The sequence below is a fragment of the Pseudomonas sp. LS2P72 genome, from assembly GCF_054897865.1.
In genome coordinates this window covers 5476543-5534213 of record NZ_CM142708.1, presented here as the reverse complement: position 1 = coordinate 5534213, position 57671 = coordinate 5476543, and the positions used below count along the sequence as shown (strand labels likewise).

General features: G+C 58.7%; 45 protein-coding genes and 1 pseudogene (1 of these 46 running past the window's edge). 26 read left to right on the top strand and 20 right to left on the bottom strand.

Features of this window, described 5'->3' with window-relative positions; genetic code table 11:
• A protein-coding gene (gene pyk, locus ACYZUA_RS25495) for a pyruvate kinase (RefSeq protein WP_046049690.1) crosses the window boundary here: on the bottom strand, positions 1-33 show its start. Its footprint begins 1419 nt before the window's first position; the window shows 33 of its 1452 coding nt (coding positions 1-33); its start codon is at positions 31-33; its stop codon lies beyond the left edge, outside the window.
• A gap of 157 nt (positions 34-190) precedes the next feature.
• On the opposite strand from pyk, the gene ACYZUA_RS25490 reads away from it, so the two are divergent.
• Positions 191-577, top strand: coding sequence for a tetratricopeptide repeat protein (locus ACYZUA_RS25490; protein ID WP_123367855.1), 387 nt, complete (start codon positions 191-193; stop codon positions 575-577).
• 239 nt (positions 578-816) lie between these two features.
• Positions 817-1176, top strand: coding sequence for a PilZ domain-containing protein (locus tag ACYZUA_RS25485; RefSeq protein ID WP_461961084.1), 360 nt, complete (start codon positions 817-819; stop codon positions 1174-1176).
• Positions 1177-1330: 154 nt separating this feature from the next.
• On the opposite strand, the gene ACYZUA_RS25480 is transcribed toward ACYZUA_RS25485, so the two are convergent.
• Positions 1331-1702: a DUF6124 family protein gene (locus ACYZUA_RS25480; RefSeq protein ID WP_461961083.1), complete on the bottom strand. Its 372-nt coding sequence runs from the start codon at positions 1700-1702 to the stop codon at positions 1331-1333.
• A gap of 468 nt (positions 1703-2170) precedes the next feature.
• On the opposite strand from ACYZUA_RS25480, the gene ACYZUA_RS25475 reads away from it, so the two are divergent.
• The 4 genes from ACYZUA_RS25475 to ACYZUA_RS25460 all read left to right on the top strand — a co-directional run bounded on the left by ACYZUA_RS25475 (position 2171) and on the right by ACYZUA_RS25460 (position 17995).
• Positions 2171-5599, top strand: a complete 3429-nt coding sequence (locus ACYZUA_RS25475) for a hypothetical protein (RefSeq protein ID WP_461961082.1) — start codon at positions 2171-2173, stop codon at positions 5597-5599.
• A 168-nt stretch (positions 5600-5767) separates the two neighbouring features.
• A complete protein-coding gene (locus tag ACYZUA_RS25470; RefSeq protein ID WP_461961081.1) occupies positions 5768-10504 on the top strand; it encodes a Tc toxin subunit A in 4737 nt (1578 codons plus the stop codon).
• Between the two features lie 101 nt (positions 10505-10605).
• Complete coding sequence (locus ACYZUA_RS25465) at positions 10606-14769, top strand: Tc toxin subunit A-related protein (RefSeq protein WP_461961080.1); 4164 nt, start codon at positions 10606-10608, stop codon at positions 14767-14769.
• Between the two features lie 19 nt (positions 14770-14788).
• The gene (locus ACYZUA_RS25460; protein WP_461961079.1) at positions 14789-17995 is read left to right on the top strand and encodes a hypothetical protein; all 3207 of its coding nucleotides are present in this window, start codon (positions 14789-14791) and stop codon (positions 17993-17995) included.
• A gap of 25 nt (positions 17996-18020) precedes the next feature.
• Here the strand turns inward: ACYZUA_RS25460 and ACYZUA_RS25455 are convergent, their stop codons facing one another.
• From ACYZUA_RS25455 to ACYZUA_RS25430, 6 genes are read right to left on the bottom strand one after another with little or no spacing between them, the layout of a single operon-like run.
• Positions 18021-19352 (bottom strand): DUF58 domain-containing protein, encoded by a 1332-nt coding sequence (locus ACYZUA_RS25455; protein WP_461961078.1) that lies wholly within the window; start codon positions 19350-19352, stop codon positions 18021-18023.
• Positions 19349-20350, bottom strand: a complete 1002-nt coding sequence (locus tag ACYZUA_RS25450; RefSeq protein WP_283181469.1) for an AAA family ATPase — start codon at positions 20348-20350, stop codon at positions 19349-19351. Before ACYZUA_RS25450 ends, ACYZUA_RS25455 begins: the two co-directional genes overlap by 4 nt.
• A complete protein-coding gene (locus ACYZUA_RS25445; RefSeq protein ID WP_461961077.1) occupies positions 20347-21510 on the bottom strand; it encodes a DUF4350 domain-containing protein in 1164 nt (387 codons plus the stop codon). Before ACYZUA_RS25445 ends, ACYZUA_RS25450 begins: the two co-directional genes overlap by 4 nt.
• Entirely contained in the window at positions 21507-23051 is a 1545-nt protein-coding gene (locus ACYZUA_RS25440) for a DUF4129 domain-containing protein (protein WP_461961076.1), read from the bottom strand. Before ACYZUA_RS25440 ends, ACYZUA_RS25445 begins: the two co-directional genes overlap by 4 nt.
• Positions 23038-24015, bottom strand: coding sequence for a stage II sporulation protein M (locus ACYZUA_RS25435; protein WP_461961075.1), 978 nt, complete (start codon positions 24013-24015; stop codon positions 23038-23040). The genes ACYZUA_RS25440 and ACYZUA_RS25435 overlap by 14 nt, the downstream gene beginning before the upstream one ends.
• Complete coding sequence (locus ACYZUA_RS25430; protein ID WP_461961074.1) at positions 24012-24737, bottom strand: RDD family protein; 726 nt, start codon at positions 24735-24737, stop codon at positions 24012-24014. Before ACYZUA_RS25430 ends, ACYZUA_RS25435 begins: the two co-directional genes overlap by 4 nt.
• A gap of 183 nt (positions 24738-24920) precedes the next feature.
• On the opposite strand from ACYZUA_RS25430, the gene sbcB reads away from it, so the two are divergent.
• Positions 24921-26351 (top strand): exodeoxyribonuclease I, encoded by a 1431-nt coding sequence (sbcB, locus tag ACYZUA_RS25425; RefSeq protein WP_461961073.1) that lies wholly within the window; start codon positions 24921-24923, stop codon positions 26349-26351.
• A 100-nt stretch (positions 26352-26451) separates the two neighbouring features.
• On the opposite strand, the gene mvaT is transcribed toward sbcB, so the two are convergent.
• Positions 26452-26829: a histone-like nucleoid-structuring protein MvaT gene (gene mvaT, locus ACYZUA_RS25420; RefSeq protein ID WP_007933316.1), complete on the bottom strand. Its 378-nt coding sequence runs from the start codon at positions 26827-26829 to the stop codon at positions 26452-26454.
• A gap of 339 nt (positions 26830-27168) precedes the next feature.
• Here mvaT and purU point away from each other — a divergent pair, with 339 nt between their 5' ends.
• A complete protein-coding gene (gene purU, locus ACYZUA_RS25415; protein ID WP_461961072.1) occupies positions 27169-28017 on the top strand; it encodes a formyltetrahydrofolate deformylase in 849 nt (282 codons plus the stop codon).
• An 86-nt stretch (positions 28018-28103) separates the two neighbouring features.
• Positions 28104-28280, top strand: coding sequence for a hypothetical protein (locus ACYZUA_RS25410; protein ID WP_461961071.1), 177 nt, complete (start codon positions 28104-28106; stop codon positions 28278-28280).
• Here the strand turns inward: ACYZUA_RS25410 and ACYZUA_RS25405 are convergent.
• The 5 genes and pseudogenes from ACYZUA_RS25405 to ACYZUA_RS25385 all read right to left on the bottom strand — a co-directional run.
• On the bottom strand, positions 28267-29262 hold the full coding sequence (locus ACYZUA_RS25405; protein ID WP_461961070.1) for a lysylphosphatidylglycerol synthase transmembrane domain-containing protein: 996 nt from the start codon (positions 29260-29262) through the stop codon (positions 28267-28269). The two genes, ACYZUA_RS25410 and ACYZUA_RS25405, sit on opposite strands and share 14 nt — an antisense overlap.
• On the bottom strand, positions 29259-30035 hold the full coding sequence (locus tag ACYZUA_RS25400; protein WP_461961069.1) for a DUF2334 domain-containing protein: 777 nt from the start codon (positions 30033-30035) through the stop codon (positions 29259-29261). The genes ACYZUA_RS25405 and ACYZUA_RS25400 overlap by 4 nt, the downstream gene beginning before the upstream one ends.
• Positions 30028-31149 (bottom strand): glycosyltransferase family 4 protein, encoded by a 1122-nt coding sequence (locus ACYZUA_RS25395; RefSeq protein ID WP_461961068.1) that lies wholly within the window; start codon positions 31147-31149, stop codon positions 30028-30030. Before ACYZUA_RS25395 ends, ACYZUA_RS25400 begins: the two co-directional genes overlap by 8 nt.
• A gap of 191 nt (positions 31150-31340) precedes the next feature.
• Complete coding sequence (locus ACYZUA_RS25390) at positions 31341-32105, bottom strand: methyl-accepting chemotaxis protein (protein WP_461964117.1); 765 nt, start codon at positions 32103-32105, stop codon at positions 31341-31343.
• Between the two features lie 141 nt (positions 32106-32246).
• Positions 32247-33086, bottom strand: a pseudogene (locus ACYZUA_RS25385) (HAMP domain-containing protein); the annotation flags it as partial.
• Positions 33087-33419: 333 nt separating this feature from the next.
• Between ACYZUA_RS25385 and ACYZUA_RS25380 the strand changes: the two are divergent.
• On the top strand, positions 33420-34907 hold the full coding sequence (locus tag ACYZUA_RS25380; protein WP_461961067.1) for a helicase HerA-like domain-containing protein: 1488 nt from the start codon (positions 33420-33422) through the stop codon (positions 34905-34907).
• A gap of 107 nt (positions 34908-35014) precedes the next feature.
• Here ACYZUA_RS25380 and ACYZUA_RS25375 read toward each other — a convergent pair whose 3' ends face one another.
• Positions 35015-35470 carry a DUF721 domain-containing protein gene (locus tag ACYZUA_RS25375; RefSeq protein WP_461961066.1) on the bottom strand — a complete coding sequence of 152 codons (456 nt, stop codon included), beginning with the start codon at positions 35468-35470 and terminating at the stop codon, positions 35015-35017.
• A 307-nt stretch (positions 35471-35777) separates the two neighbouring features.
• On the opposite strand from ACYZUA_RS25375, the gene secA reads away from it, so the two are divergent.
• The 4 genes from secA (at position 35778) to ACYZUA_RS25355 (ending at position 41592) form a co-directional block, all read left to right on the top strand.
• Positions 35778-38513, top strand: a complete 2736-nt coding sequence (gene secA, locus ACYZUA_RS25370; RefSeq protein ID WP_461961065.1) for a preprotein translocase subunit SecA — start codon at positions 35778-35780, stop codon at positions 38511-38513.
• Between the two features lie 122 nt (positions 38514-38635).
• The gene (argJ, locus tag ACYZUA_RS25365; RefSeq protein ID WP_123367875.1) at positions 38636-39853 is read left to right on the top strand and encodes a bifunctional glutamate N-acetyltransferase/amino-acid acetyltransferase ArgJ; all 1218 of its coding nucleotides are present in this window, start codon (positions 38636-38638) and stop codon (positions 39851-39853) included.
• A 165-nt stretch (positions 39854-40018) separates the two neighbouring features.
• Positions 40019-40651 (top strand): glutathione S-transferase family protein, encoded by a 633-nt coding sequence (locus ACYZUA_RS25360; protein WP_461961064.1) that lies wholly within the window; start codon positions 40019-40021, stop codon positions 40649-40651.
• Positions 40648-41592 (top strand): Nudix family hydrolase, encoded by a 945-nt coding sequence (locus ACYZUA_RS25355; RefSeq protein WP_461961063.1) that lies wholly within the window; start codon positions 40648-40650, stop codon positions 41590-41592. The genes ACYZUA_RS25360 and ACYZUA_RS25355 overlap by 4 nt, the downstream gene beginning before the upstream one ends.
• A gap of 134 nt (positions 41593-41726) precedes the next feature.
• Here ACYZUA_RS25355 and ACYZUA_RS25350 read toward each other — a convergent pair whose 3' ends face one another.
• The 3 genes from ACYZUA_RS25350 to ACYZUA_RS25340 are packed head-to-tail and all read right to left on the bottom strand — an operon-like array spanning position 41727 to position 45310.
• On the bottom strand, positions 41727-42308 hold the full coding sequence (locus ACYZUA_RS25350) for a cob(I)yrinic acid a,c-diamide adenosyltransferase (protein ID WP_461961062.1): 582 nt from the start codon (positions 42306-42308) through the stop codon (positions 41727-41729).
• A gap of 2 nt (positions 42309-42310) precedes the next feature.
• On the bottom strand, positions 42311-44347 hold the full coding sequence (locus ACYZUA_RS25345; RefSeq protein ID WP_461961061.1) for a sensor histidine kinase: 2037 nt from the start codon (positions 44345-44347) through the stop codon (positions 42311-42313).
• A 45-nt stretch (positions 44348-44392) separates the two neighbouring features.
• On the bottom strand, positions 44393-45310 hold the full coding sequence (locus ACYZUA_RS25340) for a putative 2-dehydropantoate 2-reductase (RefSeq protein WP_461961060.1): 918 nt from the start codon (positions 45308-45310) through the stop codon (positions 44393-44395).
• A 141-nt stretch (positions 45311-45451) separates the two neighbouring features.
• Between ACYZUA_RS25340 and ACYZUA_RS25335 the strand changes: the two genes are divergently transcribed.
• Positions 45452-45937, top strand: coding sequence for a YajQ family cyclic di-GMP-binding protein (locus ACYZUA_RS25335; RefSeq protein WP_007906601.1), 486 nt, complete (start codon positions 45452-45454; stop codon positions 45935-45937).
• Between the two features lie 44 nt (positions 45938-45981).
• Complete coding sequence (locus tag ACYZUA_RS25330; RefSeq protein ID WP_461961059.1) at positions 45982-46824, top strand: mechanosensitive ion channel family protein; 843 nt, start codon at positions 45982-45984, stop codon at positions 46822-46824.
• A gap of 95 nt (positions 46825-46919) precedes the next feature.
• On the opposite strand, the gene ACYZUA_RS25325 is transcribed toward ACYZUA_RS25330, so the two are convergent.
• Positions 46920-48266 carry an OprD family porin gene (locus tag ACYZUA_RS25325; RefSeq protein WP_461961058.1) on the bottom strand — a complete coding sequence of 449 codons (1347 nt, stop codon included), beginning with the start codon at positions 48264-48266 and terminating at the stop codon, positions 46920-46922.
• Between the two features lie 916 nt (positions 48267-49182).
• Here ACYZUA_RS25325 and ACYZUA_RS25320 point away from each other — a divergent pair.
• Together ACYZUA_RS25320 and ACYZUA_RS25315 are read left to right on the top strand one after the other, a co-directional pair.
• Positions 49183-49608, top strand: coding sequence for an HIT domain-containing protein (locus ACYZUA_RS25320; protein ID WP_461964115.1), 426 nt, complete (start codon positions 49183-49185; stop codon positions 49606-49608).
• A gap of 3 nt (positions 49609-49611) precedes the next feature.
• Positions 49612-49818: a SlyX family protein gene (locus ACYZUA_RS25315; protein ID WP_056741397.1), complete on the top strand. Its 207-nt coding sequence runs from the start codon at positions 49612-49614 to the stop codon at positions 49816-49818.
• A 70-nt stretch (positions 49819-49888) separates the two neighbouring features.
• On the opposite strand, the gene ACYZUA_RS25310 is transcribed toward ACYZUA_RS25315, so the two are convergent.
• Positions 49889-50491, bottom strand: coding sequence for a cold-shock protein (locus tag ACYZUA_RS25310; protein WP_461961057.1), 603 nt, complete (start codon positions 50489-50491; stop codon positions 49889-49891).
• Positions 50492-50799: 308 nt separating this feature from the next.
• Here ACYZUA_RS25310 and ACYZUA_RS25305 point away from each other — a divergent pair, with 308 nt between their 5' ends.
• The 8 genes from ACYZUA_RS25305 (at position 50800) to ruvB (ending at position 57544) form a co-directional block, all read left to right on the top strand.
• Complete coding sequence (locus ACYZUA_RS25305) at positions 50800-51270, top strand: Dps family protein (protein WP_129437851.1); 471 nt, start codon at positions 50800-50802, stop codon at positions 51268-51270.
• A 267-nt stretch (positions 51271-51537) separates the two neighbouring features.
• Positions 51538-51876 carry a ribbon-helix-helix domain-containing protein gene (locus tag ACYZUA_RS25300; RefSeq protein WP_461961056.1) on the top strand — a complete coding sequence of 113 codons (339 nt, stop codon included), beginning with the start codon at positions 51538-51540 and terminating at the stop codon, positions 51874-51876.
• Between the two features lie 136 nt (positions 51877-52012).
• On the top strand, positions 52013-52234 hold the full coding sequence (locus tag ACYZUA_RS25295) for an FmdB family zinc ribbon protein (protein WP_010457489.1): 222 nt from the start codon (positions 52013-52015) through the stop codon (positions 52232-52234).
• Between the two features lie 122 nt (positions 52235-52356).
• Complete coding sequence (gene aspS, locus ACYZUA_RS25290) at positions 52357-54132, top strand: aspartate--tRNA ligase (RefSeq protein WP_461961055.1); 1776 nt, start codon at positions 52357-52359, stop codon at positions 54130-54132.
• Positions 54133-54255: 123 nt separating this feature from the next.
• Entirely contained in the window at positions 54256-55002 is a 747-nt protein-coding gene (locus ACYZUA_RS25285; RefSeq protein ID WP_461961054.1) for a YebC/PmpR family DNA-binding transcriptional regulator, read from the top strand.
• 225 nt (positions 55003-55227) lie between these two features.
• Complete coding sequence (ruvC, locus tag ACYZUA_RS25280; RefSeq protein ID WP_008147379.1) at positions 55228-55752, top strand: crossover junction endodeoxyribonuclease RuvC; 525 nt, start codon at positions 55228-55230, stop codon at positions 55750-55752.
• A gap of 115 nt (positions 55753-55867) precedes the next feature.
• On the top strand, positions 55868-56482 hold the full coding sequence (gene ruvA / locus ACYZUA_RS25275) for a Holliday junction branch migration protein RuvA (protein WP_046049661.1): 615 nt from the start codon (positions 55868-55870) through the stop codon (positions 56480-56482).
• Positions 56483-57544, top strand: a complete 1062-nt coding sequence (gene ruvB / locus ACYZUA_RS25270) for a Holliday junction branch migration DNA helicase RuvB (RefSeq protein WP_046049660.1) — start codon at positions 56483-56485, stop codon at positions 57542-57544.
• Positions 57545-57671: the final 127 nt, after the last annotated feature.

Below are 57671 nucleotides of genomic sequence, written 5' to 3'. Positions count from 1 at the left end.
GGTAGCGACGATTTTGGTGCGACGGACGGACATGCATAGACTCCTGAGTTCAAGCGCTGAGTGAGGCTACTATGGTCTCCGGTTGTAGTCATTGTTCATATGCACTACTTATTCGTTTGTTTATTGAAACGAACATTCCTGAAGATTTCGCGTCACGGGTCGATACAGAGCTCAAGACAGGAGATCCCCCATGCGATTCGTGCTCATTGCCGCCCTTGCCATCAGTGCCCTCAGCGTCACGGGCTGCACCCGTTGGTCGATGAACCATCATTTGAATAACGCCTATAGCGCCTACGACCGCGGCAATTGCGAGCAGGTGACGCTCGAACTGTCCAAAGTCGAACGCGCCAGCAGAGCGCGGCCATATGTGTGGCCGGAGGTGTCGATGTTGCGCGGGTTGTGCCTGGAACGGCAGAAACTGTTTGTCGATGCGGCACAAACCTACCAGTTCATCATCGCCTCGTACCCGCAAAGTGAATACGCCTTCCGCGCTCGCGCTCGTCTGGAAACCTTGCAGTCGCTGGGCCACTATCCGCTGCGCAGTGCGGCTGCGGTCGTGCGCCCGACGCAGTTCTAAAGGTCAAAGGCTGGCTCACCGGCGGTGGTGAGCTATAGTCCAATTGATCGGTTTAGAGCCTTGCCTCTAATCGACGCAACACCTGTGATCGGCAGGAGTAAGCGGCAGCGGCTTTATGGACTGTCGCACCGGGATCGGGGAGAGCGCGCCTATGTCTATGCCTATGTAAGAAATAGAAGCAGGCCCGTTCCGAAGCATTAGTGCGGCTCTGCTTAAGAGCCTTGCTGGGCCATTTGCGCATGTTTACTGACCGCCGGATCGAGCGGCATCAACTGCCGTATTTTCTAAGAGTGTTCAACAGCGTCACCGACAAACCCATCGGCTTTCTGGGCAACGTGTCCGAAGACGGGCTGATGCTGATCAGCCAGTTGCCGATGATGATCGGCGCCGATTTCGATTTGCGCCTGAAAATCCCCGCCAGCAACGGCTGCATGCAGGTCATTGATCTTCAGGCGTGTTGCCTGTGGTGCCATGAAGACACGACCCCTCACCACTATGACGCCGGGTTCAGCCTGCAACGGGCACCGCCGGAATATGGGCAACTGGTCAGCGCCTTGAAGCGATACTTCAGTTTTCAGTCGTTGCCTGCTTCGGCCTGAGTTCTGCGGCGCACTCACTATCGCTATCGCGAGCAAGCTCGCTCCCACAGTAGGACGGTGGTGATCACAAATAGTGTGTTCACTGAAGTTCCAATGTGTGCGAGCTTGCTCGCGATGGCGTCAGTTCAAACAATACATCCTGAACGGATAAATGCTAAGGCGTCTTGATCGCCTGTTCGTTCTCCAGCGACCTCTCCACCAGCATCAACCCCAACTCACTCAACTGATAAATCGCCATCGCCAGATGTCGCGGCTTGTCGTCCAGGCTTTCGGCCAGGTCGAGCAGCAGAATGCTGACCGACGAAAAGGTTTCGTAGGTCTGGATGGTCAGGGCTTCGGCATTTGCATCGGGGACGACGGTGAACATTTCCATGGCACGGTCCTGGGATGAACGGAGGGGGTTGATATCGGGTTTGAGGTAATGGTCCAGCGCCTTGTCGGCGGCGGCGTGGAGCTTTTTTGAATCAAGGGTGGAGTAGGGGGAAACCGGGTCGGTTTCGGGGGGATTCGGTGTTGCCTTAAACATGATCATTGTTCCTTTTAGTGGAGCTGCCACCGTCTCGCGACTAAACGAGGGGTGGCGGCTGTACGCAGGTTAGTCGACCGGGAGGAACATGAAAAAACCGGCGCGCCCGAGGGCGCCCTGCGCACAGCCACCATTGAGTGCGGGGATAGGGAATACCCGACTGAATGACGCTTATGCACCTTCATGTTACCTACCGGGCGACTAAACCCGATCGCTGATTGGCAGCGACGCGGATCAAGTTACGGGGCAATACCAAGGCGCACAAGCCGGCGGATTCTGACGGATCTGTAGGCAACGGCGCAAGGTGCTGTAGCCGCGGACTGAGGCGTTGAAAACATTAGGGAAAGTGACAAGGTGTAGGCTGACCGTTCGTCGGGACTGTCATATCTGACAGGTGTTTTGCGCACTGCCTTCAGGTTTTAAATGGCTTCAATAAAGTGGCTGTACGCCTCGCATCGGAGCGCCATCATGCTGGATCAACCAGATCAACCAGATCAACCAGATCAACCAGATCAACCAGACACTAATGTTTCTGAGCAGGACGCGACGCTAAGTAGGGACACAATTGGCAAGCCGGTGATTCTTCATCCAACTAGAGATACCGCCGTCTCCGGTCCTTTGGTTATTGCCTGGGGCAAAGGGCTAACCACCGATGATCCGGTTCAGGTATTTGAAATAGTCGATAACAAGCGTGTGCTGGTGGCGGTGGGGAGGGCACTCAATCTGTCTTGGTCGGCGGAATGGATCTCGACCACAAGCTCGAGAGTGAAGACGATTGTCGTCACATCCCCCGGCTCTGAATATGAAAGTGATTCCGTCACCTTTCCGTACAAGTACGAGGCGCGCAACATCGAGCCCCCGGTAATCGACAGTCATCAGAACGGCGATTTAGTCGACAGGAACTTGGTGATTGAGGGCACTGGGCTAAGTAGCGCCTATGTTCAGGTATTTCAGGACTTAACAGAAAACCTATTAGGTGTTGCGGTCGTGGGGGCGCTCGATGGCGAACCCAAACGCTGGATGACGATACTCTTCAATCTCCCCCCTGGCATGTTCAGCCTCACGGCAATGCAGATACTTATGTTGAACGGATCACCGCCCGGCATACCACTGACGCTCAGAGTCCGCCCCCCCAAGTTACAGCGACCCACTGTCACGTACCCATCGTTTGCAACAGTAAGGTTCTCGGGGGCCGGGCACACGGAAGCTCTGGTCGAGATTTTCTATTCTGGTGGGGGGGGAGGCGTTCAAGCTCAAGGTACCGTGGTTGATGACAACTGGACGGCGGAAAAATCCAACTGGCTGCCGGGCACGTATTCAATGGCTTTACGGCAAAGCGTCTCCGACGGGGTGGGCGGTCGGATCTATTCCGAGTGGGGGGCAGGGATCCCCGTTGACGTTCCCGTGCCCGCCCCGACCGTAAACACACCCACCCTGGATGGACAAATCCCGACGTTCACCGGGCGAGGCAACGTCTGGACGGGGCAGACCGCTGCCAGGATCGAAGTCCGGCTCAACGGCGGCACTCATAACTCTCTGCCGCTAACAGATGTGACCGCTAGCGGTGGATGGACCGTCAAGGCTACTGCCAGGTTGGCCCCCGGTACTTACACGGTCACTGTCTGGCAGTGGATGAACCACCTCTTGTCCATTGAGGTAAAAGCGCCCAATCTGATCATCAAACCTGACCTCCCGAGCTTCTCCAAACCGGATGCCGACGTGTCCGTGGCGGTGGAGACAGAATTCGTGGGCGCCACCTGGCCGAATGCCGATGTCGTCGTGCGCTACAAGGATGGGTCGACGATAAAGGCGCTCAAGTCCAACCTCACGACAGGGGAGTGGAGTTTTAACGTCACGCTGACGTCTCCCGGTCGGGTCACCGTTCAGGCACAAGCGACGTTTGGCGGACAGGTATCCGGCTGGAAGGATCACACCTTCACGGTCAAAACCCCGGTGCCGGGCATTACTTACCCGCAGAACAATGACGAGGTGGGTTTCAAACTCATCGTCCGGGGCACGAACGCTTTCCCGGGCAGCACAATCAAGGTGTTCGACGCTACGAGCAGCAACAAGGTGTTGGGGCAAACGACCGTAACGACCGCAGGTGCCTGGGCGGTTGAGCTCGACAAGGAGTTCGAGAAAGAGGGGCCGCAGGTCATCTATGCCGTGCAACAGTTCGGGACGTATGCATCCGAACGCAGTGTCCAGAGAACCTTCAACGTCAAGGTGGCGGTGCCGATCATCACTACGCCCGCTGCCAATGGCCGATTTGCTCGCAGCAGCGAGGTGGCGGGCATCGGTATACCCGAAGCGTTGGTCACGCTGAAGATTGGCAGCACGGAGATTGCATCGGGCATTGTGGTGGGCGCGGATGGCCATTGGCGCCGGACTGTGAACCTGTCGACCGTGGGCTCGACAACGATGGTGGCCGAGCAGAGTTACAAGGGCGGGAAGCGGCCCAGTATCGATCGTGTGTTCACCGTCGTACCGAATGCGCCGGTGATCGAAAGCCCGAGCGGGGGCGAATTCGTCACGCCAGCGTGGGTAGTGGCGTCCGGGGCGGGTTATCCCGGCGATACGGTGATTGTGACGCGGGATGAACACTGGTACGACATCGGTAGTTTTGTGGTGGATGAGCATGGTTACTGGTCTGGCAAATTGACCCATACGCTGGGAGGGGCAGATCCTTACTTGTATCGTGCACGCAGTACCCTCAATGCCGTGGTGTCGGACTGGAGTGTCGCCAGCGTGACGTTGCTCGCTGCCGGGCCGACCCTTTACGAACCGGCCGCCGGTGACTGGGTGGGTGCCCAACCGTTTTACCGGGGGCTGGCCACGCCGGGGGCGGTGATCATCGTTGCCTCCTGCTTCAACCCTGCGCTGGTGCTGGCGTCCACGACTGCCGATCCCAACGGGCGATGGGAGATACAGAGTTCGCAGACGTTGCCGGAGGGGGCTTGCCGGGTCGTGGTGCGACAAATCTCTGGTGGCGTCGTGTCGGAGTGGGTCGAAAGCGGGCGTTTTATGGTGGAGAAATTGCCCAGGGACTTCACGGCACCGACGATCGATTATCCAAAGCCAGGTGACCGCGTGGGGCGCAAGCCGGTGATGTCGGGCAGTGGTGTGCCAGGGGCGTATGTTCAGATTTTTAAAGCAGACCACCTGGCCGAACTGGCCGGTGGTTTCGTGGACCGCGAGGGGCGTTGGACGGCCAGTTTCACGGCAGCGTTGCCGGTAGGGGCGTTTACCTGTTCTGTGAGTCAGTTCCGGGATGATGTGTCGTCGGCCTTGCGGCTGCCGAACCGGACGTTCACTGTGGTTCAGGTACCCGCCAATTTTCCAGGCCCCGTCATTACCGGGCCGCAGATGAACGAACAAGTCGAAGTGCAGCCACTGATCAGCGGTACTGGCATGCCGGGTGCCCGTGTCGATGTGCACAAGCACAACAACACGACGGCCGAAGCCAGCGCCATCGTGAATGCACAGGGCGTATGGTCGCTTCGTCTGCCGGTGCTGGCTGTTGGGCAGTATCAGATGGTGGCGCGACAGTTTATCGACGGCCAGTTCTCAGTCTTTTTCGGCCCGATCAACGTCACCGTGACCAACACAATCAACCCCTTGGTCATGCTCAGCCCACAGAGCAACGCTCAAGTCTCTCCTCGCCCATTGATCCGCGGCACCGCATTGCCGGGGGCGACCGTGAACCTGCGCAAGAACGGTGACGCTCAAACCGATTACGGCACGGGTGTGGCGGACGCTCAGGGGCATTGGGCGATCGTCGTCACACGTACGTTGCCAATTGGCCTGTTTGTCATTACCGGGAATGTAACCAAAGCAGGGACAACGTCTGGCTGGATGCCGGTGCCCGTCCAACTGTGGGTGGTTAACGCGGGTTGAATGAGCGTGTCATGTCGATGCGTGAATTCTCAGACAAATGGTCGCGTCTACTGTCATTTATGACAGTAGACGCGGCTCCGGTGCAGGTATTGAATCTCCCCCACAGTGTGCGCTTTTCAAGCGCCCTGGCCGATGCTCGGCGCTATCGGTCAATCAAGGAGCATGACAATGACAGGTTCCAGTCTTCGTCCCAGCCAGCAACTGCTGGTTAATCTCTTCGGTGAGGAGCGCATTGCCCGGTTGGGCGCGTTGCAGGCGTTCATGGGTAAGGGCGGTAACGTGTTCGATCTGGTGCAGCGACGCCACGCCGATCTGTGCAAGGAGTTCAAACTCACCACGGACGAGGGGCATCTGTTGCTGCAGCGCAGTTACAGCCTGGCCCGGTACCTGGCGCGTGAGTTCCGCGAGCAGCGTTTAACGCGCCACGAGGATGCCGGCCGTGGGCCGCGTACCGGCGTGCGAGCGCTGGTTGACGGGCCGACGTTCGCCGACCTGTTCAAGCCGGATCTGGCCAACAGCAGCCCCGCCGGGGCTATTGAATCGAGTGTTTCCCCGGTGGCGTACCTGATGTCGATCATTCAGTGGGCGTTGCTCAATATTGAGCCCAACGGTGCGCCAGGGAGCAGCATTGGTCTGAACGCGCGACGTCCCGATCTGTGGGCTCTTTTGATCGACGAGGGCGCGGTCAATCGTGTGGAACCGGTGATCGGTATCGTGACCGAGGTGTTGATGGCCAACATCGAGGCCAACAAGCTGGTTCCGTTGGACATCGACGGTTTGCTGATCACCACGCGCTACCCCAACACATTACCTTTCGACCGCTCCTGGCAAACCATTGAATCTTCCGTCAAGGCTCGCAGAAACTCCAACCTGCTGGGCGATATCGTGCGCCTGACTGACTTGCAGTATCCGTACTTCAAGGAAACGGGGGCCCGTGGTGCCAATTCCGATATTGCCTTGCGCATGACGTCAGGCCTGGCGCCCGGACAGCAGGCGCTGTTGACTGAGCCTGGGCGGACGCCCGCCTCGTCCTCCGTCGGTGATAAAAGACCCGCGCTGCCTTGGGTTGACCCGCGAACCCGGCATGTCGTTGAGCTCTCGGTTACCCCGCTCGAGGACTTTTACCGGGACAACTTCAACTGTGAGAGCTATCAGGATTTGCTGGACCTCGATGCGTTCAGCCGGACCACGCAGCTTGATCAGACCGGGGTGGAGGCGCTGTTTTCCATTGGGGAGTTTGCCCCTGTGTTGTCTCCCAATGCTCCGGCCCTGCTCAAGGGTCAAGACCCGCTCAAGCCAATCGACGAAACCAATCCTGCCGCGCCGATTACCCCGGTCGATTTCGGATCGGTGTATGTCAATGGCGGCCTGGGAAAGCCGATCTCTCTGCAAAGGGTGAGCAGTGGCAACACAGTGAATTTCAAGCTCCAGAATCTTGACAGCAACAACCAGCATCGATTTGACCGCATCAATCGCAAGGTGCGTCTGGATCGCTGGCTGGGTCTGGCGGCCTACGAGACTGACCAGTTGATCATTGCGTCAATCAACGCCGAAAACCGTGGTGGATCGTCTCTCGTCAAAGTCATCTGGATTACTGATGACACGATGCGCTCTATTGGTCTGTTTCAAGAGTTGCGAGGCGATTACGGCTGTACGGCGGAAGAGTGTGCGGCCTTTCTGGACGTTGTTTCGGTGTATGGGCGGGGCAAGGAGCTCTCGCAGTTCGACCGTATTTACAACGCGCAATCGTTGTTCCTCAAGCCACTGCAGATCGATGACGTCGAGTTCTCCGTGGTCCCGCAAAACGACGAAGATCAACGTACCGCCGATCACATTTGCGCGGCCCTGGGCATTACCTTCAGCACTTACCGGTATCTGGCCGTGTTGATTGCCATTGCCCATAACCCGGCGGCCGGCACGCCGGCCATGAAGCTCACGCGCAGCCTCTCGGTGCTGTCGAGTTTTTATCGACTGGTGCGGTTGCCTCGCTTGCTTGGCATCAGCCCGCTGGAAGGGGTGGCGCTGCTGAATTTTCTGGATACTGAAAACGATGGTTGGCTCGCCCGGTTGGCGGGGCCTACGCAGGTTGCCCTGCACAAATTCACGACGCAAACCGATACGTTGAGTGTTATCCATGCAGCGCTTACCGCAGTGTTTTGGAGCCGGCACGAACAGTTGAGCGCGATGTGGCTGATGCAGCATGTGCAGCCGGTGCAGGTGCCGGTGGCCGCGGCCGATGCGGAACTCAAGTTGCTGGAGCAATTGAATACCCAACTGCAACCGGTACGCATGAGCGAAGCACTACTGCTGGACGCAGGGGTACCACCCGACATGCCCCTTCGAGGCTGGATGCAGCTGCTTGCAGAGTTGGTGGACGATGCCGGGCTGATTATCGGCCGGAGTGGGGAGTCCGAAAACAGTTACCGGGACCGCGCGAGTGTGGAAATCAACGTGGCAGTGACGGTCGCCGACGTTCCGCAAGAGAGCAGGCCCTGGATAGAAGACACCATCCTGACAGCGGTGTTAAAGACCCGGGCGGGACAGCGCTCGGTGGTGCAGGAAAGTTTTGCGGTGTATCTGGAGCTGTCTTCGGACCTGGTACTGCCGGTTATCGACTGGTCGGGCGGTAATGCCTATCAACTCCTTGGCCAGGCGATCAAGGCCATTCCCGCAGGCCTGCCGGCGGAAGCCGCCGAGGAGCCGGTTGAGCCCCCTGATCCTGAGGAATCCGAGCAACGGGAATTTTTGCGGCTGCTGGTCGAATTGCGCCGGCGCAGTAGTGTGGCCCGCGAGATCAAGCTCAGTTCAGCGATGTTGGTGCAGTACCTGGAAGGTGGGCAATCGACCTGGTTCGGCGTGGAGGACAGAAGCGAGCTGTCACTCAGAACCCTCTTCTATCTGACCCTGTACGGTCGGGCCGTGAAACTGGCCAGGCAACCGGCTGAGAAACTGCTCGACTACTTGAAAATGGTCAATCAACTGCCCGAGGACCTCTCCGAGGATGCTCTGAGCCTGGTACGTGATGCGGCGGCCGGGAAGCTGGCCGACTTTTTCGGCTGTGGCATCAGAGACGTTCTGGAGTGCGCCGTCCATGTCAACCCGCCTGCGCAGGACGGATCCGGGGCACCCAAACCGCTGATCCGCAATCTGCCGCAACTGGCGTTGCTGCTGCGGTTACTGGAAGGCGAGGAGTTGACAGGCATGGGGTTCACAACGTTGCTGACGTTGGGCCGTTTGACGCCTAAAAGCAGCGACGAAGCCTATCGCGAGGCTGCAGAACGTGCGCTGGAAAGCCTGTCGCGCGCGTCTGTGGGCGGACAGGACGAGCCCCTTGGCGAGTTCGGCCAAAGCGTCGATGTACGTTGCCAGGTGGACAACAAAAAACTGGTGGCCAATGTGCCGGGTGAAATGGCGACCTTCACTCTGGTCCTGCGCAACTTCGCCGGTGAGTTGATGAAGTATGTCGATGTGTACTGGAGCCACAGCGGAGTCGGGGTGCTGTTGGATTACGCCACCCGTACCGACCATGAAGGCAAGACGTCGACCCGATTGCTGGCCGACAGTGAAATGGGCGCTGCTCATGTGTCGTACAGGCTGGACATGCGTGAAGAGGTCCATGCGGGCACCGTAGTGATCGATTGCGGTGATGCTCTGAAATTTGTGATAGGTAGCAAAAGGGTCGAGCCGAATCGCAAATTGCTGGCCGATGGGAAAGACACCGCCACGGTTTCGGTGCAGGTCATCGATGAGTATCGAAACCTGGCCATCGGCAAGCCGATTTCCTGGTCCTCGGTGTTGGGCACGATCAGTCCGGAAGAAACCTTTACCAACAACGAGGGTATCGCCAGGGTGTACTTGACTAGTCGGCAGCCGGGGAAAGAGAAAGTCACTGCCCGGCATGTGCTCAGCGGGGAGGCTACGGTGTTCACCGAGATCGAATTTGTCGATGAGCCCCGCATCAAAGCCTTTTTTATCGACTCGGCAGTCGTGGTTGGCCGGGATTTGCGGTTGGTATGTGATGTGATTGGGTCAGACGGTGACGCGTATCTAGGCCACAAGGTTCGATGGAGTGTGGGAGCCGAAGAGGGAACCGCGACGACCGATGTGAACGGTCGTGCTGAATGGACGTTCCGGTTGGCCCTCGCGGGTGCATTGGCGGTGACGGCGGAAGTCGGCACCCTCGGTCTGCAGGAGCGTATCGAGATCTTCGTGGCTGAGGATGTGTTGATTACGGACTGGTCCACCGACTATAGGGTCCCTGTCGCCGGGGCGCGTGAGCCGAGCATGCTTTGGATCGAGCTCAAGGACAGCCTCTCGGACGGCGCTCGTCCGATAACGAATTACCCGGTCAAATGGCGCATTGAATCGATCTCGAAAAAAGCGTCCGTCACCGAAAGCATTACGATCGAAACCGATTCGGCCGGGCGCTCGACGTTTCCGTTCAAGGCCAGTACCGAAGGGGTGTACAGGGTAACGGCTCAACCGGAAGACCAGGGCTCCAGTCAGGTTTTCGACCTGACCGTCAAGGCGGCTTTTATATGGGACGTCAAGCTCTTCAGGCTGGAGAACGACGTCGAATACCCCGTCGAAGGGGTGAACGACATGCTGCCTTTGCTGAGAAACAGTCGCTACCGGCTGAAGATCGAGCCGGCGAGTGCGCTGCCCGATAGGGAAAAGGCGACCGCCGTTGTCGGCTGGAGTGCCGTCCATAGCGCCGCCGCAATGGGCATAACGTTCACGCCAAGGCTTGCCGCTACCGAAGCGTTTAAACCGGACGAACCGTTGTCCTGGCTGATCGATTGCGCCGATGTACGCGATGGCGATTTCCAGTTAGCGCTCAATTGCTCGCAAGTGAGCGAGATTTTTCTGTTGCCGGGCACGTTGAGAAAACCCGCCGCGAGCTGAATGTCGCGCCGGGGCCATGAGGCCCTGCGTTCGGTGCACCACGGTTGCCCCTACGCCCGTTGTCGGGCTGAGGCATTGAGTTATCAGGATGGGAGTCCAACATGTCGATGTCCAACCAGGGCCCAATGGCTCAATCATTGCTCGACGCCGTCGCCAGCCTCGCGCGTAATACACGACTGATTAAACAACCGGGTGGGGTAAAACCGGTGACCCGGGACGATTTGTACGAGCTGTTATTCGTCGACCCGCAGGTCAGTGCCGAGCCTCGGACCACTCAGGTGGCGCAGGCGATCGCCAGCGTCCAGCAGTACATCAACGGCGTATACAACGGCATGGAACCGGGTTATTCCGAGGCACGTTTCGACCCTGAAGATGTGGAGTACTGGCAGAACATCGAAAGTCGCTTTGATATCTGGGCCGCCAATCAAATGGTCGAGGATTACCCGGAAAATTTTATCGATCCCTCGTTGCGGATCAAACGAACGAGTTTGTTCAAAACCCTTGAAAGCAACCTGAGCCAGATGCGGCTCACCGAAGATTCCGTGCACGGCGCGATCAAGGAGTATTTGCGTGCCTTCCAGGAAACCTGTGACCTGGAAGTGCTCAGCGGTTATATCGACCGCAGCGACTTCAAGGACGCCACGTATTATTTCATTGGCAGGGAGCGCACTCCGCCTTACCGGTATTTCTGGCGTAAGGCGCGGATCGATCTCGCTGACAAACCGAACTATGTCAACCCGACGGCCTGGGGCGAGTGGCAAGCGATCGATATTCCGTTGACTGAAACGATGCTGGATATTCGTCCGGTGTTCTGGAGGGGACGTCTGTCCGTGGTCTGGGCCACCTGGGCCGAGGCGCTGACTAACGATGAAGGTCGGCAGGTGGAGCCGGCGCGGCTCAACGTGCTGGCGTCTTTCGTGACGATCAGCGGGCAATGGTCCGCTCCGGTGACTTTGCACCAGTCGCAGTACGACAAGGACTTTGAACCGTTAACGGGACGTCTGGTAGCGGTGGTGTTTGCCGAGGAACGGGGCGCGGATGACAAGCTGGCGGTGTGTTTCACCGGTGTCTCGTCGATGGGCGAGGATGACGAAGGCAAGCCTTCCATCTACGAGATCCGTGACACGCTGTTTCGCAAGCGGCCGAACGAAGCGGTCGCCCTGGTGGAGTTGGCGCACGTACGGTTCAAGGACCGCGATACGTTGCAGTACACCGTCATGCCGCACGAGCGTGTTTCGTTGACGGTGGACAGTAGAACCAGCGTGGGGGGAGACCTGAATGCGCATCTAAAGCTGGAGGTGACCGTTGCGCGAGAGTCGGTTGCTGGCACGTTGAAGGACGTCCTGCGGGTGCGGGGAACCTGCGACAAGAAACTTGTCGGGGTCGAGGCGACGTTCAAACTTGAACTCACCGCCGGGACCGTAATAGACCCGAAGGAGTGGACAGGCGAGCTCAAGATCGACGGAAATCTGCGCACACCGTGGATGGAAATCAAACGCGATGCTGGTTCATTACCCATCGAAGTGGCGATTCCTTTTGTTTTCGGGGCCGAGGGGCTCGGTCGCAACGCTTTCGATGTGAAGCTGTCCTCAATTCCGCAAACGTATGCGGTGCCAAAACTCCATCGAAGCGCCGACTCGGCGGCGCAGTTTCTGGACTTCAATAATGCGATCGCCGGGCAAAAATTCCGTTACACCCGACTGAATACGCTGATCGGCCCGCAACTGGTGGCCCGGGCGGATATTTCCGTGGCGGCGGTACTGGACTGGACGACCCAGCATTTACCAGAACCCGCGCTGCCCGATGGTGCCGTGGAAATCAATGGCCCCTTCGACGGCAGCAATGGGCTGTACTTCTGGGAGTTGTTTTTTCATCTGGTGCACCTGGTCACCCATCGCCTGCGCGATGAAGGGCGTTTTCTGGAGGCTCAGCGCTGGAGTCATTACCTGTTCGATCCGCAATTGAAGGCGCAGTCTTTTGCGGACATTGAAACCGGTGTGCCGGACGCCCCCAACTATTGGCGCTGCCGGCCGCTCAACCTGCCTGGCGACATTGCCCATGAACTGGCCTTGCCCAATGACCCGGACGCCATTGCCTATGCCAGGCCCAGGCACTACCAGATTGCCTTGTTCATGGGGTATGTGCGCACGCTGATCGAATGGGGCGACTGGTTGTACCGGCAGTTGACCCGCGACAGTCTGGCGGCGGCGCAATTGCATTACTTGCGTGCGCAGTCGCTGATGGGCGAAGCCCCTGAGTTTGGTACGGCCAACGATTGGGTGCCCAGACCCATCGAAGATCTGATTCGCGAACTGGGCGAGCGTCAGACATTGAGGGCGTTCGAGAAAGCATTCGTGCTGTCGGAGGACGCCTGGCCCCAGGGCACGACCACCCGGCCCCGACTGGAGATGCTGGGGGGCCAATCCTTTCGGGCACCGCTTAATCAGGAGTGGCTGAATACTTACCGTGAAATCAGTCAACGAATGTTCAACCTGCGTCATTACCTGACGCTGGATGGCAAACCGTTGTCCCTGCCCCTCTACGCGCCGCCAGCAGACCCTCGGGAATTGTTACGGGCACAAGCGGCCGGCACCGATGGTCTGGCGCGGCGGATGGGGGGGCAACTGGTGGTGCCGCCGTATCGGTTCCGCACGATGCTGGAAATGGCCTTGCGTGCCGTAGAAACCCATGCGCGTTTTGGCGAGCAATTGCGCCTTCATATGGAGCAGCGTGATCGCGGTCAGCAGGAGGAATTGCAACAGAGCCATTTGATCGAGTTGGGGGCCTTTGCCGAAAATGTCCAGAAGGAAACCATCAGCCAGTTGCAAGAGGCCAGGAATGCGATGTTGCAAACCCGGGGGCAGGTGCAGGCACGCATGGCGCATTTCGAGCAGTTATCCCGCGAGAATGTGTCGGTGGCCGAATACCAGGTCATGGATCAGATACTGGCTGGCAAAATATTTGCTGCCACAGGTTCCGGGTTGATGGGCGTGGGCGCCGTTATCGATACATTTCCCAATGTCTTCGGTTTGGCCAATGGCGGTCATCAGGTTGGCAGCCCCTTTCGTGCTTTGGGTTACGGGATGCAAGTGATCTCGGAAGGCTTGCTCATGGACGCCGACCGCATGGCCAGCTCCGAACAGTACCGGCGTCGCCAGCAAGACTGGAACTTCAACAGCCAGCAGGCCAGGCTTGAACTGCAGGCGATGGATCAGCAACTGCTGGCGCATGACCACTCCATCAGCGCGGCCACGGCCAGCCTGCGTCAGACCGAAACCGCGAGTGCCCAGGCTCAGGCGCTTTACACGTTTTACAAACAGGAGCGCTTGACCACGGTCGAACTCAGCTCCTGGATGCTGGGCCAGATGAAGAACCTCTATTTTCCGGCCCATGATGCGGTGATCTCACTGTGTCAGACCGTTGAAACCTGCATGCGCTACGAAACCGGCGACTATGACACCAAGTCCTTCATTCGCCCGGAAGTGTGGATGGAGAAGTACCACGGCCTGACGGCGGCCGAGTCGCTGAAACTGGACTTGCTGTTGCTGGAAAGCGAGTACCTCAAACGGCACGAACGGCGGCTGGAGCTGGTCAAGACGGTGTCGTTGCGACAGCTGTTCGACAATCCGGTTCATGCGCCGGACCAGGGCTATGGCAGTTGGCAGGCGGCCCTGGCGGTATTTGACCCCACCAACGGGTCGGGCAGCCTGAACTTCAACCTCACCCAAAAGCTGTTTGACCTCGATTACCCCGGGCATTACTGCCGGCAGATCACTTCGGTCAGCGTTTCGTTGCCGGTACTGGTGGGGCCTTACCAGGACGTGCGAGCGACTCTGGTGCAGCGTGGAAGCCATACGTTGACCCAACCACTGTTTTCAGCCGTGCAGTTCATGCACGGGGTGAAGGACAGCGCGGCGGGGCCGGATATCAAGATCAACGTGCGCAACAGCCAACAGATCTGCGTTTCTACCGGCCTGGACGATAACGGCATGGTCGTCATGGCGGCCGATGACCGTTACTTGCCCTTCGAAGGTACCGGTGCGGTGTCGACGTGGACGTTGAGCTTTCCCCGGCATGGCAAGGAAGAACAAGCATCAATGCTTGCGTCTCTGAACGACATCATTGTGACCGTCCGCTATCTGGCCAGGGATGGCGGACCGGAGCTGGCACGCGAGGTGGAAACGCTGCTGGCCCCCCCGGGCGACGACGCCGTGAGTTCCAGTGAGGGGTTTTCGATGGGTCGCGCAGTCGGCGACTTTGGTTGAACACAAGGACTTGATCATCATGAATCAGAAATCCGTAAGAAAAGGCGAGAGCCTGATAGTCAATGGCAGTTTTGACAAAGAGGATTGGATTGAGGGGTGGCAAAAGGGTGCCCCCCCACACGACGCTGCCAGCCTGGAGGAACCCGATTATGACGGGGGACGGATCTACGTCGCGCGCCTGGTCGTTCAGGCAACTCTCGAGCAAAGGTTCCCATTGCCGGTGCTGCGCAGCGAGGGTGTGACTCATGTATTGAGCTTTCTGTTTCAAAGTTCGCTAAAAGACGGCTTTTTCCGAATCGCCCGCGACGGTAAATGGGGAGATGACATTGATCTGCCGGTCGGGGGCGTGGTGGCGTCAGACGACCCGCCGTACGAGATCCTGCCGGTAGACGATCCTCTGGATTTCAATCCCGCGTATCGCGAATACGTAGTTGACCTTCAGCCCAATGACCGCAACGAGTCACTTGCCGTGCTTTTTGGTTTTCCGAACGAACTCGAGCCCGCCGGAATGAGCTTTACCCGTGTGCGCTTCGGGATTCTACTGGAGCCTTTGCAGCTGCTTCATGTGCAGGTCGATGAGCAGACGCACGCCGAGGGAGCCGTTTATGTGTGCCGGGGAGCCGAGGGCATCAGGGCGCACACGCTGATGTTCCAGGAGGTGGTTGGCGGCGCGTGGCAAGGCTCCGAAGTTGCCTTGTCGATGGCTGACGAAAACGAGGACCTTGACCCCAATGTGGTCATGACCCCCGCACTGGATACATTGCAGGTGCTGGAAAACCCTTGGTCGTTCACTATCTGGAACACTGCCTCTGTGCGTGTGCTTGAACTGCTAATTGTCAGCAGGTGGGATGCTGAACCCTATCCTTTGAAACTGTCGATCGGCGATCACCGTGTCGCATTGGCAGACCCCAAAAACGGTGATTTCGATCCGATCGTCAATAAGCAGTCGGTCCGTCTGACAGGCACGGTGAAATCGTTTTACACCAACGCCCCCCTTGCGGATCGCCGGGTTGTCTGGTTGCTGGAAGGTGAGTCGAAAGTCACCCACACCGACAGCTCCGGTGGTGTCGGCGTTGAATACTCGCCTGCGGTAGCCGGCCTGCAACAGGTCAACATGGCTATCGATAGCCTCTATTACACGTCCGGCGTGTTGTGTGAAACGCTGGAAGTCAAAGTGCTGGCGGCTGATCCGTTTGACTCTGCACAGGTGACTTTTGAGGGCGGAACACAATCGTCCTGGGGGAGCAGGGCCGGCTATCCTCACCGTGGGGGTCTGTTCACCGTCCGCGTGAGTGCTTCGCCGGGCAGCGAGCTGCCTGACTATCCGTTGAAGTTGATCTGGCAAGGTGAATCGGCCGAGTCACTCGGCGTTACCGTGACTCCGCCACTGAATACGCCTGTTGATTGGCAAAGTGGGGAGGTCGTCTGGACACTCGATTGCACCCACGCAACGAAGGACGGCGAGTTTGAGTTGCTGTTGGCGGCAGAACGGTTGCAAGACATGTCCAGTTCCAATCGGATGTCGCTGGGGCTCAACCGGTACATTGTCGGTGATACACGCCAGGCCAATCGCTCCCCGGTGATCGATCAAGTTGAGCGCGTGCAGGTGCTGTTGCAGCTTGTGGAACCTGAGACCCGGGAGGGTGTGGAGAACGTGGAAGTCGAATGGCAGACGCCTGGCGGTTCTGTCACGACGCTCACCGGCCAAGAGGGCTGGACGGAGTTGTCCTATCAGCCGACTGCAGATGGTCCTCAGGATCTTGTCGCCACAATCCAGGTTCGCGGCGAGGAGGGCGAAACGCTTGAAGAGACATTCCCGTTCACGGCCTGGGCGACGAACCCCTGGAAGACCGAGGTCGAGTGGACGATCGACAACCCGCTCGTACCCGCAGCGCTCGGTTTTGTCTGCTGGCGTGGCGAGACCGTTACCCTGACACTTAAACCCAAGCCTGGCAGCCAGTTGCTCGACAAGGATGTAATGCTGGACTGGCGGGATGTTGATCCGGGCCTGGGGCTGACGTTTGACCGACCCATTGGTGTGCGAGAGAGGCTCACCGCTGCCGGATTGCAATGGAGGATCACGGGCGGTGCAACGAAGAGCGGCAGGTTCGAGTTGAAGCTGAGCACTGAGGACATTCAGGACTGGGAGCTGTCTGGCCGATTGATCTCCAGAAATCTTGCCGATGAGGGCCGCGTCTCGCTGGATACAACCCCGGTGCTTTCCGCTGTGTCGTCGTACCCGTGCCTGGGGGCGAAGCATGCATTCTCATTCTTGCCCAATCCATTGGGGCCGCTGTCCGGTTTATCGATGGTGCTCGACTGGACCGGCATGCCGGCTGAGCAACTGAACGTGATCGTCGAGCCTGCTGTGGGCACTGGTGTCGAGATCGTATCGGGCGGGGCACGATGGTCGCTCGATTGTCGTAACAGCCAGCATGCAGGCGACTTCTCACTGCAGTTGACGTTGCCTCAGCTGGCTATGTCCTCGACATGGATGGCCATGTCGCTGGGGCATAACCGGCTGGAAATCATCGGCCAGCGTGAGGCGACGATCAGACCGGTGCTGGCGGAGAATCAAAGTGCCAGGGTGTGGGTTCAAGTGGGTTCGTTTTACACAAAAGCCCCCGTGGCGAATATTCCCGTGAGCTGGAAAGGAGAGGACGATGCGCAAGCGTTGATCGTGCCCACTCGGGGGGACGGCTGGTCATCCTATGCCTATCAACCGAAGGCCGCAGGCCTGGTTGAGGTCAAGGCTGAGCTAAACAGCCCTTACACCGGTCAATCACCATCGACTTCCCTGATGGTTGACGGGTTGCAGATAAGCCCGTGGCTGGGTGTGGTCTTTTACCGAGACCTCGAATCGGGCCAAAAACTGGGGGAAAAAACGGCGTTTCCACGTCGCGCCAACGATTATTCGTACAGCATTGCGTCCACAACGGCCGACAATCCAATCATGGGTATCCCTGTGAGGTTGGGCTGGGCGGGAACATTGCCGAACGACCTCAGCGTAACCGTGGCACCGGTGCTGGGGGATAAACGGCCGATGGGCATGTCTGGGCTGAAATGGGACGTTAAATGTGGCGATAGAAAGGACGGAAGTTTTCGTTGGTTTGCCGAGGCTGCCAATCTGCTTGAGCTGTCGCCACGGCAGCCGTTTTCATTAGGTATCCGATATGACCCGACCCATGCCCTCGATTCTGAGCCTGTTCTGACGAAGGATGCTTAATGCGCAGGTATTTTCAGTAAAGAGCCTAGAATGCTCCCGCTTTTTTCCAGGCCAGATAGCGCGTCACAATGTGGCTACCCAGCTCCCCGGGCCGAGCATCCACCACCGACACTCCATGAGCACTCAACCGCTCATGGAGCTCCGCCCGTTCATTCAAGTAATCCACCGTCCCGCAATAAGCCAGCGCCTCCGACAAAGTTTGCACCGGGGTGTGCCGCAGCGTATCGAGCACGTCTTCGCGCAGACTCGCCACCAGCACCCGATGCTGTTTGCTCAGGCGCTTGACCGCGGTCAGCAGTTCATCGTCGTCCTCATCCCGCAGATTGGTGACCAGCACCACCAGCGCCCGGCGTTTTTGGCGGGCCAGCAGTTGGCTGGCGGCGGCCTGGTAGTCGGCGGGGCGCTGGGTGTTGTTGAGGTCGTAAACGGTGTTGAGCAGGACTTTGAGTTGTTCAGTGCCTTTGACCGGGGCGAGGTAATGCGGTCGATCGCTGGCGAAGGTACTCAGGCCTACCGCATCGCCTTGGCGCAGGGCGATGTAGCTGAGCAACAGGCAGGCATTCAGTGCGTGATCGAAATGGGCGAGTTCGCCATCCTGGCTGCGCATCCGGCGGCCGCAATCGAGCATGAAAATGATTTGTTGATCGCGTTCGTCCTGGTATTCCCGGGCGATGGGCGTGCGTTGGCGGGCGGTGGCTTTCCAGTCGATCTGGCGCAGGCTGTCGCCTTCGCGGAATTCACGCAGCTGATGAAACTCCATACCCAGGCCGCGTCGCTGGCGTTGGCGCACGCCAAGTTGGCTGAGCCAGTTGTCCACCGCCAACAGTTGGCCGCCGTAGAGACGGGCGAAGTCGGGGTAGACGCGGGTGTTGTCGGCCACGTTGAGCAGGCGTTTGTCGGACCATAAACCCAATGGGCTCGGCAGGTTGAGTTCGCAGTGTTCGAAGGTGAAATGCCCGCGCTTGAGTGGGCGCAGGCGATAGCCGATCTGGCTGTGCTGGCCGGGTTGCAATTCGACCGACAGGGGCAGGTTTTCGAAGCTCAGACCTTCCGGTACATGGTCGAAAATCTCGATGTTCAGTGGCTGGTGAAAGTCATGCTCGATCTCCAGTCGTACTTCGCTCCATCGGCCGAGTGCAAGGCTGCCGGGCATCTGCCGTTGCAGGCGGGGCGAGGGCAGTCGTTTGAGACGGACGCCGTCGAGTATCGCCAAGGCCAGCAGCGCCAGCAGCAATCCCCAGTTGATCGACAACAGGCTCGAGGGAACCGCGAATTCCAATGCCCGCAACGCACCCAGTACGATGCCGATGGCTAGCAGCATTGCGAGCCAGATCAACAGCAGGCGCGAGGGTTTCACAGGCGGGGCGCCGGCACTTGATCGAGCAGTTGCTTGAGCACTTGATCGACATCCAGACCTTCGATGTCCAGTTCCGGCGCAATCCGCACCCGGTGACGCAACACCGCCAAGGCGCAGCCTTTGATGTCATCCGGGATCACAAACTCGCCACCACGCAACAACGCTCGGGCCCGAGCGCAGCGCACCAGAGCAATGGAAGCCCGAGGCCCGGCGCCGAGGATCAGGCCCGGCCAGTTGCGGGTGGTGCGGGCCAGGCGCACGGCGTAATCGAGGACCTGGTCGTCCAGCGGCAGATCGCTGGCGATGCGTTGCAAGGCCAACACGTCTTTGGCTTGCAACACGGTGCGCAGCGGTTGCACATCGAGCATGTCGGCCCGGGTCGAGCGGCTGACCTGGCGGACCATGTTCAATTCCTGCTCAGCGTCGGGGTAGTCCATGCGTACCTTGAGCATGAAGCGGTCGAGTTCGGCTTCCGGCAGCGGGTAAGTGCCTTCCTGTTCGATTGGGTTTTGCGTGGCGAGCACCATGAACGGTTGCACGATGGGCAGGGCGCGGCCTTCGAGGGTGACTTGCCGTTCCTGCATGGCTTCGAGCAGCGCGGCCTGGGTTTTCGCCGGGGCGCGGTTGATCTCGTCGGCCAGCAAAAGGTTGGTGAACAACGGACCTTTGCGCAGTTTGAATTGTTCGGTCTGCATGTCGTACACCGCATGTCCGGTGACATCGCTGGGCATTAAATCCGGAGTGAACTGGATACGTGCGAACTCGCCGCCGAAGCAGCGGGCGAGGGCGCGTACCAGCAACGTCTTGCCCAGTCCCGGAACGCCTTCGAGCAATACGTGGCCACCAGCAATCAGAGCGGTGAGGACGTCGTCGATCACTGTGTTCTGGCCGATCACGGCTTTCTGTAATTCGGTCCGTACCGCTTGGGCCAGTTGGCTGGCGCGCTGGCGTTGCTGCGCAGCGTGGCTCAGTGTGCCGGGCTCGATCTGTTCACTCATAAGGCGTTCCTCAAGGTTTGCAGGTGGGCGACCTGACGGCTGAATTCAGCGCTGGACAGCCGCTGCTTCGGTCGCGGGCTCATGGCCTGGCTGATAGCGCGTGTGGGTTGGCCGGTCAGGCGTGCGAGCACCAGCCATTGTTCGGCAACGCCGAGTTGTTCGAAACCGGGATGACGGCGCCGCACACGGCGCAAGATGTCGTGCTGCAAGGCTTGCAGCAGGTGCTGCTGACCGTTTCGGCGCAGCATGAAATCGGCGCTGGCGCGCAGGTGTTCCTGAAGTTGGCGACGGGCTCTCGGGGCCGGTTCCTGCAGCGGACCCTGGCGCACGCCGACGTGCCAGAAGCCAAGACCGATCAGGGCAAAAAGGGCGACCAATGCTTGAGGGAAATAGCGCAGGAGCAAGGTCAGCAGATTGTCGTGATCGGTATTGAACAGCAGGGTCACGTTCGTGTCCGCCGTCAGGTACCAGAGCAGCCAGGCGTTGTCGTACTGGTCGATGGCCGGGGTTTTCCACAGGTCGGCGTCGGTAACCACGGTGATCGAACCGAGCCCGTGGGTCAGTTGCATCATATGAGTGGCCTTGCCGCTGTTGGCCCAGGCTTGCGCGAGGTTTTTCGGGTCGTCGAGATGGAACGCGGTATCGAAACTGGCGTAGGCCGGCGCGTTTTCGTCTTCCAGATACAGCTTGGTCAGTTTGGGGTAAGGATTGTCGTCGATAGCGGGCGGCGGATCCTTGAGGTCTTTGCTCAGCGACTGGTGAATCTGCACCCGATCAAGCAACCGGTCATTGCTTTGGCCGGTCTTTTCATCCCACAACGACTGGGCGACAAACAAAAGACGCCCGCCGGCCCGGGTCCAGTTCAACAACTGATCGATCTGGCGCGGGGTCATGTTGTACCGGTCCCCGAGCAACAACAGACTGTGCTGATGGGGTTCGAGGGTTGGCAGGATGTCGAGGCTGTTGGCGTGGTTCACCGACAGTCCCTGTTTGCGCAGAAAATGCTCGGCAGCGAGGTAAGGATTGGCCTGGGCTTCGGGCGAGGGGCCGTGATCGATGTCTGCTTGATAGGGCGTTGCCTTGATGTACAGATAAACACCCAGCGCGATCACTAGCACGGCAATGAACACGCCGACCGCCAGCCAGCGTTGCCGGTTCAACGCAACGCTCCCGGGCCGAACAGGGCTCGCCAGCCGTCACAGAGTTCCCGTTGCACATGCGCGGGAGGCAGGCGATGTCCGTAGGCCATGTTCTGCCAGTGCCCGGTCAGGTTTTTACTGAAGGCCAGCAAGGCAGGTTGTTGCAGGTGTTCGATGCGCTCCAGGACCTGGCCTTCGGTGTCGGCGGGTTTCAGCGCCATGTTGAAGTCGTGCAGCAAGTGGCTGAGCAGACCGCGATAGAGCAATCCGAGGGCCTCGCGAGGATGGGTTTGCCAGAGGCGTTCGGCGCTGGCGGCGATGTCGGCGGGCAGGGTTTCACGGCTGAGGTCCAGGCCGAAAGCCTGTTGCGGTAATGGCCGCGCGACTTTGCTGTTCAAGGCCGGTCGACGGCTGACGAAGGCTTGCAACCAGTCACGGTAATGCCAGATCAATAAACCGATGGCACCGATCACGACACTCCACAGCACGGCTTCAATCAGCGTGGCCGCTGCGCCGAATCGTTGGTTGTCCAGAAGCTTGAGCAGCGCCTCCAGCCATTCGGTTGTTGGGTCATCGTCCGCCGTGTCGGTGGCGGGTTGGTCCTCGCCAAACCGATAGCGCGTGACCGATTCCTTGTTCTTGAACGGAGGCTGATCGAGGATCGCCTTAATGCTATCCCGGGACGCCTGACTGGTCAGTGGCTGGTCCAGCAGGCGTGGGCTGTCGGGTGAAATGATTGGCTCGGCGGCCCAGACGGTTTGCGCGGTCGGCATCAGCAGGAACGCCGCCAGCAGCAGGGTAACGGCGGCGCAGCTCAAGCGTTGGCGCATGCGGCGGAATACCAGCTCGATATCCCAGGCCTCCAGCACCGTGCGCCGATTCAGATAAAGGCTGAAACCGCAGGCGACATAAACCGGTTCCCAGACAATCAGCACCAGTGCATAAAAGGCATTGGTCAGGTGTTCCAGCCATCGCCAGTCTTGTGTAGCGGCGGTGATCAAGGTCTGCCAGTTCCAGTCGAGTTCGACCTGTTGGGGCAAGAACAGGTAGAACAACACCATCAGGCCGATCCAAAGCGCGGTTTCCAGATGCACGCCGATGATGGTCAGCCACCGCGCGGCACCGGCATTGCGCTGCAATAGCACCTGCAAACGCTGTTGTCGCGCTTGCCCACTCAGCCCTTCGAGTTGCACCACCGGCATCAGGAAACTGCGACTCAGGCTCAGGCGCCGCCAGGTCAGACTCGCCAGCAGTTGCGGTTGGAGCAGCCGCGGAAATTGGCGCAGCGCCTGTTTCAGGGTGGGTGTTTCGCCAAACATGGCATTGGACAGTATGTACAGCGGCAGGCGGTCGAACGCCGGTTTCAGCCACCAGAAAATGAACACGGCGAGGGAGGGCGAATCCCACAGCACCCAGCTGAGCAGGGCGAAAACCGGCAAGGTCACGATGGCCCAACTGGTCATCAGCAGGCGTCGATGTCGCTGGCTCAGCAGGACGCCCAGGTCCATGGCTTCCCAGGTGGTGCGCGGGCGGATCACTGCCGTGGCATCACTCAGGCGCATGGCGGGTCCGTCCGGCAAACAGCAGATAAGTCGCCACCAACAACCAGAGCCCTGCACCCACCAGGTATTTGGTCATTGGCGCGACCCCGACCGTGGACGACCAGTAAGCTTCGATAAACGCCGCAATCAGCAGAAACAGCATGACTCCGCAAATCAGCAGCACGCTTTTGCGTGCCGCCAGGCGCAACGCTTCGGAACGGGGCAGGCGTCCCGGCGCGATCAATGCCCAACCCAGTTGCAGGCCGGCGGCACCGGCCAGGGCGATGGCACTGAGTTCGAAGGCGCCGTGGCCAACCACGAATGACCAGAAGGTTTGCCCGTAGCCAATATGCGTCAGGTGCCCGGCCACCGCGCCGATCATCAAACCGTTGAAGAACAGGAAAAACGCGCTGCCCAGGCCAAACAGCAAACCGCTGGCGAAGGTCTGAAAGGCAATGCCGATGTTGTGCATGATGTAGTAACCGAACATCACCCAGTCTTCACTGGCCGCTCGTTCCGCCGAGCGCCCCAGGTGACCGGCCTCGGGGTCGTACATGCCTTGCATCTCGCTGACCTGCTCGGCCGGGATCAGGTTGTAGACCAGGTCGGGGAACAGATACACCAGCAGTGCGATGCCGATCAGGCTGCCAAAAAACATCAGGCCGGCGGCGAGCACGAAGCGCCACTGTTGGCGCACCAGTCGCGGGAAGTCAGCCAGGATGAAACCCAGTACGTTGCCAGCCAGTCGACTGCGGTGGCGATAAAGCTGTTGATGCCCGCGCAGCACTTGTTGCTGTAACGAGTCGATCAGAAAGCTGCTGTAACCACGTTCCTGGGCCAGCGCCAGATGCTGGCAGAGACGACGATAATCGCTGGGGAAAGCGGCGACTCGCTCTGCTTCCTTGCCTTGCTCCAGCTGTTCAAGCACGAGAGAAAATTGCTCCCATTCGGCCTTGTGGCGAGTTTCGAAAAGGCTTTGCTTCATGTGGGGCCCAACAAGCCGCGGGCGATGCCATTGAGTTCGTCCACGGCCCCTGGCGCCGACACCTGCAACGGTTGCGCGAGTATGGCCGCCAGCTCTTTGACTCGTGCTTCAGAGAGTTCACCCTGACGCTCGGCAAACCCGAGGATGGCGCGCTGTTCGGTCAGCGTCAGCGCAAAGGCCGGGCGCCGCGGCTGGACGGCGGGCAGTTGTGGTCGGGCGAGCGGTTGTTCGCGGTAGATCACCAGCGTGCCGGCGGCCAGATCGCCGAGGCGTTTGAAGGTGGGATGTTGCAGGCAACTGATGGCCCCGAGGAAATAGCCGAATGGCAACATGTCGACAAATCGCAGCAGGTTGCGCAGCAGCGAAGCCGACCAGCCGATCGGCGTGCCATCGTCCTGCACCACCCGCAGGCCCATCCATTGCTTGCCTGGCGAACGGCCCTGATTGAGCACTTCGAACAGCACCATGTACCACCAGCTCACCACGAACAGCAGAATTGAGCCGAGCCCCGCGCCGAGTTTGCCGAGGAACGCCAGGACAATAAACAGCAGGCCAACGATCAACCCGCGCAATCCGAGGTCGATGGAGAACGCGAGCGCACGGGCCATCAACCCGGCCGGGCGCAGTGGCAGGTCGATGCCTTCCGGCGTTTCGATTTGATACCGCGTATCCAGTGGCGGGGACAGCGTCGCTTTCCTTGGCAGTGCTGTGGTCTCGAGCATGGGCAACCTTGATGTGGCCTGTTCGGGATTCGATGTCCGTCCGATGCTAGCAGCCTCTCGGGGGAAAACGACATAACTATGTAGTGCACGGCAAGTGGCCGGAGGTGATTGAATGACGAGATTACTGGCCGGGGCGGGATGTGAACGCCTAGACTTCGCCGATCTTCAGTTCAGGAATAGCCCGTGACCTCTATCTTCTGGTACGACTATGAAACCACTGGCATCAACCCCCGTTGCGACCGCCCGCTGCAAATGGCGGGGATTCGCACTGACTTCGATCTCAATGAAATAGACGAGCCGGTCAACCTTTACTGCCAGCCCAGTGAAGACATCCTGCCCCATCCGGCAGCCTGCGTGATCACGGGTATTACGCCCGGCCGGTTGGCCGAGCAAGGCTTGAGCGAAGCCGATTTCATGACCCGGGTGCACACCCAACTCGCTGCGCCCGGCACGTGTGGGGCGGGGTACAACACGCTGCGTTTCGATGACGAGATGACCCGTTACAGTCTTTACCGAAACTTTTTCGACCCTTACGCGCGCGAGTGGCAGGGCGGTAATAGCCGCTGGGACCTGATCGATGTGGTGCGTGCAGCCTTTGCCTTGCGCCCTGACGGCATCGTTTGGCCGACGGACGACGAGGGGCGGACAACGCTCAAACTCGAACGCCTGACCGCCGCCAATGGCATTGATCACGGAAATGCTCACGAAGCGCTATCGGACGTTCGCGCCACCATCGCCCTGGCGCGCCTGATCCGGGAAAAGCAGCCGAAGTTGTATGACTGGTTGTTTCAGTTGCGCGGCAAACAAAAGGTGATGGATCAGATTCGACTGTTGCAGCCAATGGTGCACATCTCCGGGCGCTTTTCAGCGGCGCGCAATTATGTCGGTGTGGTGTTGCCCTTGGCCTGGCACCCGCGCAACAAGAACGCCTTGATTGTCTGTGACCTGCACCTGGACCCTCAGGGCTTGCTCGATCTTGATGCCGACACCTTGCGCCAACGGCTATATACCCGCCGTGATGACTTGGCCGAGGGCGAGTTGCCGGTGCCGCTCAAACTTATCCACATCAATAAATGCCCGGTGGTGGCGCCGTTGTCGGTACTTCGCACTGAAGATCAGCAACGTTTGGGTCTGGATATGTCGCTCTACCAAGAGCGCGCGCTGCGGCTAAGTGACGCACAAACAGTTTGGCGAAATAAAATTCAGGCGATTTACGCCCGCGAAGATTTCACCTCGAGCCAAGACCCTGAGCAACAGTTATACGATGGTTTTATCGGTGATCGGGATCGACGTCTTTGTGAGCAAGTCAGAGCTGCCGACCCGGCTCAATTAGCGCAACAACAATGGCCTTTCGATGACGAACGATTGCCGGAATTATTGTTTCGATATCGCGCACGCAACTTCCCCGATACGTTGAGTTTCGAAGAGCAAGAACGCTGGCGAATATTCTGTCAGCAACGTTTGTCAGCCCCCGAGTGGGGAGCGCCCAATACGCTGGAAACTTTTGTAGAAGCCGCAGCTCAATGGAGCATTAGTGCTACATCGTTTCAGCGAGAGGTGCTGAATGAATGGCAGAATCATGTTCAGGCATTACGCAAACGTTTGAATCTTTGAAATCGAAAATGTTCGGGTGCTGAATCCCGGGCATAAAAAAACGCCAGCAGATGCTGGCGTTCTTTTTTGTCGCGGATGAGTCAGCGACAAGCTCTGCGACTTAGCCCAGCAGGGTAGCCCAGCCTTCAACCACGTCACCGCCCCACTTGGCTTTCCACTCTTTCAGAGTTTTGTGGTTGCCACCTTTGGTTTCGATGACTTCGCCGTTGTGCGGGTTTTTGTATTGCTTAACTTTGCGAGCACGCTTGGTGCCAGTAGTTTTTACTGCGCCGCCGCGTGGTGCTTTGGTTTTGGACTCTGGATCCAATAGCGCAATGATGTCACGCAGAGACTTGGAGTACTCGCCCATCAGGGTGCGCAGTTTGCCTTCGAATTCCAGCTCGGTTTGCAGTTTGTCGTCTTGGGACAGGTTCTTCAAACGGGCTTGCAGCTCTTTGATAGCTTCTTCGGTGGCGCGATATTCGTTGATCAAGGACATGAGGACTACCTTATGTTGGGGCGCTGGATGGCAGGTGACAGTGCGGCAATAATAGTCAGGGTGTTTCATCAAGTAAACATTTAACCGAAGTTTTATTTAAATTAGTTACGGTGAATAGGCATAAATTGCCGGTGTAGTTAAATAGTGTGATGCAGTCATCACGAATATTCACAATTGAGCACTTGAAGATGGGCAACAGGAACACCATCGCGCGGGTTTTCGGTGCTGCCAGAACCTGTTCCGCTTACCTTTGTGTCGGGCCAAACGTCATCAATACTGCAGTTTTGCTGCGCAATGGCTAGAATGGCCGCCTTTGCGAAGTTCTGGAGTTTGACCCTCATGCGCACTTTTCGGCTGGTGATTGCTTGCCCGGACCGCGTCGGCATCGTTGCTAAAGTCAGTAACTTTCTGGCGTCACATAACGGCTGGATCACTGAAGCGAGCCATCACTCGGACAATCTCAGTGGCTGGTTCTTCATGCGTCACGAAATTCGTGCCGATTCGCTGCCCTTCGGTATCGATGCCTTTCGCGAAGCGTTTGCACCGATTGCCGAAGCGTTCTCGATGAACTGGCGCATCACCGATACCGAGCAGAAAAAGCGCGTGGTACTGATGGCCAGTCGCGAGTCTCACTGCCTCGCCGACTTGTTGCACCGCTGGCACAGTGATGAGCTGGATTGCGAAATTTCCTGCGTTATTTCCAACCATGACGACTTGCGCAGCATGGTCGAGTGGCACGGAATTCCGTATTACCACGTACCGGTCAATCCGCAGGATAAAGAGCCAGCATTCGCCGAGGTCTCGCGCCTGGTCAAACAGCACGATGCCGAAGTAGTCGTACTTGCCCGCTACATGCAAATCCTGCCGCCCGAGTTGTGCCGCGAATATGCTCACAAGGTCATCAACATTCACCACAGCTTCCTGCCGTCGTTCGTCGGTGCCAAGCCGTATCACCAGGCCTCGATGCGTGGCGTGAAGTTGATCGGCGCTACTTGCCACTACGTGACCGAAGAGCTGGATGCCGGTCCGATCATCGAACAGGACGTCGTTCGCGTCAGCCACAGTGACAGCATCGACGACATGGTGCGTTTCGGTCGGGACGTCGAGAAGATGGTACTGGCCCGTGGTCTGCGTTATCACCTGGAAGATCGGGTGCTGGTGCACGGCAACAAAACCGTCGTGTTCTGATAGCCATTCAACACGGTTGAAATTCGAAGGGCCTGGGCGTTCAATCGCTTCAGGCCCTTCGCCGTTTCTGCACTGAGGACATGACCATGGCCGACCCACTCGACAAAGCGACATCCAAGGCTCCCGCCACGTTGGGCGAAGGGTGTTTGAGTCGTTACGACCCGGATGACATGAACCCCGAAGACGGCACGGAGTTTCCCGGTGCCGCCGAGTTGTGGGAACAGTTGCAGCAAGAACCCGACGACAAAGCTACGCCTGCTTGAACTTCATCAACTTCTTCAGCAGCGGCCGCCCGAGCATCAGCAAAAACACCGGGCCACCCACCAGCAAATAGAAGTAATAGGTCACCGCCCGCCAGATCAGAATCGCCGCCGCCGCGGTGGATTTTCCCACCATCGGCGCCAGCAGCGCCGCCGACGTCAACTCCGCCGCCCCGGCACCGCCCGGCAACAGGCTGAATTGCCCCGCACTTAGCGAAAGCATCTGGATCAGAAAGCTCCAGGCCCACTGCAAATCCGCCCCGAGCCCACGCAACGCCAGATACAGCACGCTATAGCGCAAGATCCAATGCAGGCACGTCAGGGCAAACACCGTGATGAGCGTCTGAAAGGGCAGCTTCAATGTGTCCGTGAATGCCGCCAGAAAGTGCAGGAGTTTTCGCGCCCAGCGCAGGCGCGTGGTGGCTTTGACATTCAAACGAGCGAGCAACCGACCGCACAGACGAATCAGCATTCGATGGTAGCGGGCGACCACGACGCAACTGAACAACCCGCCGAACATCGAAATGGCGCTGACGGTCAGCAGCCATTCCATGCGTTGGCTGAGGTGCTGGAACAACGCGTAAATCAGGATCCCGCTCAGCGCGCAGAGAAAAAACAGCAAATCGCTCAGCTGATCCATGGCAAACACGGCGCTGCCCCTGGCAGGACGCACGCCATTGCGCGCCAACAACGCCATGATCGTCAGCGGACCGCCGCTGCCGCCCGGTGTTGCGCAATAAGCGAATTCGGCGGCCATCACCACCCCGAGGCTTTTTAGCGGGCCCACCTTGTCGCGCTGATCCCCGAGCAACAGGCGCAAGCGCATCGTGTTCAGCACCCAGCACAACAGGATCATGCCGAACATGATCAGCAGCCAGTTCAGCGGAAAGCTTTGCAGTCGATACCAGGTTTCGTTACCGCCCAGCAGCGACGGAATCAGCACCGCAGCGAGCAGTGCGACGAGCAGCAGAATCCCGCGACTCATGCGGCGCGACCCATACGGTCGCTTTGCAGCGCCAGCCAGCGTGCCTTGGTCATCGGCACACGTCCCTCGTCGAGCAAGCGCTTGAGGGTTTGCAACCAGTAAGTGCGCGAGAACCCATGGCGCATATCCACCGGGTGCAAGCCAAGACGGATCACCGGTGCTTGCTGCCAGCGTTGTTCGCGTTGATCACTGACTAGCTTCGACAACCCCCGGCGCCAGGCACTGCGCGCACTCCAGACCAGCCCCGGCGCGTCGACCGCGGTAAAGTCCGGCAGACGATACAGATGCTGCGGATCGCTGGTGTAACTCAGGGGTAACTGGCGCAAGGCCTGGCGCGTCCCTTCGCTCATCAACCAGGCCGGGGCGACGAAACCCTCCAGCGGCCAGTGATAACGGTGGAACACTTCGATGCCGGCGCGCAGGCGGGCGAGGGCGGCTGCTTGAGACAGGCTGTAAAACTCGCCTTCGTGGGTGTAGATCCGGCGCATGAACCAGTCTCGTGGCGTAGTGGGAGTGGGCGCTTCATCGCAATGAAAGTAACCGTGCAATGCCAGTTCGTCACCTCGTGCGATACGACGGGTGAGCAAACGTCGAAATCCCGGATGCTCCTCCAGATCGTTGTGCTTGTGGAAATTGGGCACCACCAGCCAGGTCATCGGCACCTCGCCCAAGGCGTCGACGGCGTCGACAAAGGGTTGATAATCGGCCCAGGTTTGCGGTGCGACGTCGTGCAGCACGAGTAACAGGCTGGGCGGGTTCATGGGCTCAACCATTGGCGGTCAGCGGCAAGTGGCTGCCAAGTACGGCGCGATAATGCCCCAGCAGGCTGTTGACCACCGTGTCCCAGGAGTAATGCCGCTCGACATGGCTGCGGGCCTGTTTGCCCAAAACCACGCTGCCCGAGCTGAACAGCTCGCGTACGGCGCTGGCCATCGCCGATGGATTATTCGGCGGGCAGAGCAGGCCGCATTGATCGGTGATGATTTCCTGAAAGGCCCCGGCCGCCACGGCCACCACCGGAATGCCGCTGGCCATGGCTTCAAGAACCACCAGGCCGAATGTTTCCTGATCACCGGCGTGCAGCAGCGCATCGGCGCTGGCCATCAATCGCGCCACGTGTGCCGCCGGACAGAACTCACCGATCACGGTAACGTTGTCGGGCACTGCGGCCGGCATCGACGAACCTACCAGCAGCAGGTGATAGCGTGGGCCCAGGCGTTTCATGCAGTCGAGCAGCACCGGCAGGTTTTTTTCCTTGGAGCCGCGCCCGGCGAAGATCAGCAAATGAGTGTTTTCATCAATGCCCAATTCGGCCCGCAGGCCCGTGTCTCGTGCCATGGGATTGAAGGTTTGCAAGTCGACGCCCAGCGGTTGCACGAAAACGTTCTTCACCCCCAGCCCGATCAATTTGTTGGCCATGACCTGGCTTGGCGCCAGAACCCGATCGAAGTTGCCATAGAGCTTGCTGACATAGGCTTCGACGTTGGTGGTGACCCAGTTGCCCATGCGATTGCTGACCAGCAGCGGCAGGTCCGAATGATAAAAGCCGATCACAGGAACATCGAGTTGCCGCCGGGCGTCGAGGGCCGCCCAAGCGGTGAGGTAGGGGTCGCCGACCTCGATCAGGTCGGGTTGTAAGTCCTGCAGAACATTGCGCCATGGCGCGAGACGGAGAGGAAAACGATAACCCTTGCCGAAGGGCAGGGCGGGGGCCGGAACCGTGTAAACGCCATCCCGTTCACTGAAGTAAGCCCCAGGGATCAGCAGACTGTGGCGAATGCCCGGCTTGATGCTCAGGCGACGGTGCTTTGCATCCAGATAAGTGCGCACGCCACCGCTGGCAGGGGCGTAGAACATGGTTATGTCAGCGATATGCACGATGAACATCCCTCCGGTCCGTTGGGCTCCCTAGGTTGACCTTTATGAAGGATAGATGTTCGGTTGGGGTTTTGTGGCGGGGCGGCGGCGAGGTTTTTGCGGTGTGTTACAGACCGCCATCGCGGGCAAGCCATGCTCCTACAGGGTTTAGCGTGAACCTGTAGGAGCATGGCTTGCCCGCGATGAGGCCAGTTCAGACATTAAATACGGAAACTGCCTACCAACTGTTTAAGCCGCGCCGCCTGCTGCTCAAGATCCGAACACGCCCGCAACGTCGACTGCAGGTTTTCCACCCCTTCCTGATTCAGTGTGTTGATCTCGGTAATGTCGACGTTGATCGACTCCACCACCGCCGTCTGTTCCTCGGTCGCCGTGGCCACCGACTGGTTCATCCCGTCAATCTCGCCAATACGCAACGTCACGCTGTTCAACCGCTCGCCGGCCAGGTTGGCGATTTCGACGCTGTCCTGACTGTGGCGCTGGCTGTCGCTCATGGTGCTGACGGATTCGCGGGCGCCGACTTGCAGCTCCTCGATCATGGTCTGCACTTGTTGCGCCGATTCTTGAGTGCGATGCGCCAGGTTGCGCACTTCATCGGCCACCACGGCAAAACCACGCCCGGCTTCACCGGCGCGCGCCGCTTCGATGGCTGCGTTGAGCGCCAGCAGGTTGGTTTGCTGGGAGATGCTGGTGATCACTTCGAGAATCTGCCCGATGTTCACGGTTTTGCTGTTCAGCGATTCGATGTTGGTGCTCGAGGCGCTGAGCATGCTCGACAGTTGATTCATCGCGGCAATGCTGCGGTCCACCACTTGCTGGCCGTCTTCGGCCAGGCTGCGGGCATCGCTGGCCTGACTCGATGCTTGTGCTGCGTTGCGGGCGATTTCCTGAGCGGCGGCGCCGAGCTGGTTGATCGCCGCGGCCACGCTGCTGGTGCGCGAAGCCTGTTGGTCGGAGTTGAACATCGACGAGTTCGAGGCGGCCACTACACGCAGAGCTACTTCGTTGACTTGCCCGGTGGCCGACGACACTTCGCGGATCGAACCGTGAATGCGTTCCACGAAGCGGTTGAACGCGGTACCGAGAACGCCGAATTCATCGTTGTTCACGATGGTCAGGCGTTTGGTCAGGTCGCCTTCGCCGTCGGCGATGTCCGCCATGGCGCGGGTCATGACGTGCAGCGGCTGGATCAGGATGCGGATCAGCATGCCCAGCAGAGCGATGATGATGGCCACGGCAATGACCGTCGCAACGACCGCCGAGGCGCGGAATTCGCTGAGCATCGAGAAGGCTTTGTCTTTATCCACCGACAGGCCGATGTACCAGTTGACCGATGGCAGGCCTTTGATCGGGGTGAAGGTGACGATGCGGGTTTTGCCGTCGACTTCCACTTCACTGAAGTCGCTGCTCAGGCGCGGGGTGTTTTTCGGGTACGCCTCGCTCAGGGACTTCATCACCAGCGCTTTGTCCGGGTGGACCAGAATCTTGCCGTCGGCGCTGACAAGGAACGCGTAACCCATGCCGTTGAAGTCGCGGGCGCTGAGGGTGTCGATCAGGGTTTGCAGGCTCAGGTCGCCGCCCACCACACCCACGCTTTGCCCGGCCTTTTTCGAGGCAGTGGCGATCGAGATGATGGTCTGGCCGGTGGCTGCGTCGATGTAGGGTTCGGTCAGGGTGGCGGTGCTGCTGCTTTCGGCGCCTTTGTACCAAGGGCGAACCCGAGGGTCGAAGCCGTCGGGCATCTTCGCATCCGGGCGGATGGTGAAGTGGCCGGTGGCGTCGCCCAGGTAGGACGCCATGAAGGTCGACGTCAGGGCTTTCTGCTCAAGCAGGCTGGAGACGGTGGCCTGTTCGGGGTTGATGGCGATGTTCTGGGCGAGGTTGTCGATCAGCAGGATACGACCGGCGAGCCAGGTCTGGATGTTGTTGGCGGTGACGTCTCCCATCTCATTGAGGTAGTTATCCAGGTCTTCGCGAATGGCGTTGCGCTGCAAATAGTCGTTGTACAGCGTGAACGAGGCGAAGGCGGCAATGACGATGAGGGCGGCTGCAAGCAGGATTTTATGGCTGAAGCGCAGATTTTTGTTCATGGCTCGGGGTGTCCGCTAAGGTCTTATTGTTCGGGGCGCGTTGCTGTTAATGCGCGCAAAATGAGTGCGCAATGGAGCGAGTCGGTAATTCCTGCTCTCCATAGGGGAATGTCGGACCTTGCTTTCAATTGGGTCTCTCGCTTATTTCTATCGGCCGTGAAGGATCAAAGATTAACCATGGGGGACAAAATGCCTGACTCATTGCAACTCGTTATCGGTGCCGACCTCGCCGGGCAGCCCATTGCCCAGGCCATGCGTCTGGCGAACCGTCATGGTTTGGTCGCGGGCGCTACCGGGACGGGCAAAACCGTCACTTTGCAACGGATGGCCGAAGCATTCAGCGATGCCGGCGTGGCGGTGTTCGCCGCCGATATCAAGGGTGACCTGTGTGGTCTGGGCGCCGCCGGCAACCCTCAAGGCAAAGTCGCCGAGCGGATCGCCGGGATGCCTTGGCTGAACCACACGCCTCAAGCGTATCCGGTGACCCTGTGGGACATTCACGGTCAGTCCGGTCATCCGTTGCGCACAACCTTGAGCGAAATGGGGCCGTTATTGATTGGCAGCCTGCTGGAGCTGACTGACAGTCAACAGTCAGCGCTGTACGCCGCGTTCAAGGTGGCGGACCGTGAAGGGCTGTTGCTGCTGGACCTCAAGGACCTGAAGGCACTGCTCAATCACCTGCGTGACAACCCCGAATTGCTGGGCGATGACGCCGCGCTGCTGACCACCGGTTCCAGTCAGGCGCTGTTGCGGCGTCTGGCGACCCTGGAACAGCAGGGCGCCGAGGCATTGTTCGGTGAGCCGGCGCTGCAACTCGAAGACATTTTGCAGCCGACCGCCGAGGGCCGCGGGCGCATTCATTTGCTCGATGCCAGCCGTCTGGTGCACGAAGCGCCGAAGGTCTACGCGACGTTCCTGTTGTGGCTGTTGGCCGAACTGTTCGAGCAATTGCCAGAGCGCGGCGATTCGGACAAACCGCTGCTGGCGCTGTTTTTCGACGAAGCGCATTTATTGTTCGCCGGTACGCCAAAGGCGTTGCAGGATCGTCTTGAGCAAGTGGTGCGGTTGATTCGCTCGAAAGGCGTTGGCGTGTATTTCGTCACCCAATCGCCGGGCGACTTGCCGGATGACGTGCTGGCTCAGCTCGGTTTGCGCATTCAGCATGGTTTGCGCGCGTTCACCGCCAAGGAGCAGAAATCCCTGCGAGCAGTGGCCGAGGGCTTCCGGCCGAACCCGGCATTCGATGCCTTGTCGGTGCTGACCGAGCTTGGAATTGGCGAGGCGCTGGTCGGCACGTTGCAGGAAAAAGGTACGCCGGAGATCGTCCAGCGGGTGTTGGTTGCGCCGCCGCAATCGCGGATCGGGCCGTTGAGCGAGACTGAACGCACAGTGCTGATCTCGGGGTCGCCATTCAAGGGGCGGTATGACAAACCCGTTGATCGCGAATCGGCTTATGAAGTGTTGATGGGGCGCAAAGGGTTGGCGCCAGAGCCTGACGCTGCTGCGGGCAAACCTGCAGCCGAAGAGCCAAGCTTCACCGACAAGGCCGGGGAATTCCTCGGCACCGCGGCGGGGCAGGCACTGAAATCAGCGATGCGCCAGGCAGCCAATCAATTGGGCCGACAGTTGGTACGCGGCTTGATGGGCTCGCTGCTCGGCGGCAGCAAACGCCGCTGAACCCTGTAGGAGCATGGCTTGCCCGCGATGAACGATAACGCGGTGTATCTGTTGCCCTGCGGCGCTTCTATCGCGGGCAAGCCATGCTCCTACAGAAATCGGTGATTTCAGGTCTTGGGTTTGGCGTGCGCCGCAAGGCGTTCCAGCGCCGCCCGCAGGTTCGGATCGCTGATCCCGTCGGCCGTGGCCTGAATGGTCGCGCCTGCATTGGTCGACAAGCTGATGGTATGGCCGGCCGCCCCTTGCTGAACCGTGGGCGGCTGAACCTTGAACAGAATCCGCGTCAGGCTGGCGAACTCGTCGAACATCTGTAATTGACGTTGCAGACGCTTTTGCTGATAACGCAGGCGGGTTGCCCAATGTCCGTCGGTCACTATCAGCAACAAACTGCCTTCGCGCCACGACGCCACATGGCAATGCTCGCGGGCGGCGGGCTGCAATTGGCTTTCCAGCAGACGTTGTAAATGACCCAGGCGTTGAGCGTGGCCGAAGATGGCTTTCAGCGGTTTGGCTTCGCGAAGCAGAACGGCGGGTGCTCTGGCCGTAAGAGGGCGAAATGCCATGATCAGACACCTGAAGTAACAGAGCCGCCATGGTAGCAGAAAGCACCGGATGCACCCGAGCCATTGCTTTGCGAGCACTTTACCCATTAAATCAACAAGTAACTTCTGCCGTGAATGGCTTGAAGTTCAGCCAAAAGCCCTTATTTTAAGTGAGCCCCGTCACAACGCTGTGCCAGCATCGTGGAACAACGCCACTTTCCTCACCATCGTTTCCGGGTAGAATGCTCGTTCGCATGCGGCCATGAGGGCTGCTCGGGCGACTCACGGGGCCGCCCTCCATCCCTTTAGTGTGGAAGATCCTGCCGATATGTTTGCGCCTTTGTTAAAGAAACTTTTTGGAAGCAAGAACGAGCGTGAAGTCAAACGCATGCTCAAGACGGTGCAACTCGTCAATGCCTTCGAAGAGCAAATGGTGGCCCTTTCGGACGATCAATTGCGTGCCAAGACAGATGAGTTCAAGGCCCGCATCGCCAAAGGGGAAACCCTCGACAAGCTGCTGCCAGAAGCCTTTGCGGTCGCCCGCGAAGCCGGTAAGCGCGTCATGGGTATGCGCCACTTCGATGTCCAGCTGATCGGCGGCATGACCTTGCATGAAGGCCAGATCGCGGAAATGCGTACCGGTGAAGGCAAGACCCTGGTGGCAACACTGGGCGTTTACCTCAACGCACTGTCCGGCAAGGGCGTGCACGTTGTGACGGTAAACGACTATCTGGCCCGTCGTGACGCCAACTGGATGCGTCCGCTCTACGAATTCCTCGGAATGTCGGTCGGTGTTGTCACGCCGTTCCAGCCGCCGGAAGAGAAACGCCTGGCTTACGCTGCCGACATTACCTACGGCACCAACAACGAATTCGGTTTCGACTACCTGCGCGACAACATGGCGTTCAGCATGGAAGAAAAATTCCAGCGCGAACTCAATTTTGCCGTGATCGACGAAGTCGACTCCATCCTCATCGACGAAGCCCGTACCCCGCTGATCATTTCCGGTCAGGCCGAGGACAGCTCCAAGCTGTACATCGAGATCAACAAACTGATCCCGCAGCTTGAGTTGCACATCGAAGAAGTGGAAGGCGAAGTCACCAAGGCCGGCCACTACACCGTCGACGAGAAGACCCGTCAGGTTGAGCTCAACGAAGCCGGTCACCAGTTCATCGAAGACATGCTGACCCGTGTTGGCCTGCTGGCTGAAGGCGAGAGCCTGTACTCTTCGCATAACCTGGGCCTGCTGACCCACGTTTATGCCGGTCTGCGCGCTCATAAACTGTTCAATCGCAACGTCGAATACATCGTGCAGGATGGCCAGGTCGTTCTGGTCGACGAACACACCGGTCGTACCATGCCGGGTCGCCGTCTGTCCGAAGGCCTGCACCAGGCCATCGAAGCCAAGGAAAACCTGAACATTCAGGCCGAAAGCCAGACCCTGGCCTCGACCACGTTCCAGAACTACTTCCGTCTGTACAACAAGCTGTCCGGGATGACCGGTACCGCTGACACCGAAGCGTTCGAATTCCACCAGATCTACGGTCTGTCGGTGATGGTTATCCCACCGAACAAACCGCTGGCGCGTAAAGACTACAACGACCTGGTGTTCCTGACCGCCGAAGAGAAATATGCGGCGATCATCAATGACATCAAGGAATGCATGACCCAGGGCCGTCCGGTGCTGGTGGGTACTGCAACCATCGAAACTTCCGAGCACATGTCTGCGCTGCTGGAAAAGGAAGGCATCGAACACAAGGTTCTGAACGCCAAGTTCCACGAAAAAGAAGCCGAGATCATTGCCCAGGCCGGTCGCCCAGGCGCACTGACCATCGCCACCAACATGGCCGGTCGTGGTACCGACATCCTGTTGGGCGGTAACTGGGAAGTGGAAGTGGCAACCCTGGAAGACCCGACCCCTGAGCAGATTGCCCAGATCAAGGCCGACTGGCAGAAACGTCACCAGCAAGTGCTCGAGTCGGGCGGTTTGCAGGTGATTGCTTCCGAGCGTCACGAATCGCGCCGTATCGACAACCAGCTGCGTGGTCGTGCCGGTCGTCAGGGTGACGCCGGTTCCAGCCGTTTCTACCTGTCGCTGGAAGACAGCCTGATGCGCATCTTCGCCTCTGATCGGGTGAAGAACTTCATGAAGGCCCTGGGCATGCAGCCTGGCGAGGCGATCGAGCACCGCATGGTGACCAATGCCATCGAGAAGGCTCAGCGCAAGGTTGAAGGCCGCAACTTCGACATTCGTAAGCAACTGCTCGAGTTCGACGACGTCAACAACGAACAACGTAAAGTGATCTATCACATGCGTAACAGTTTGTTGGCCGCCGACAACATCGGTGAAACCATCGCCGACTTCCGTCAGGACGTGCTCAACGCAACCGTCAGCGCCCACATTCCACCGCAATCGCTGCCTGAGCAGTGGGACGTGGCCGGTCTGGAAGCAGCGTTGCAGAGCGACTTCGGTGTGGCGCTGCCGATCCAGAAATGGCTCGACGAAGACGATCACCTGTACGAAGAAACCCTGCGCGAGAAGCTCATGGCCGAGCTGCTGGCCGCGTACAACGAGAAAGAAGAGCAGGCGAGCGCCGAAGCGCTGCGCACCTTCGAGAAGCAAATCGTTCTGCGTGTGCTCGACGACCTGTGGAAAGACCACCTGTCGACCATGGATCACCTGCGTCACGGCATCCACCTGCGTGGTTATGCACAGAAGAACCCGAAGCAAGAGTACAAGCGCGAGTCCTTCACGCTGTTCTCCGAGCTGCTGGATTCGATCAAGCGCGACTCGATCCGTGTGCTGTCCCACGTTCAGGTTCGCCGCGAAGATCCGATCGAAGAAGAACAACGCCTGCGTCAGGAAGCCGAAGCGCTGGCTGCGCGCATGCAGTTCCAGCACGACGAAGCACCGGGGCTTGAGCAACCGGAACTGCTGGGTGAAGAGGTCGATGTCGCCCTCGCCACCGCACCGGTACGCAACGAACAGAAACTGGGCCGCAACGAACTTTGCTACTGCGGTTCGGGCAAGAAGTTCAAGCATTGCCACGGGCAGATCCAGTAAAACCCGTTTCATACGCTGAAATACCCGCGCCGCGACCGGCTTATGCCGTCGCGGCGTTTTGCCATTTAAACCACCGTTCTTCCTGAAAGCGGTGCTGACATCATTTATTAAGGAGCGCATTCATGGCTGTTGGTCTTGGTCCTTTGCCAACGTTGCACCCGGTTGCCGGTTTTGAACTCGGTATCGCCTCGGCTGGCATCAAGCGCCCGGGGCGCAAGGATGTTGTGGTCATGCGCTGTGCCGAAGGCTCCACGGTCGCTGGCGTGTTCACCCTGAACGCTTTTTGCGCGGCTCCCGTGATCCTGGCCAAGCAGCGTGTGCAAGGTCCGGTGCGTTATCTGTTGACCAATACCGGCAATGCCAACGCCGGCACTGGCGAACCAGGCCTTGCCGCCGCCGAGCGCACGTGCGCCAAGCTGGCTGAGCTGACCGGTGTCGACGCCAGCCTGGTGCTGCCGTACTCCACCGGTGTCATCGGCGAGCCGCTGCCGGTCGAGAAAATCGAAGGGGCTCTGCAAGCCGCCCTCGACGACCTGTCGGTCAACAACTGGGAAGCTGCCGCCACCGGCATCATGACCACCGACACCCTGCCAAAAGGTGCCAGCCGCCAGTTCCAGCATGACGGCGTGACCATCACCGTCACCGGTATCAGCAAAGGCGCGGGCATGATCCGCCCGAACATGGCGACCATGCTCGGCTACATCGCCACCGACGCCAAAGTCTCCCGCGACGTGCTGCAAAACCTGCTGCTGGACGGTGCCAACAAGTCATTCAACCGCATCACCATTGACGGCGACACCTCGACCAACGACTGCTGCATGCTGATCGCCACCGGTCAGGCGGCACTGCCGGAAATCACTGAAGCCAGCGGTGATTTGTTCGCCAAGCTGAAACAGGCCGTGTTCGAAGTGTGCATGGACGTGGCCCAGGCCATCGTTCGTGACGGCGAAGGCGCGACCAAGTTCGTGACCGTTGAAGTCAACGGCGGCGGCAATCACCAGGAATGCCTGGACGTCGGTTACACCGTGGCTCACTCGCCGCTGATCAAGACTGCACTGTTCGCCTCCGACCCGAACTGGGGCCGCATTCTGGCCGCCGTTGGCCGTGCCGGCGTACCGAACCTGGACGTGAGCAAGATCGACGTGTTCCTCGGCGATGTCTGTATCGCCAGCCGTGGCGCTCGCGCATCGACCTACACCGAAGCCCAGGGCGCGGCCGTGATGCAGCAGGAAGAAATCACGATCCGTATCGAGCTGGGTCGCGGTGATTGCAGCGAAACCATCTGGACCACCGACCTGTCCCACGAATACGTGAAGATCAACGCTGAGTATCGTACGTAAGACCGAGTCGGCCCCATCGCGGGCAAGCCTTGCTCCTACACGGTTTTGTGTCGTTCACAACACCTGTGAACAACATCAACCCTGTAGGAGCAAGGCTTGCCCGCGATGACGGATTACCAGACGCTAGAGATTCTGGCCTGTACCCCTCATCAAAAGGTCCCGAACATGAGCCTTCACCTGATCATCGGCGACAAACTGCATTCTTCCTGGTCCCTGCGCGGCGCGTTGGCCCTCGACCTGGCCGGCGTTCCTTACACCGAAGAACTGATCAAGCTGAACCAGCCGGATACGCGTGAGCGTCTGCTCAAGCACTCGCCGACCGGCAAAGTCCCACTGCTGAAAACCGAACACGGCACCATCGCCGACTCCCTGGCGATTGCCGAGTATCTGGCAGAGCAATTCCCCGACGCCGGCCTCTGGCCCAAAGACACCGCCGCCCGCGCCCAGGCGCGTTCGGCGTGCGCGCAGATGCACAGTGGTTTCTTCGCCATGCGCGGCAACATGCCATTCGACCTGAGCCACGACGCTGCGCTGTCGCCGGTACCGGCTGACGTCCAGGTCGACATTGAGCGTATGTTGGCGTTGTGGGCCGAGTGCCGCGCCGCCGCTACCGAAACCGGTCCGTTCCTGTTCGGCGGCGCGACCCTGGCAGATGCCTTCTTCGCACCGATCGCCGTGCGCCTGCGCACCTATCAGGTGAGGCTGCCCGCAGCGGACGCGGCCTACGTCGAAACCATCTACCAATGGCCAGCCTTCAAGGCGTGGCAGAAGGCGGGTCTGGAGGAAGTAGAACGGTGAAAAGAGTCCACGTAGCCGCTGCTGTTATCCGTGATAGCAGTGGCAAGATCCTCATTGCCCGTCGTGCCGACACCCAGCATCAGGGCGGCCTGTGGGAATTCCCCGGTGGCAAGGTCGAGGCTGACGAATCCGTCGAAACCGCCCTGGCTCGCGAGCTCCTTGAAGAGTTGGGCATCGTGGTCAACGCGGTTCGCCCGCTGATCAAGGTCCGGCACGATTACCCGGACAAGCAAGTGTTGCTGGACGTTTGGGAAGTGTCGGCCTTTACCGGCGAACCGCACGGCGCAGAAGGCCAGCCGTTGGAATGGGTCGCGCCCCGCGATCTGCTGAGCTACGAGTTCCCGGCGGCCAACCAGCCGATTGTCGCGGCTGCGCGGTTACCCGCGCAGTATTTGATTACCCCGCAAGACCTGGAAACCCCGGCCTTGCTGCGCGGTATTCAAAAAGCCATTGCCGGCGGCATCAAGCTGATCCAGCTGCGGGCACCCAACGGTTACGATCCGAAGTACCGCGATCTGGCGGTGGATGCGGCGGGGCTGTGTGCGGGCAAGGCGCAGTTGATGATCAAGGGGCCGTTCGAGTGGCTGGGAGATTTCCCGTCCGCCGGTTGGCACATCACCTCCGCGCAACTGCGCAAGTACGCGGCGGCTGGCCGCCCGTTACCGGCGTCGCGCTGGCTGGCGGCGTCCTGCCACAACGCTGAAGAGCTGGCGTTGGCCGAGCAGATGGGGGTGGATTTTGTGACCCTGTCACCGGTGCAACCGACCCTGACTCATCCGGGGGCTCAGCCGCTGGGTTGGGAGCAGGCTTGCGCGTTGATCGAAGGTTTCAGCAAACCGGTGTTCTTGCTCGGCGGTGTTGGCCCGGCGGATCTTCAGAAAGCCTGGGAAGCAGGCGCACAGGGTGCGGCGGGGATTCGGGCGTTTTGGCCTGAGGCCTGATTCTGCGGTGAGTTTACTGGCCTCATCGCGGGCAAGCCTTGCTCCTACAGGTTCGGTGTTGTTCGCGGATGTTGTGAACGACACAAATCCGTAGGAGCAAGGCTTGCCCGCGATGGCGACCGTAAAGGCGCCGACTAAGCTTCAGGTTTGGCTGCCGGTTGCCACAAAATCTCGGCAATCCCCTGCCGCTTGGTAATCAACCGCGCCACCACAAACAACAAGTCCGACAACCGATTGATGTACGCCAACCCAACCCCGGCCAACGGTTCGACGGCATTCAATTGCTGACACCGCCGCTCGGCACTGCGCGCCAGGCATCTGCACACATGGGCCTGGGCAATCAACGCCGAGCCACCCGGCAGAATGAAATTCTCCAGCGGCCCCAGCTCTTCATTCCACACATCGATCGCCGCTTCCAGCCGTTCGACTTCTGCCATGTTCAGTGCCTGATACACCGGCATCGCCAACTCACCGCCCAGATCAAACAACCGATGCTGGCAAGGCGCCAAAACCTCGATCACTTCGTTCAAGCCCGGATACTCGCCACTTTCCGCTGCCAACCCGGCCAATAGCACACCCACCTGACTGTTCAGCGTATCGACTTCGCCAATGGCTTCGATCCGCGGGTGGTCCTTGGGCACGCGGCGGCCGTCGCCCAGCCCGGTTTCGCCTTTGTCGCCGGTGCGGGTGTAAATCTTCGACAAGCGAAAGCCCATGGTTACCTCGATAGCTGATTGAGTTCTTGAGAGACGAGCGGGGTGCCCGCCAAGGGCAGGCGCAAGGTGAAACACGTGCCTTGGCCCAGGGTCGATTGCACTTCCATCTGACCCTTGTGATTGTTGGTAATGATGAAATACGAGACCGACAGGCCGAGGCCAGTGCCCTGACCGATTTCCTTGGTGGTGAAGAACGGCTCGAAGGTGCGTTTGCGCACGCTCTCGCTCATGCCGATGCCGTTGTCCTCCACCTGGATTTCCGCCCAGGGTGGATTCAGTTTGGTGCGCAGAATGATCCGTCCCGGCTCGCGGTCGTCTTCACGTTGGTGAATTGCCTGAGCGGCGTTTTTCAGTAGATTGAGCAGCACTTGCTCCAGTTCGTTCGCGGTCCCGGGCACCGGGCCCAACGCTGGATCGAACTGGCGAATGATCGCCTGGCCCTTGAAGTCGAAACCGATCGCCAGGTCGAAGTCGTTGCCGGCGATTTCCACCGCCTGATCGATCAGCGCCGGCAGGTCGCACGGGGCCATTTGCCGAGTACTGCGGCGGCTGAAACTGAGCATGTGCGTGACAATCTTTGCCGCCCGGGCGCCAGCCTGTTGAATGCCGTCGAGCAACTGCGGCACTTCGCGCGCTTGCAGGTATTTGTTGACCGTATCCAGCGCGATCCCGATTTGCTCGGCTTGTTCGAGGTTCTTTGGCAGATCAGGCGAAAGGCGTCGGCGAATGTTCTGCACGTTGTGCAGGATCGCGCCCAACGGGTTGTTGATCTCGTGGGCCATGCCCGCGGCGAGGCCGCCGACCGAGAGCATTTTTTCCGACTGCACCATCATTTCCTCCAGCGACAGGCGCTGGGTGATGTCGTCGATCCGGATCACCACGCCACGCCCGGCGCCACCCATCAGCGGGTAGAACGTCAGCGCGTAGTGCTTGGGTTCTTCATCCTTGAACCAGGTGACACGCTCGATCTTGGCCACCGTGTGCTGCTCGACGGTTTGCTTGAGTTGCGGCAGAAACGGCTTGAGCGGTTCGAAAGCAAGAAAAATCGGCTGGTTCAAGGCTTCGTCGAGACGTGTGCCGGAGAGGGCGCTGGCTTCCTGATTCCACTGCGTCACGTAGAGCTGTTCATCAAGGGCGATCAGCGCCGAGGGCATGGAGTCGATGATGCTGTTGAGGTAGTTCTGGAAACCGGTGAGCTTCTTCTCGATCTTGCTGCGCACCTGAACTTCGAGTTCCAGCTTGCGATTGGTATGACGGGTTTCTTCGGCCAGGCCCTGGGCCTGGTCATACGCGGCTTGGGAATCGTCCCGGGCCCGTTTGAGTTGCTGTTCACGGGCCTCGATCCGCGAGAGCATGGTGTTGAACGCCTCGGCGAGGCTGCCGATTTCGTCATGGTTGCCGCGGGAGGCGCGCAAGGCGTAGTTCTCCTCCCGAGTCACTTGCCGGGACAACTCTTCAAGCTGATGGATCGGCCGGGTAATCAGGCGTTTTATCTGTCGGGCGATCACCAGCCACAACAGCACACTGAAGATCAGAATCCCGAGACTGGCAGTCAGGGTCCCGGTGTAGAACGCCATCGGCAGTTCGCTGCTGGCGACCAGTAACAGGTGGCCGGGCGCAGTGCCGGGGCGCGGCAGGGTGATCACTTGATTGCTGCGAAACTCGGTGGCTTGCCAGGATTCGATGTGCCGGTAGCGCTCCGGCAGACTCAGAGTTTCGCCATGCTGCAACTGCGCCAGACGCTCGCCCTTGCCGTTATAAAGGGCCGCCGCGCGCAGCGGTGAATAACTATTGAGTTCGTTGAGCAGGCGTTCGGCGCTTTGCGGTGACTGCAAGGCTTCTGACACCAGGCTGGGGTTGGACACCAGGCGGCCGATGGTCTGCAAGGCCTGAGGTGCCATGCTTTCCTGGGAGATGTAGTACGCGGCGCTGATAAAGGTCAGGTTGGCGACCAGCAGGACGGTGGTCAACAGCACCAGCAGGGCGGCCAGCAATTTCTGGCCGACCGGAAGGTTTTCAAGGCGCTGGCGCAATGGCATCAGGTTCATCGCTGAAAAGGAACAAGTGGCCAGCGTAGCCGCTGCTCAGTCGCTGGGCAATCCAAGGCTGTGCAGATGGGTAATCAACCGTTGCTCAAGTTGACTGAGGTGCGGCAGGTTTAACTGATGCCTCGCGGCGACTTTGCAGGCATGACCCAATAGATAGCTGATTTCGGTGCGGCGCTGGTTCGCGACGTCCTGGTACATCGAAGAGTAGTTGGCGGCGGTCGCGTGAATCACCCGTTCGACTTCCTGTTGAAGGTCCTCGGCCGCTGCCGGCTGACCGCAGCGCTCAAGCAACTCGGTCAATTCGACGCAGAGAGTGGCGACTTCGCAGCGGTGTTCCTGTAAACCGCCATTACGGCAATCGTGCAGCACGGTCAGCGGATTGATCGCACAGTTGAGCGCCAGTTTTCGCCACAGCCGGGTCAGAATGTCGGTGCTCCACTCGTGAGGAATCCCGGCGGCGCTCACGTCATCCAGCCAGATCGGCGCCACGGGATGCCCGGCATCCCCCAGCCAGGTGTAACCGTGGCCGGCGAACACCACGCGCCAGTCGCCATCGCGAAAGGCACCTTCGGTGCTCGACGCACAAATGCAGCGTGCCTGCGGCACCTGCGTGGCGACGGCGTCCTGGCTGCCAAGACCGTTCTGCAACAGGATCAGCTCGGCGTCGGGGGCCAGGCGCGGTGCCAATTGGGCCACGGCTTTCTCGGCATCGTAGGCTTTACAGGCCACTAATAGGCGGTTGATTGGTTCACCGCTGTCGGGTGTCTCCGCGGGCACCGGATAGCACTGCGCATTACCGTGTTCGACCAGTGTCAACCCACCCGCCGCCTCATACGCCTGCAAGCGTGCAGCGTCCCGCACGATCAGCTTGACCGGCACGCCGGCCCGCGCCAATCGCGTGGCCCATAAGGTGCCAAGGCTGCCGGCGCCCAGAACATGCCAGGTGGTGGACATCAGCTTTTTGCTCTGTTTATCGCGCGCATGGGAGGCTCGCAGTGAATGATGGGAAAGACCCGTTATAATCAGCGCGGATTTTAACCGCAAGCCAGGCGTGCTCCATCGTGATCGAGCATGCCCTTTTATTGGAGAGATTACATGCCGTCGTTCGACGTGGTATCCGAACTGGACAAACACGAAGTCACCAACGCGGTCGAGAACGCCGTCAAGGAACTCGATCGTCGTTATGACCTGAAAGGCAAAGGCACCTTCGAGTTCAAGGAAAAGGACCTGACCGTCAACCTGACCGCTGAAGCCGATTTCCAGCTCGAAGCGATGATTGAGATCCTCAAGCTGGCCCTGGTCAAGCGCAAAATCGACGTGCAGTGCCTTGAAGTCAAGGATGCCTATGCGTCGGGCAAACTGATGAAGCAGGAAGCGGTCCTCAAGGAAGGCATCGACAAAGAGCTGGCGAAGAAAATCGTCGCTCATGTCAAAGACGCCAAGCTCAAGGTTCAGGCTGCCATTCAGGGTGAGCAGGTGCGTATTACCGGCAAGAAGCGTGACGACTTGCAGGAAGCCATCGCGGCCCTGCGCGCCAAGACTTTCGATATGCCGCTGCAGTTCAACAACTTCCGCGACTGACCTTTCAGGCGGGAACCTTGTGTGTTTAACCCAGGAGAATGTAGATGGATTTGAATACTGAAGTGGACAACCTGGTCAAGGCGTCTCAAGCCTGGATTCCGATGATCATGGAATACGGCAGCCGCGTGCTGCTGGCGGTGATCACCCTGGCCATCGGCTGGTGGCTGATCAACAAGGTGACGCAAAAGCTCGGCGGCCTGTTGGCGCTGCGTAACGCCGACCTCGCGCTGCAAGGCTTTATCAGCAGCCTGGCGAACATCATCCTCAAGGTTCTGCTGATCGTTAGCGTGGCGTCGATGATCGGTGTGGAAACCACGTCGTTCGTCGCGGCCATCGGCGCTGCCGGCCTGGCAATCGGCCTGGCTTTGCAGGGCAGCCTGGCGAACTTCGCCGGTGGTGTGCTGATTCTGTTGTTCCGCCCGTTCCGCATTGGTGACTGGATCGAAGCCCAAGGTGTTGCCGGCACGGTCGACAGCATTCAGATCTTCCACACTGTCCTGCGTACCGGTGATAACAAAACCATCATCGTGCCTAACGGCAATCTGTCGAATGGCATCATCACCAATACCAACCGTCAAACGACACGCAAAGTAGTGTTTGATATCGGTGTGGATCACCACGCGGATCTGCAAAAGGCCCGTGAAGTGTTGCTGGAACTGGCCAGGGATGAGCGGGTGTTGACTGACCCGGCACCGGAAGCGGTCATTTCTATGCTGGGCGAAAGCTCGATCACAGTTTCGTTGCGAGTGTGGGTCAAGACCGCTGATTACTGGAATGTGCTGTTCATGTTTAACGAGCACGCCCGCGATCGTTTGAAAGCAGCGGGTATCGATATTCCGTTTCCACAACGGGTGATTCGAGTGGTTCAGGAATCGGCAACGGTGTAATGATTGGTCTTTCGATTTATTTTTGACAAGCCAATAAAAAAAGGCCCATCCGAAGATGGGCCTTTTGTTTGTTACCGCAAATTAACTGCTTGCGATTACAAGATCGACAGCGGGTAGTCAACGATCAGACGGAACTCGTTGATATCGCCTTCAGCCTGGTCGGTATTGGCGCGGTGCCATGCCTGACGCATGCGGAAGGACAGGTCCTTCGCTGGACCGGTTTGAACTACGTATTTGGCTTCAACGTTGGTTTCGTGGTGCTTGCCATCTGCACCGTATCCGTACGAGTTGTATGGGCTGTCGGCGTCCATTTTGGTACCGTCGATATCCCAACCTTTAACGTAACGGGTCATGAAGCTCAGGCCCGGTACGCCGTACTCAGCCATTTTCAGGTCATAACGAACTTGTGCAGACTTTTCGTTTGGACCGTTGAAGTCGGAGTACTGGATGGAGTTGGCGAGGAAGATCGAGTCGCCACCACGGTTGTTGTCACCCACACCGACGTAGTCGAATGGAGTATCGCCGTTAACTTTCTGGTAACCAACGGTGATGGTGTGAGCCTTCAGGAACGAATAAGCGGCTGCCAGCGAGTACGTGGTGTTGCTGATGTCGCCCGCTTTGGAACTACCAGTATCGGTAGTGCGGTAGATGTTACCGTCCAGATTGATCGACTGATCGCTACCCATTGGGATGGTGTAGTTCACGTTGCTGTAGTACTGGTTCCAGATGTCTTCGAATTGGGAGCCGTACAGCGAAACACTCAGATTGTCGGAGATGCCGTATTTGCCACCGGCATAGTCCATGGTGCGGCCAGTAACCGGATCGGCGGAGGTGCTCGAGTATTGCGAATGCAACTCACCGTCGCTGTTCATCTCATCTTGGCTGGAGGCCGAGTAGAAGTGGCCCGCTTCCAGGTCCAGGTCTTTGACTTCGCTGCTCTGCAGTTGGAAGCCGGTAGCGGTTTGAGGCAACAGACGGGAACCGCCGACAGCGAACACTGGAGAAGTGCTTGGCTGCATCTGACCGAACTTCAGTTCAGTCTTGGAAATGCGAACTTTGACGGCTCCACCGGCTTTGCCGAAGCTGTCGCTGTTTTCGCCTTCGCTGTTGGTTGACAGGTTGCCCGAGCCGGAAAACTTGTCGCGAGCGTCCAGCTTGATACCCAGGTAACCGAACGCGTCAACACCTACACCAACAGTACCTTGGGTGTAACCGGAACTGAATACACCGTGGAAACCCTGGGTCCAGTCTTTGTCATCGACTGAACGGTCTTTCTTGTCACGGTTGAAGTAATAGTTGCGAAGCAGCAAGTCGAGTTTTGCGTCTTCAACAAAACCTTTGGCTTCGGCTTGGTCGCCTACGAAAGGTGCGGCTGTTGCCAATTGAGTACTGGCTGCTGCTGCAACTGCCAGTGCGATCATGCTCCACTTCATCACGCGCATCGTGATTTGCTCCTTTGGTTTTAGAAGAGTACTGCCGTCCCACCTGATTTATTATCTGGGCGGCTCTTTCTTTTTGTGTCGGCGCAAACTTATATCACGCCGGCCATGTTGGCGATACTTGCGCATCTAACCTTTCAGCTTCTTTACGACCCTGTCGCAAACGGCTTGGTAGATGTCGCAAATTTACAGCCTCGACGCAAGCGGACTGACAACTTTTAGCGTTGTTTTCCAGAGCCTGAGCATCGGTAAAAAGAGTCCCTGGTGAAACGTTTGAATCTCCATCGGGCAACCCTGCCACTGTTTTTATTTGCCTTAAGGCTTCCACTTCCAGCGGACGCTTTAGAGGCGATGTGGGTGTGAATGCAACAAGCGTGCACAAATCAGTATCTTGCTGGTTTTTTTTCTGAAAGCTTGCCTGTCACTGTAAAAACCTCATAAAACCGGGGTGTTCAAGCACGTTTTGTTCGGACTTGACGCCATGGATTGCATCGTGTTGTACGCTCATGGCCGACTGCGTGACAACCAAAAATGTTACCGGTTCACCCCACCAGTGAGTAAATGGCGGATACCTGACCGACTCAGCGTAGACGCACTGTGCGGTTTTGGTGCAAAAAATTTTAATCGCTGTACTGAATTCATACAGTGCGGCCGTTTGCAAAATTCGAACGCGTCGTTGTTTATCAGTCAGTTCGGCGTTTCTTGTGTGGCTGCTGGTTCTGTAATGGTGCGTCCTGCACGAAAATGACTCATGTCGGGGCGCGTGACCGGTCGTTTGTAGTTTTTCGGGTTGGCTTCGACCATGGTTCGTCGTGAAGCCAGCGGCGTTCGCAGGTATGCTGCCGTCCTGTCGCTTGGTGCGCCGTCTCTCGGGATGGGCGCTAAGCTGAAAAATGATGACCAGGCGGGAGTGCGCGCAGTGTTCGCTTTAGATCCACGGCTTCAACAAGACACGTTACCGATCGGGGATTTCCCACTGTGCCGGTTACTGCTGTCCAATGATTCGAACTACCCCTGGTTCATTCTGGTGCCACGTCGCGACGATATCAGTGAGATATTTCAGTTGGATGTCGCAGATCAACAGCAGCTGTGGCAGGAAACGACCGCACTGGCGGAAATGCTCAAAGACTCGTTCGACGCGGACAAATTGAATGTCGCGGCCCTGGGTAACGTCGTCAATCAGTTGCACATGCATGTGATTGTGCGCAAGCGTGAGGACGCCGCCTGGCCGGCGCCGGTTTGGGGTAAACACCCAGCCAAGCCTTATAACCCGGAGCAGATCGCGTTGATTCGCGAGCGGTTGCGCCTGGTATTGACCGATGATTTTACGTTTCTGGAGGGTTGAATCATGAGCCTGGAAGATCGCGTTACCGATCTGGAGAGCCAGCTGGCGTTTCAGGATGACACCATCCAGGCATTGAGCGATGTGCTGGCGACGCAGCAGCGTGCAGTTGAGCGCCTGCAATTGCAGATGGCCGCATTGCTCAAGCGACAAGAGGAAATGGCCGGCCAGTTCGAGACGTTTGAAGAAGAAGCGCCACCGCCGCATTACTGAGTGTGACCAACCGACGGGCAATAAAAAACCGCGAACAGCCGGGCTGTTCGCGGTTTTTTTTAGCCTTGAATCAGCGGCGCGGCAGTGCGGCGATCACATCTTCGGCTTGCAGGCCTTTGTCACGATTCATAACGGAGAACTCCACGCGCTGGCCTTCGACCAGAACACGATGACCTTCGCCACGAATGGCCCGGAAATGCACGAAAATATCATCGCCGGAATCACGGGAAATAAAGCCGAAGCCTTTGGAGGTGTTGAACCACTTGACGGTGCCGGTATCGCGGTTGGTCATGTCATAGCTTGGCGAGGCGGCAGCCGGTGAAGATTTGTAGAAGCTGATGGCCAAGTGCAGAAAAACGGCAATCAGGGCAGCGACCAGACTGAACAGAACAGCAGGTTGATCGGCAATGACAGGCATTGGCGCGATCAGCGTCAGGGTTTGCAGGACGACGGCCAGAACCAGCAGGGCGCTGACCACGTTTTGCAGTTGATGACGCGGGCCTTTGTTCCAGTAAGGGATAACAGGAGCGAGGGTGAGGTTGAGCAGGCCGAAAAAGGCCAGGTACAGCGCATCAGGTTGTTGCAGGTAAGGTACGGCTTCGGATCGCAGGCTAGGGATGAAGGACAGCAGCAAGGCTGCTGCGCCCATTAGCAGGTGGACAATTTTCAACATTTTGAGTAACTCACGTTAAGACGGATCACAAGGAAGAGCTGATTGAGCACGGTTCGCTTCAGAACAATAAGAGGCGTTGGACACGTACCCGGCACCAGCCTATGCGCAGCCCCCGGAAAATAGGCGGTAGCGACACACTGCCTATTTAACAGCAAAGCCTGCGGCTACTCAAATCAGCCAGTCCAGCGGTGCCCTGAGGGTCGATTTGTCGCAGGCAGTCGGAGAATCCGGGGCTGCGAGGTGCCGGCAGGCTTGCTAGAGTGGTCCTGCACCTGCTGGATGAATTTCATCACCTTTAGGGGAAACATATGGCAATCGATATCGGTATCAGTGAAGAGGATCGCAAGTCCATCGTCGACGGACTTTCGCGTCTGCTGTCGGACACTTATGTACTTTATTTGAAAACCCATAACTTCCATTGGAACGTCACCGGTCCGATGTTTCGGACCTTGCACTTGATGTTCGAAGAGCAATACAACGAGTTGGCCCTGGCCGTCGATTCGATTGCCGAGCGAATTCGTGCCCTCGGATTTCCTGCTCCGGGTGCCTATTCTATTTATGCGCGCCTTTCTTCCATCAAGGAGGAGGTGGGTGTGCCCAGCGCCGAAGACATGATCAAGCAACTTGTCGAAGGTCAGGAGGCAGTCACGCGTACGGCGCGCGGGATCTTCCCGCTCCTCGATAAAGTCAGCGACGAACCGACGGCTGACCTGCTGACCCAGCGCATGCAAGTCCACGAGAAAACTGCGTGGATGCTGCGGTCTTTACTGGATCAGTAACATTCCAGTGCGCGGATGACGTTCGTTGGTGTTATTCGCGCTCGACCTCTTGTCTCCTTAAACCTCTTTCGCGTTAGTCAAATAGCGTCTGACTGTGTAGGAAAATGGCCGGCCTAGGACGGTCTCCATGATCGCCCTTCAGTTGTTGGCTTATCCTACGTTGATGGTCATAAAGTCATCTGGATATAACTTTGCGCCTGCGCTTTTATAGAGAAACAGCTTGTTGCTCTTATAAAAAAGCAAGGATGACAAAGGAGTGTCAATGATATGGATTACGAAGACAGGAGAAGCGAGGGGAGGGTCGGTCCGGTCAAGGAGATAAGGATCGATCCATTTGTCAGTGAATTTGATATGGGCCTGGCCCAGCCTTTATCCCGATCAGTGCGGTTGAATGGTTTTGCAACCTGTTTGCGGCTTGAACAGGTGTATTGGGATATTTTGGGCGACATGGCCAAGGTCAACTGCTGTACGGTCAGTGCGCTGTTGTCCCATGTGGACCGCGAGGTGCATTTGCGTCACGGCGGAGTCAAGAACTTCACCGGGCTGGTGCGGGTTGTGTGCGTCGTACACAGCTTGAAGGAAGGCAGCTGCGTCGCCATGCCTTAGCCACAGGGGTGGAATGGGTAGAGTGTCGGTCTGTGCAGTCTTACGGCTGCACAGGCAGCATTTAATGGATATAATCCCGCTCTTTGCCGCAAAACCCAGCGTGTGCGGTAGCAATCTGATCGCCGAGACAACCCCCATGCCGATGTACGACTATCAATGTGCTTCCTGTGGTCATCAGTTGGAAGCCATTCAAAAGATCAGCGCAGCACCGCTGGTCGACTGCCCTGCCTGCCAGGCGCCAGAGCTTAAAAAGATGCTGTCCATGCCGGGCTTCCGCCTTAGCGGCACCGGCTGGTACGAAACCGATTTCAAGACCGGTTCCAAGAAGAATCTGGCCGGCGGCGACAAAGCTGACTAGGGTCTTGGACCTGAGTTGAACGACACGTGCGAGCTCTTGCCTCATCTGGCGCCTTTAGCAAGGGCAGGATATGAGCAAGGTCTCCAACCGAATTTCGAATTACGAGAAGCGAAACCACTACCATGATGCGCAGCCATTATTGCGGCCAACTGAACGAAAGCCTGGAAGGCCAGGAAATTACCCTTTGCGGATGGGTTCACCGTCGCCGTGACCACGGTGGGGTGATTTTCCTCGATATCCGTGATCGTGACGGTCTGGCCCAAGTGGTGTTCGACCCGGACCGCGCTGAAACCTTCGCCGCCGCCGATCGCGTGCGCAGCGAGTACGTGGTCAAGGTCACCGGCAAGGTTCGCCTGCGTCCGGCCGGTGCCGGCAACGCCAACATGGCGTCGGGCATGATCGAAGTGCTGGGCTACGAGCTGGAAGTATTGAACGAAGCGGAAACCCCGCCGTTCCCGCTCAACGAGTTCTCCGACGTCGGCGAAGAAACCCGCCTGCGTTATCGCTTCATCGACCTGCGTCGTCCGGAAATGCTCGAGAAGCTGCGTCTGCGTTCGCGCATGACCACCAGCATCCGTCGCTTCCTGGACGAGAACGGCTTCCTCGACGTCGAGACGCCGATCCTGACCCGCGCCACGCCAGAAGGCGCTCGCGACTACCTGGTGCCGAGCCGTACTCACGCCGGTAGCTTCTTCGCCTTGCCGCAATCGCCGCAGCTGTTCAAGCAGTTGCTGATGGTCGCCGGCTTCGACCGTTACTACCAGATCGCCAAGTGCTTCCGCGACGAAGACCTGCGTGCCGACCGTCAGCCTGAATTCACTCAGATCGACATCGAGACCAGCTTCCTCGATGAAAAAGAGATCATGGGCATCACCGAACAAATGATCCGCAACCTGTTCAAGGAAGTGCTGGGTCTGGAATTCGGCGACTTCCCGCACATGACCTTCGAAGAGGCCATGCGTCGTTACGGTTCCGACAAGCCGGACCTGCGTAACCCGCTGGAATTGGTTGACGTTGCCGATCAACTGAAAGAAGTCGACTTCAAGGTATTCAGCGGCCCTGCCAACGACCCGAAATGCCGCGTTGCCGCTCTGCGCGTTCCAGGCGCGGCGAGCATGCCGCGCAAGCAGATTGACGACTACACCAAGTTCGTCGGCATCTACGGTGCCAAGGGCCTGGCGTACATCAAGGTCAACGAGCGCGCCAAAGGTGTTGAAGGTCTGCAATCGCCGATCGTCAAGAACATCCCTGAAGCCAACCTCAATGTGATCCTTGATCGCGTTGGCGCGGTTGACGGCGACCTCGTGTTCTTCGGTGCCGACAAAGCCAAGATCGTCAGCGAAGCCCTGGGCGCGCTGCGGATCAAGGTCGGTAACGATCTGAACCTGCTGACGTGCGAGTGGGCACCGATGTGGGTTGTCGACTTCCCGATGTTTGAAGAGAACGACGACGGCAGCTTCACTGCCTTGCACCACCCGTTCACCGCGCCGAAGTGCACGCCGGAAGAACTGGAAGCCAACCCGGCAACCGCTCTGTCCCGTGCTTACGACATGGTCCTGAACGGCACCGAGCTGGGTGGCGGTTCGATCCGTATCCACCGCAAGGAAATGCAACAGTCGGTATTCCGTCTGCTGGGTATCAGTGAAGCAGAACAGGAAGAGAAGTTCGGCTTCCTGCTCGACGCCCTGAAATACGGCGCGCCGCCGCACGGTGGCCTGGCCTTCGGTCTGGACCGTCTGGTGATGCTGATGACTGGCGCCCAGTCGATCCGTGAAGTGATCGCCTTCCCGAAAACCCAGAGCGCCGCTTGCGTCATGACTCAGGCTCCGGGTGTGGTAGATGCCAAGGCATTGCGCGAACTGCACATTCGTCTGCGCGAAACGCCTAAAGCTGAGTAAGGCTGACCAGAAGGGCGCCTCTTCGGATGCGCCCTTTCTTTATAGAGTGGTCGAGATTTTTGTTTGCTGGCTGGCGCGTCATGGCGCGGCGGGCAATGTTTCAAAGAGAATTCGGAGCGAGATATGGCGGGTCATTCCAAGTGGGCGAACATCAAGCACCGCAAAGAACGTCAGGATGCCAAGAAGGGCAAGATTTTCACCAAGTGGATTCGTGAACTGACCGTTGCTGCCCGTCAGGGCGGTGGTGATCCGGGTTCCAACCCGCGTTTGCGTCTGGCGCTGGACAAGGCCCTCGGCGCGAACATGAGCCGCGACATCATTGATCGCGCGGTTGCCCGCGGTGCCGGTGCTGCCGATACCGACGACATGGTCGAGCTGAGCTACGAAGGCTACGGCCCGGGCGGCGTGGCGGTGATGGTCGAGTGCATGACCGACAACCGCAATCGCACCGCAGCCGCTGTTCGCCACGCGTTCAGCAAGTGTGGCGGCAACCTCGGTACGGACGGTTCGGTGGCCTATCTGTTCGAGCGCAAGGGGCAGATCTCCTTCGCGCCGGGCGTCGATGAAGATGCGCTGATGGAAGCGGCGATGGAGGCCGATGCCGATGACGTGGTGACCCACGAAGACGGCTCCATCGACGTGTTCACCTCGTTCGCCGGTTTCTACTCGGTGCGTATCGCGCTGGAAGCGACCGGTTTCAAAGGCGATGACGCGGAAATCGTGATGCTGCCGACCACCAGTGCCGAACTGGACCTGGAAGGCGCCGAGAAGGTTCTCAAGCTGATCGACATGCTTGAAGACCTGGATGACGTGCAGAACGTCTATTCCAACGCGGACATTCCTGAGTCGGTCGCCGCGCAGCTCGGTTGAGGGCGACTAAGATTCAATGTGGGAGCGAGCAGTGGCGAGGGGATTCATCCCCGTTCGGCTGCGAAGCAGTCGCAGATCCAGTGATTACGGTTTTCTGAAATCTTCGTATTCACAGGTTCAGGGCCGCTTCGCGACCCAACGGGGATAAATCCCCTCGCCACAGTTCGCTCCCACATTTGTTATTCGTGTATTGAATACCGTGCTTTTACTTAACCCGCAGGCGTTATGACTTTAATTCTTGGTATCGACCCCGGTTCGCGCATTACCGGTTATGGCGTGGTGCGTGATACCGGGCGTGGGTGCGTGTACGTGGCGTCGGGCTGCATTCGCACAGGCTCCGGCGAGCTGCATGAACGCCTGCAAATCGTTTATCGCGGTGTCCGCGAAGTCATCCAGACCTACGGCCCGGTGACCATGGGCATCGAAAAGGTCTTCATGGCGCGCAACGCCGACTCTGCGCTGAAACTTGGCCAGGCCCGCGGCGCAGCCATCGTCGCCGGCGCTGAAGAAAGCCTGGAAATCGCTGAGTACACGGCGACCCAGGTCAAGCAGGCGGTGACCGGGACCGGCGCGGCGAATAAAGAGCAGGTGCAAATGATGGTCATGCATATGTTGAAACTGACCAGCAAACCACAGATCGATGCCTCGGATGCCCTGGCCATTGCCATTTGCCATGCTCACACCCGTTCCAGCCTGTTGCCGCATGGCCTGGGTACGGCACGCAGTCGTGGCGGGCGCCTGCGTCTCTGATAGCATCAGCAATCAATTTTTATGGAACGAGGGTTTTGCGCCTGTGTCGTCGGCGCAAAACCCTTGTTCTGTCAGTCGCCAGCACTGATCTGGCCAACGCTCAAGGATCTGAAACGTGATTGGACGCTTGCGCGGCACTCTGGCTGAGAAACAGCCGCCGCACCTGATTCTGGATGTAAACGGTCTGGGGTATGAGCTGGAAGTGCCCATGACCACGCTGTATCGCTTGCCGTCGGTCGGTGAACCGCTGACCTTGCACACCCATTTGGTCGTACGCGAAGACGCGCAGTTACTCTATGGCTTCTTCGGCAAGCGCGAGCGAGACTTTTTTCGCGAGTTGATCCGTCTCAATGGTGTCGGGCCGAAACTGGCCCTGGCCCTGATGTCGAGCCTGGAAGTCGATGAACTAGTTCGTTGCGTACAGTCCCAGGACACCTCGGCCCTGACCAAGGTGCCGGGCGTGGGCAAGAAGACTGCCGAGCGTTTGCTGGTGGAACTCAAGGATCGCTTCAAGGCCTGGGAAACGGTGCCGGCGATGTTCGCATTGGTACCCAACCAGCCGGGTGGGCCAGACACGACGCCGGTCGCCACCGCCGAAAATGACGCGGTCAGCGCGCTGATCTCCCTCGGCTACAAGCCGCAGGAAGCCAGCAAGGCGATTTCTGCGATCAAGGAGAAAGGTTTGAGCAGTGAAGACATGATTCGTCGTGCCCTGAAGGGAATGATCTAAGTGATTGAAGCTGATCGTCTGATTACCGCCACACCTGGCCCTCGTGACCGCGAGGAAGTCCAGGACCGGGCGATTCGTCCTGTCAGCTTGGCCGAGTACATTGGCCAGCCGACCGTTCGCGAGCAAATGGAGTTGTTCATCCAGGCGGCTCGTGGGCGCAATGAATCGCTGGACCACACGCTGATTTTCGGCCCGCCGGGGCTGGGTAAAACCACCTTGGCCAACATCATCGCCCAGGAAATGGGCGTTTCGATCAAGAGCACGTCGGGCCCGGTGCTTGAGCGCCCGGGTGATCTGGCTGCACTGCTGACCAATCTTGAGCCGCACGACGTGCTGTTCATCGATGAAATCCATCGGCTCTCACCGATAGTCGAAGAAGTGCTGTACCCGGCCATGGAAGATTTCCAGCTCGACATCATGATCGGCGAAGGGCCGGCCGCGCGCTCGATCAAGCTTGATCTGCCGCCGTTCACCCTGGTCGGTGCGACGACGCGGGCGGGGATGCTGACCAATCCGCTGCGTGACCGTTTCGGCATCGTCCAGCGCCTGGAGTTCTACAACACCGCCGACCTGGCAACGATTGTCAGTCGTTCGGCGAATATCCTCGGCTTGCCGCTGGACCCGGAAGGCGCTTTCGAAATCGCCCGTCGTGCCCGTGGTACGCCGCGGATCGCCAACCGCTTGCTGCGCCGGGTTCGGGATTTCGCCGAAGTTCGCGCCAAGGGCCACATCACCAAACCGATCGCCGACCTGGCCTTGAACCTGCTGGATGTCGACGAACGTGGTTTCGATCACCAGGATCGACGTCTGTTGTTGACCATGATCGAGAAGTTCGACGGTGGGCCGGTCGGGGTCGATAGCCTCGCCGCCGCCATCAGTGAAGAGCGCCACACTATTGAAGACGTGCTGGAGCCGTACCTGATCCAGCAGGGCTACATCATGCGTACGCCGCGGGGGCGAGTGGTGACCCGGCATGCGTACCTGCACTTCGGTTTAAACATCCCGTCACGATTGGGTGAGATGCCCGTGGTAGACGAGTTCCTCGATGCCGTGGACGATTAGTAACCTTTGCGCGCTGATTTATTCGGGGTTTGTGCGGTCTCAGGACCGTACTTTCGCCAGAAAGCCGTGAATCAATGAAAAACAGTTGCCTGGCCGGATTGGCAACCTGAGGAGTAAGCACTAGAGT

Coding starts and splice junctions, on each gene's coding strand:
- ACYZUA_RS25490 (WP_123367855.1), top strand. CDS start 191: ATGCGATTCGTGCTCATTGCCGCCCTTGCCATCAGTGCCCTCAGCGTC.
- ACYZUA_RS25485 (WP_461961084.1), top strand. CDS start 817: ATGTTTACTGACCGCCGGATCGAGCGGCATCAACTGCCGTATTTTCTA.
- ACYZUA_RS25480 (WP_461961083.1), bottom strand. CDS start 1,702: ATGTTTAAGGCAACACCGAATCCCCCCGAAACCGACCCGGTTTCCCCC.
- ACYZUA_RS25475 (WP_461961082.1), top strand. CDS start 2,171: ATGCTGGATCAACCAGATCAACCAGATCAACCAGATCAACCAGATCAA.
- ACYZUA_RS25470 (WP_461961081.1), top strand. CDS start 5,768: ATGACAGGTTCCAGTCTTCGTCCCAGCCAGCAACTGCTGGTTAATCTC.
- ACYZUA_RS25465 (WP_461961080.1), top strand. CDS start 10,606: ATGTCGATGTCCAACCAGGGCCCAATGGCTCAATCATTGCTCGACGCC.
- ACYZUA_RS25460 (WP_461961079.1), top strand. CDS start 14,789: ATGAATCAGAAATCCGTAAGAAAAGGCGAGAGCCTGATAGTCAATGGC.
- ACYZUA_RS25450 (WP_283181469.1), bottom strand. CDS start 20,350: ATGAGTGAACAGATCGAGCCCGGCACACTGAGCCACGCTGCGCAGCAA.
- ACYZUA_RS25440 (WP_461961076.1), bottom strand. CDS start 23,051: ATGCGCCTGAGTGATGCCACGGCAGTGATCCGCCCGCGCACCACCTGG.
- ACYZUA_RS25435 (WP_461961075.1), bottom strand. CDS start 24,015: ATGAAGCAAAGCCTTTTCGAAACTCGCCACAAGGCCGAATGGGAGCAA.
- ACYZUA_RS25430 (WP_461961074.1), bottom strand. CDS start 24,737: ATGCTCGAGACCACAGCACTGCCAAGGAAAGCGACGCTGTCCCCGCCA.
- mvaT (WP_007933316.1), bottom strand. CDS start 26,829: ATGTCCTTGATCAACGAATATCGCGCCACCGAAGAAGCTATCAAAGAG.
- purU (WP_461961072.1), top strand. CDS start 27,169: ATGCGCACTTTTCGGCTGGTGATTGCTTGCCCGGACCGCGTCGGCATC.
- ACYZUA_RS25410 (WP_461961071.1), top strand. CDS start 28,104: ATGGCCGACCCACTCGACAAAGCGACATCCAAGGCTCCCGCCACGTTG.
- ACYZUA_RS25405 (WP_461961070.1), bottom strand. CDS start 29,262: ATGAGTCGCGGGATTCTGCTGCTCGTCGCACTGCTCGCTGCGGTGCTG.
- ACYZUA_RS25400 (WP_461961069.1), bottom strand. CDS start 30,035: ATGGTTGAGCCCATGAACCCGCCCAGCCTGTTACTCGTGCTGCACGAC.
- ACYZUA_RS25395 (WP_461961068.1), bottom strand. CDS start 31,149: ATGTTCATCGTGCATATCGCTGACATAACCATGTTCTACGCCCCTGCC.
- ACYZUA_RS25390 (WP_461964117.1), bottom strand. CDS start 32,105: ATGTTCAACTCCGACCAACAGGCTTCGCGCACCAGCAGCGTGGCCGCG.
- ACYZUA_RS25380 (WP_461961067.1), top strand. CDS start 33,420: ATGCCTGACTCATTGCAACTCGTTATCGGTGCCGACCTCGCCGGGCAG.
- ACYZUA_RS25375 (WP_461961066.1), bottom strand. CDS start 35,470: ATGGCATTTCGCCCTCTTACGGCCAGAGCACCCGCCGTTCTGCTTCGC.
- secA (WP_461961065.1), top strand. CDS start 35,778: ATGTTTGCGCCTTTGTTAAAGAAACTTTTTGGAAGCAAGAACGAGCGT.
- argJ (WP_123367875.1), top strand. CDS start 38,636: ATGGCTGTTGGTCTTGGTCCTTTGCCAACGTTGCACCCGGTTGCCGGT.
- ACYZUA_RS25360 (WP_461961064.1), top strand. CDS start 40,019: ATGAGCCTTCACCTGATCATCGGCGACAAACTGCATTCTTCCTGGTCC.
- ACYZUA_RS25350 (WP_461961062.1), bottom strand. CDS start 42,308: ATGGGCTTTCGCTTGTCGAAGATTTACACCCGCACCGGCGACAAAGGC.
- ACYZUA_RS25345 (WP_461961061.1), bottom strand. CDS start 44,347: ATGCCATTGCGCCAGCGCCTTGAAAACCTTCCGGTCGGCCAGAAATTG.
- ACYZUA_RS25340 (WP_461961060.1), bottom strand. CDS start 45,310: ATGTCCACCACCTGGCATGTTCTGGGCGCCGGCAGCCTTGGCACCTTA.
- ACYZUA_RS25335 (WP_007906601.1), top strand. CDS start 45,452: ATGCCGTCGTTCGACGTGGTATCCGAACTGGACAAACACGAAGTCACC.
- ACYZUA_RS25330 (WP_461961059.1), top strand. CDS start 45,982: ATGGATTTGAATACTGAAGTGGACAACCTGGTCAAGGCGTCTCAAGCC.
- ACYZUA_RS25325 (WP_461961058.1), bottom strand. CDS start 48,266: ATGCGCGTGATGAAGTGGAGCATGATCGCACTGGCAGTTGCAGCAGCA.
- ACYZUA_RS25315 (WP_056741397.1), top strand. CDS start 49,612: ATGAGCCTGGAAGATCGCGTTACCGATCTGGAGAGCCAGCTGGCGTTT.
- ACYZUA_RS25310 (WP_461961057.1), bottom strand. CDS start 50,491: ATGTTGAAAATTGTCCACCTGCTAATGGGCGCAGCAGCCTTGCTGCTG.
- ACYZUA_RS25305 (WP_129437851.1), top strand. CDS start 50,800: ATGGCAATCGATATCGGTATCAGTGAAGAGGATCGCAAGTCCATCGTC.
- ACYZUA_RS25300 (WP_461961056.1), top strand. CDS start 51,538: ATGGATTACGAAGACAGGAGAAGCGAGGGGAGGGTCGGTCCGGTCAAG.
- ACYZUA_RS25295 (WP_010457489.1), top strand. CDS start 52,013: ATGCCGATGTACGACTATCAATGTGCTTCCTGTGGTCATCAGTTGGAA.
- aspS (WP_461961055.1), top strand. CDS start 52,357: ATGATGCGCAGCCATTATTGCGGCCAACTGAACGAAAGCCTGGAAGGC.
- ACYZUA_RS25285 (WP_461961054.1), top strand. CDS start 54,256: ATGGCGGGTCATTCCAAGTGGGCGAACATCAAGCACCGCAAAGAACGT.
- ruvC (WP_008147379.1), top strand. CDS start 55,228: ATGACTTTAATTCTTGGTATCGACCCCGGTTCGCGCATTACCGGTTAT.